Origin of the sequence: Limimaricola pyoseonensis (assembly GCF_900102015.1) — a bacterium.
Taxonomy (GTDB): Bacteria; Pseudomonadota; Alphaproteobacteria; order Rhodobacterales; family Rhodobacteraceae; genus Limimaricola; species Limimaricola pyoseonensis.
The window spans coordinates 387,519-443,032 of record NZ_FNAT01000002.1 but is presented as its reverse complement, the minus strand read 5'-3'; the positions used below and the strand labels follow the sequence as shown (position 1 = coordinate 443,032).

Here is a 55,514-nt window from a genome sequence, read left to right as displayed (position 1 = left end):
CCACGCCTGGTTCGATTCCAGGGTCGCCCACCACCCCCCTCCCCTTTCCATGACGTTTGACCGGCCCTGCCGGGGCGATAGTCTCGCGCGGAACACCGGGGGCGGGATGCAGGCCGATTTCGACATCGTCATCGTGGCGCAGGCCGGTCGGCTGGAGGCCGAGGCGCTGCTTCTGGCGGCCTCGCTGCGGCGCTTTTCGCCCGGTTTCGCCGGCCGCCTCGTGGTGGCCGAGCCGCAGCCCGGGCCGCTCTGGCCCGACGACCCGCGCCTCACGCCCGAGGGCCGCGATATGCTCGTGGAGCTGGGCGCCACGCTCCTGCCCTTCGAGAGCCGCCGCTTCGGCGCCGCCTACCCGCATGGCAACAAGATCGAGGCGCTCGCGGCGATGCCGCCCCGGCCCTTCCTGTTCCTCGACAGCGACACGCTGGTCACGGCCGAGATCGGCGCGCTGCCGCTCGAAAGGCCTTCGGCCTCGATGCGGCGCGAGGCGACATGGCCGGTGCCGCGCCCCGGCTGGCCGGGATACGAGGCGGTCTGGCGCGCGCTCCACGAGCGCTTCGGCCTCGAGATCGAGCCCACCCTCGACCCCGCCCGCTCCGCCGAGGACTGGCAGCGCTACCTCTACTTCAACGCAGGCTGGGTCTGCGGCCCCGACGCCCGCGCGTTCGGCGCGCGTTGGGGCGAGTGGGCTTGCGCGGTGCTCGACGACCCGCCACCGGCACTCGACGGGCAGGTGCTGCACCCGTGGCTCGACCAGGCGGTGCTGCCGCTCGTCGTGGCGGCCTTCGGCGGCGGCCGCCCCGGTGCCGGTCTCTCCGGACTCGACGGGCCGGCCACCTGCCACTACCGCACCTTCCCTCTGCTCTACGCGCGCGAAAGCGACGCGGTGGTCGCGGCGCTGGAGGAAGTCGCCGCCCCGAACCAGCTCAAGCGCCTGCTCAAGCGGCACGAACCGATCCTGCGGATGGTCTACCAGGGCCGGGGCAGACGGGTCCGGGCGCTGTTCGACCGCGCCGCCCTGCCCGCCGCGGAGAAGGAGATCAGAAACATCCTGCGCAGCCACGGGTTCTGGATGAGATGAGACCGGAGGGCCGCGATGATCGAGGAGATGCTGTTCCAGAGCTGGTCGGGCATCCTGCGCACGCTGCTGGTGGGGACGCTGGCCTATGCCGGCTTGGTCGCCTTCCTGCGCATTTCGGGCAAGCGCACGCTCGCCAAGCTCAACGCCTTCGACCTCGTGGTCACGGTGGCGCTGGGCTCGACGCTGGCGACGATCCTGCTCTCGGAAAGCGTGGCGCTGGCCGAGGGGCTGACCGCCTTCGTGACGCTGATCGCGCTGCAATATCTCGTGGCGAAGCTCTCGGTCGCAAGCGACGGCTTCGCCCGTCTCGTGCGGTCCGAACCGACCCTCCTGATGCATGAGGGCCGGGTGCTGCAGGGCGCGCTCAGGCGCGAGCGGATCACCGAGGAGGAGCTGATCAGCGCGATCCGCACCAACAGCGGCGCGGCGCGCAAGGACGTCGCGGCGGTGGTGCTGGAGAGCGACGGCTCGTTCAGCGTGATCCCGAAGCCCGGGGACGGCGGCGGCGCGGACTATGCCAGCGCCGACCTGCCGAAGCCCCATGGCTAGTTCACTCGATCGCGTAGACCATGGTCACGTTCGCGGTGATCTCGACCTGCCCGGGCGCGACCGGCACGCCGGCATCGGCGGCCATGCGCATCTCCATCATCGGCTGCGGCCCGCCGCCGAAGCCGTTCTCCGACAGGCTGGTCAGCTCGGCCAGCTCGACCCCCGCCGCCTCGGCATAGAGCGCGGCACGCGCTTGCGCGTCGGCCACCGCCTTGCGCCGCGCCTCGTCGCGCGCGGCGGCCGGGTCGGCCAGCTCGAAGCGCAGCCCGTGCAGCCGGTTCGCCCCCTCGCCTACGGCCGCGTCGAGCAGCATCCCCAGCCCGTCGAGATCGGCCGTCTCGACCTCGACCAGCGTGGTCGCGACGAAGCCCTGCGGCTCAGGCGCGCCATCGGTCCGGCGGGCGTAGTCGCGATCGAGCGTCAGCTGCCCGGTGCGGATGTCCTCCTCGGGCACGCCCGCGGCGGTCAGCCGCTCCAGCACCTTGGCCATGGCGGCGTTCATCGCGTCGAGCGCGGCGCGGGCCGTCTCGGCGCTTTCGCTGACGCCGATCGAGACATGGGCGAGGTCGGGGGCGGCGGCGACGCGGCCCTCGCCGCTGACGGTCAGGCTGCGCTGAACGGTCTGGACCGGCCCGGCCGGGTCAGCGGCCTGTTGCGCGGCGAGCGGCTGGGCGAGAAGGGCGGCCAGGGCGAAGGCCGGCATGCGGGTGAATTTCATCTTGTCCTCCGTGGGTCTGGCGCCACAGAAGCCCCGGCCGGGCGATGGTGCAAGCACAGCTTGTGCCGCGTTGGTCCCCATGCCTTGCGCGCGCGGAAAGCTGCCGTCAAAATGGCGGCGATCCGGCGGATCAGTTCCTCCCCCTCGCCAGCGGTGCTAAGGCCGAGCCCATGAAACCGAATTTCGCCCTGTCGCTCTCGGTCGAGGGCATCCGTCTCCTGCATCGCGAGGCCGATGGCTGGGTCCGGCTGGGCGAGGTGCCGCTCGACAGCCCGGACCTTGCCGGCGACCTGGCGCGCCTGCGGGCGCGCGCCCTCAGGATCTCGCCCGCCGGGATCGACAGCAAGCTGATCATTCCGAGCGACCAGATCCGCTACCTGACGCTCGAAGGCGAGCTCGGCCCAGAGGCGGTCGCCGCCGCGCTGGAGGGCGCGACGCCCTACCCGGTCGCCGACCTCGTCTACGACCACGTCTTCGAGGACGGGCGCACCCACGTGGCCGCCGTCGCCCGCGAAACGCTGCAGGAGGCCGAGCTCTTCGCCAGCGATCATCAGATGGGCCCGGTCGGCTTCGCAGCCCTGCCCGATGACGGGGAGTTCCCGACCGAGCCGGTCTTCGGCACGGCCACCGGTGTCGCGACGCCGCTCGAGCGCGATCCGGTGCGCGAGCTTGAACCTGCCCCCGAAGCCGAACCCGCGAGCCCTGACACCGCACCGGAGGTCGAGGCCTCAAGCCCTGCCCCCGCGCCCGAGCCGGAAACGGCCAGCCCGGTCACGCTCGTCGCGGAGCGCGAGGTCGAGACCCTTGCGCAAGGCGCAGCACCCGAGGAGATGGCCGCCGAAGAGGCCGACGTGCCTGCCACCGCGGAGCCGGAAGACCCGGCCCCCGATGTGGCGCAGAACACGGACGCGCCGGACGCGCCCCATGACGAGCTGGAGGCGGAACAGTCGCTTCCACAGGCACCAGTGACCGCCCCCGATGCCGCGCCGGTGCCTGAAGAGCCGGCGACCCCGGCGATGGAAGAGCCCGCCGCGCCTGCGCCCGACAAGGCCGACATGGCGGCGACACAGGACACCGACGACGACCTGCTCGCTCCGGAGCACGCCCCCGCCGCGTCCGCGCGGCCGCAAACCGAGGACGCCGCGCCGGACGACGCGACCGCGACCGAGCCCGCCGAACCGGCCGAGCCCGCGACCGGCCCGGCCCGGCCGGCACCGCCGCCACCGACCGCCCCCCTGCCACCGGGCCGGCGCGAGGAGGCCCCGCGCGCCGATCCGGCCGAGGAGCCGGGCCCGCGGATCATGCCGCCCGCCGTGCCGCGCCCCGGCGCCCCGCCCGCGGCGATGCCCCCGGTGCCGAGCGCGACCGACACGCCCGCCGATCCCGAGCAGGCCGAGGCCGCAGCCCTTGCCGCCGCCGAGTCGCTGCGCCCGGCCGAGCCGGCCGCCGAAGGCGACGCCGCCATCCGCCGCAGCCCGCGTGCCGCCGCGGCCGAAGCCCGCGCCCGCGAGCGCGAGCGCATGACCGTCTTCGGCGCGCGCGAGAGCCGGTCGCGCTCCGGGCCGCACTGGCTCTACATCGCGCTGGCGCTGATCCTGCTCGCCGCTCTGACCATGGGGGCCGTCTGGCTGGGCAGCGCCGCCCGCGAGCCGGTGGCGAACCTGCTGCGCGGCGGCTCCGCGCAGGAGTTGCAGATGCCGGTCGCGGCCCGGCCCAACCCGGCGGACGACGCAAGCGCCCCGGCTGCCCCGACCGAAGCCGAGGAGCCCGCCGCCGCCGCGCCCGCCCCGGCCGTAGACTACACCGACTACCCCGAGCCGGAGCCGGCCAGCGGCCGCGCGATCAGCCCGGCCGAGGCCGACCGCGTCTATGCCGCGACCGGGGTGTGGCTGCGCGCCCCGCGCCTGCCGCTGGTGCCGCGCTCGGAAGAGCTTGCCATCGCGCATCCCGACCCGGCCGCCGCGGCGCCGCGCCAGCCCGAAGGGCTGCGCCTCGCCGCCGCCGCCCCCGAGATCGCGCCCGCGCCGCAGCCCGTGCCGCCCGGACCGGGAACGCGCTACGAGCGCGACGCGCGCGGCTTCATCGCCGCCACGCCGGACGGCACGCTCACGCCGCAAGGGCTCGTGGTCTATGCCGGTGCGCCGGCGCTGATCCCGCCGGCTCGCCCCGGCGCAGAGATCCAGCCTGCCGTCGCCGCGACCTCCGCGCAGACCGGCCCGCCGCAGACCGGTGACGAGGCCGGTGACGACCCGGCCGCGCCGGCGCAGGAGGCCGAGCTGCTGCCGGTGCAGGCCCCGGCCGTGACCGTGATCGAGGGGCCGCCGCCGGTGAACCCGCCCAACCGCCCGGGCAGCGCCGCCCCCGGCCCGCGCCCCGGCGCGCAGGCCGGGATCATGCCCGGCGGCGTGGCATTGGACGGGCTGCGCCCCAGCCAGCGCCCCGACGAGGAGACGGTCGCCGAGGCCGCGCCGCTGCCGGCCTTCGCCGGGCCCCGCCCGCCCGGCCGGCCCGAGAACCTCGCGCCGATGACCGCGCGGCTCAGCCGCGATCCGCAATCCGAGGCGCTGGCCGAGGCGGTGGCCGAGGCCACGCCGCCGGTGCGCGCCACCTCCGTGGCCGACGCGCTGGCCTCGATCATGCGCGACGCGCCCGACCCGCTGGCCAACGCCACGCCGCAGGCCGTCGCGCAGACCCCCCGCCCCGGCACCCGCCCGCGCAACTTCGACCGCGTCGTGGCCCAGCAGCTGCGCCGCTCCCCGCCCAGCCCGCAGGGCCAGGCCGCCGCCCCGCGCGAGGTCGCCAACGCCGCGGTCGCGCCGACCGGTCCGGTGCCGGGCAACGTGGCGCGCACCGCGACCAGCCCGAACGCGATCAACCTCAACGACATCAATCTGATCGGTGTCTATGGCCGCCCCGGCGACCGCCGCGCCCTCGTCCGGCTGGCCAATGGCCGCTACCTGCGGGTCGGCATCGGCGACAGCCTCGACGGCGGCCGGGTGACCGCGATCGGCGGCGACGTTCTGAACTACGTCAAGCGCGGCCGCACGCAGGTTCTGAAAATTCCTGACTGATCGGCACGTTGCCTTCGCGACGCTGAAGGGCGATAGCTAAGACATGCAGGGCTTTCTCCTTCAGGCGACGATCTATCTCGGCGCCGCGGTCATCGCGGTGCCGCTCGCGGCGCGGCTCGGTCTCGGCTCGGTGCTGGGCTACCTCGCGGCCGGCATCATCATCGGACCGGTGACCGGCCTCGTCGGCTCCGAGACCGAGAACGTGCAGCACTTCGCCGAGTTCGGCGTGGTGATGATGCTGTTCCTGATCGGCCTCGAGCTGGAGCCGCGGGCACTTTGGAACATGCGACAGAGGCTGATCGGGCTTGGCGGGATGCAGATCCTGCTGACCACCGGCGCGCTCTTCGCCGCCGGCACCGCGCTCGGGCTCGACACCAACGTGGCGCTGGCCACCGGCCTGATCTTCGCGCTCTCCTCGACCGCGATCGTGCTGCAGACCCTCTCGGAAAAGGGGCTGATGCAGACGCAGGGCGGGCGATCGGTCTTCTCGGTGCTGCTGACGCAGGACATCGCGGTGATCCCGATGCTGGCGCTCCTGCCGCTTCTGGCGATCGGCGGGCATGGCGGCGAGGAAGGGCATGGCGCGGAGGCCCTGCACGACACGCCGGGCCAGAAGGAGATCGAGGCGGCGCGCACGCTGATCGAGGGGCTGCCCGGCTGGGCGGTGACGCTGGTGACGCTAGGCGCGGTGGCGGTGGTGGTCCTTGCCGGGATCTACCTGACCCGCCCGGTCTTCCGCTACATCCACCACGCCCGGCTGCGCGAACTCTACACCGCGCTCGGCCTGCTGATGGTGGTCTCGATCGCGGTGCTGATGGAGCTCGTGGGTCTTTCGCCCGCGCTCGGCACCTTCCTCGCGGGCGTGGTGCTGGCCAACTCCGAGTTCCGCCACGAGCTGGAAAGCGACCTCGAGCCCTTCAAGGGGCTGCTGCTGGGCCTGTTCTTCATCACCGTCGGCGCCGGCATCGACTTCGGCGTGCTGTTCGACAAGCCGATGCAGATCGTCGGGCTGACCGCGGCGGTGATCGCGATCAAGGGCGGCGTGCTCTACCTGCTGGCGCGGATGGCGCAGATGCGCACCCGCGACCGCTGGCTGTTCACGCTGGCGCTGGCGCAGGCCGGGGAATTCGGCTTCGTGCTGGCCTCCTTCTCGCTGCAGCAGGGCGTGCTGGCGCGCGGCGATGCCGAGACGATCCGGCTGGTGATCGGCATGTCGATGCTGGTCACGCCGCTCCTGTTCATCCTCTACGAGCAGCTCACCCGCCGCGCCGCCGCGGCCGCCGCCGAGGCCGAGCCAGAGCCCGACGAGATCGACCGCCACGCGCCAATCATCATCGCCGGGATCGGCCGCTTCGGACAGGTGATCAGCCGGCTGGTGCAGGGCGCGGGCTTCGAGACGGTGGTGCTCGACCACGACATGGAGATGATCGACACGATGCGCCGCTTCGGCTTCGCCGGCTTCTTCGGCGACCCAACCCGGCCCGACATCCTGCACGCGGCGGGCATCGAGAAGGCCAAGGTGCTGGTGGTGGCGCTCGACAACCGGCAATCGGCGCTGCGGCTGGTGCGCCATGCCCGCGCCGTGCGGCCCGACCTGCACATCGTCGCGCGCGCCTATGACCGCGAGCATGTCTACCAGCTCTACCAGGCCGGGGCGAACGACATCGTGCGCGAGATGTTCGACTCGAGCCTGCGCGCCGGGCGCTACGTGCTCGAGCACATGGGGCTGTCGCAGTTCGAGGCCTCGGAGGTCGAGATGGCCTATTACCATCAGGACCGGGCCGGTGTGCGCGAGCTGGCGCAGCTCTGGGACCCCGAGGTGCCGGTGGCCCGCAACGAGGACTACGTGAAGCGCGCGCGCGAGCTGAACAAGGATCTCGAAACCACGATCCTCGAACGGCTCGAGCGCAACGCGGAGGCGCGGGAGGAGGCCGAGGAGGCCGACTACCAGAGCGGCTACCGCAGCAAGGACCGGGCCTGACGCGGGCATGCGCAGACCCGGCGCAGACCTCAGCCGCCGCTGACCCCGGCCTCCTCGAAGGTCGCCATGCCCGAATGGCAGGCCAGCGCGCCCTTGAGCACGCCGATCGCCAGCGCCGCGCCGGAACCCTCGCCCAGCCGCAGGCCGAGCGACAGGAGCGGCGCCTTGCCGAGCGCGTCCAGAAGCCGCCGATGGCCGCCCTCGGCGCTCAGATGCCCGGCCACGGCGTGGTCGAGCGCGCCCGGCGCCGCGCGGTGCAGCACCAGCGCCGCGGCCGAGCAGATGAAGCCGTCGAGGATCACCGGGATGCGATGCTGCCGCGCCGCGAGGATCGCGCCCGCCATCGCCGCGACCTCGCGCCCGCCGAGCTGGCGCAGCACCTCGAGCGGGTCCGCCTCGCCCGCGATGCGCGCCGCCCCCTGTGCCACGGCCTCGGTCTTGCGGGCGAGGCCGGCCGCGTCGACGCCGGTGCCGCGGCCGGTCCAGTCGGCCGCCTCACCGCCCTCCAGCGCCAGCGCGATGGCGGCGGCCGAGCAGGTGTTGCCGATGCCCATCTCGCCCGCGACGAAGAGATCGGCCTCGGGATCGACCGCCTCCCAGCCGGTCACGAGCGCCGCGACCAGCTCCTCCTCGCTCATCGCCGGGCCTTCGACGAAATCGGCGGTCGGCCGGTCGAGATCGAGCGCCCGCACCGTCACCCGCGCCCCGAAGCAGGCGGCGAGCTGGTTCACCGCCGCGCCGCTTGCCTCGAAATTGCCGACCATCTGCGCCGTCACCGCCGCCGGGAAGGCCGAGACGCCGCGCGCCACCACGCCGTGATTGCCGGCGAAGACCGCAACCTGCGGCCGCGCGATCCGCGGCCGCGCGTCGCCGCGCCAGCCGGCATACCACAGCGCCAGCTCCTCGAGCCGCCCCAGCGCGCCTGAGGGCTTGGTCAGCTGCGCGTCGCGGGCCCGGGCGGCGGCGATGGCCGCGTCGTCGGGGCCCGGCAGGTCGGTGAGGCGGGCGCGGAACCCGGCAAGGTCGTTCGGGGCGGTCATGGGCATCCTCGTTGCATCGCGGCTCCGGCCTGCCTACCCAAGGCGGGACCGGTTTGGGAAGAGGCGAGAGATGAGCGAGGCGATCCGTGCGGCCCTGGGGCTGCTGACCCGGCTGCCGGTGCGCCCCGGCCCGGTGCTGCCGCATCACGGCTGGGCCTTTCCACTGGCCGGGCTGGCGGTGGGCGGCCTCGCCGCGCTGGTCTTCTGGATCGCGTCCGCGCTCGGGCTGCCGCCCGGCCCCGCCGCGGCGCTCGGCCTCGCGGCGCAGATCGTGCTGACCGGGGCGCTGCACGAGGACGGGCTGGCGGATTGCGCCGACGGCTTCTGGGGCGGGCACACGCGCGAGCGGCGGCTGGAGATCATGCGCGACAGCCGGGTCGGCAGCTACGGCGTGCTGGCGATCGGCCTGTCGCTGCTGATCCGCTGGTCGGCCCTCGCGGTCGCGGGGCCCCTGGCGCTGGTCGCGGCGGCGGTGGCCAGCCGCGCGGCGCTGCTTTGGCCCATGCACGCGCTGCCGCATGCCCGCGCCGACGGCCTGGCGCGGCTGGCCGGGCGGCCGGACCGGGCGACGCTCGGACGCGGCTGCGCGCTGGCGCTGGCGCTCTGCCTGCCCTTCGCGGGCTGGCACGTGGTCACGCTGGCGATCGCGCTGGTGCTGGCCGCGCCGGGCTGCGCGGCGCTGGCGCGGGCCAAGATCGGCGGCCAGACCGGCGACGTGCTGGGCGCGACACAGCAGGTGACGGAGATGGCGGCGCTCCTGGTGCTCGCCGCCGTGGCGGCCTAGCGGCAGCCGAGCGCGGCCTCGAAACCGCGCTCGTAGGGGCCGATATCGCGGGCGGAGAGCGTGTCGCCCTGCAGCCGCACCGCCATGACCCGCTGCCAATCGGCATCGGCCAGCACCATCTCCGGCCCCTCTCCGCAATCGCGGACCCCGCCCTCGATCCGAGGCGCGCCGAAGCGGTGGTTGGTCAGCCCCGGCAGCTCGGCCAGCTGCACCAGATCGCCGCCCTCCATGCGCCAGACCCGCAGCACCTTAGCCAGATGCGGGCGGTCGACATAGGCCAGCTCGACCCGGCCGTCACCGTCGAGATCGGCGGGCGGCAGCGGCGCGAGCCAGCGCTGCGGCGTGCCGATGAACGGCGTCGCGGCCCGAAGCCCGTCGGTCCCGTAGACCGAGAGCCGCGCGCCCTGCGCGGCGTCGGTCTCGACCACCACCGCCTCGAGCGCGCCGTCGCCATCGACATCGGCCAGCCGCGGCGCGAAATCCTCGAAGACGCGGGTCTCGGGCAGCCGCACGACGTGGCGGACGCCTGCGCCGTCCAGCATCTCCAGCGCGCCCCATTCCTCGGTCTCGCCGAAGACGCCGTGGGCGTAGCGCGTGGTGGGCTCGGTGAACCGCGCCTCGACCACGCCCTCGGCCCGCCCCGGTCCGGCGGCGCAGGCCAGCGCGAGGGCGAGGCCGGCGGCGCGCATCAGATCTGGCGCTCGGGCATCCGCACCACGAGGCCGTCCAGCGCGTCCGAGACCTTGAGCTGGCAGGTCAGGCGCGAGCGTTCGGCATCGGGCTCGTAGGCGAATTCAAGCATGTCCTCTTCCATCGGGTCCTTCTCGGGCAGCTTCGCCACCCAGGCCTCATCGACATAGACATGGCAGGTCGAGCAGGCGCAGGCGCCGCCGCAATCGGCCTCGATGCCGGGGATGCCGTTGTCGCGCGCGCCCTCCATCACGGTCAGGCCGTTCGACACGTCGACGACGTGCTCGGTGCCGTCGTGCTCGATATAGGTGATCTTCGCCATTCTCGGCTCCTTCTGAAGGCTGCGCCGCCTGTCTAGGCGAGCGGTGCGCACAGGGCCAGTGACAAAGCCGCGGGCTGCGGCGCTGCTGCCACGCCACGGCCAGGCAGGGCCCGGCGGCTTTTCCCTTTGCGCCGCGGCGCGCTAGTGTCGCCCCGGTAACCCAGCGCCGGTGCCCGATGTTCCGAACCCCGCTTCTGCCCCTCCTCCTGCTCGCCGCCTGCGCCACGCCGCGGGCCGAGCCCGCCGTGCCCGCCTTCATGGCCGCGCGGATCGAGACACGGGCCGACGGGCGCTGCATGGGGCAGGACATCACCCCGGCGGTGCTCGAGACGGTGCGCGAGCAGGTGGTGGAGCGGCCCGCCGGCGTCGCGGCCGACGGCAGCCCCCGCCCCGCCAGCTACCGCAGCGTGACGCGGCAGCGCATCGTGCAGGAGCGCCGCGAGATCCTGTTCGAGACGCTCTGCCCGCCGGCCTTCACGCCGGGCTTCGTCGAGACGCTGCAGCGCGCGCTGATCACGCGCGGCTACCATGCGGGGCCGGTGACCGGCCTGCTCGATGCGACGACGCTGGAGGCGGTGCGCGCCTACCAGCGCGCCACCGGCGGCCCGGACAGCCCGGTGCTGTCGCTGGCCTCGGCGCAGCGGCTCGGCATCGTCGCGCTGGAACGAGATCAGATCGAGGCGATGAGCCGCTGACCCCCCAACCCCCTGGCCCCTGACCCCCTGACGCGAAAAGGGCGCCCGAAGGCGCCCTTTCAGTCGATGCTCCGGGCCGGGAAGATTACTCCTCGCCCTCCTGCAGCGGCAGCGCCACGAAGCGCGGATCGCCGCCGCGGCGCACCAGCAGCAGCAGCGACTTGCGGCCGGCCTCGCGCGCTTCCTCGACCCGGTCGCGGAAATCGGCGATCGACACCACCGGCTGCTGGCCGGCCTCGGTGATCACGTCACCGGCGGCAAAGCCCTTCTCGGCCGCCTCGGAAGCCGGGTCCACCTCGGTCACGACGAGGCCTTCCGCGCCGTCGGGCAGGTTGAACTGCTGCGCGAGCTCGGAGGTCACGCCCGAGAGCGTCAGGCCGAACATCTCGGCCTGGCCCATGTCCTCGCCGCCCGGCGCCGAAGCCGGGCGGGCGCCCTCGGCCTCCTCGCGGCGGCCGAGCTTGACGGTCAGCTCGACCATCTCGCCGCCGCGCAGCACCTCGACCGGGACCTCCTCGCCCACCGGGGCACGGCCGACCATGCGCACCAGTTCGCGCGTGTCGGCGACCTCGGTGTTGTCGAAGCTCAGGATCACGTCGCCGGCTTCCATGCCGGCCTCCATCGCCGGCCCCTCGGGCACGTCGGTGACGAGCGCGCCACGGCTGCCGTCGAGCCCCTCGATCGCCTCGACCATGTCGGGGGTCACGTCCTGGATCCGCACGCCGAGCCAGCCGCGGCGGGTCTCGCCGAACTCGCGCAGCTGGTCGACCACCTCGGTCACGACGTCGGAGGACATGGCGAAGCCGATGCCGATCGAGCCGCCATTCGGCGACAGGATCGCGGTGTTCACGCCGATCACCTCGCCCGACATGTTGAACAGCGGCCCGCCCGAGTTGCCGCGGTTGATGGCGGCGTCGGTCTGGATGTAATCGTCATAGGTGCCCGAAAGCGCCCGGCCGCGGGCCGAGACGATGCCCGCCGAGACCGAGAAGCCCTGCCCCAGCGGGTTGCCCATCGCCATCACCCAGTCGCCGACGCGGGCGCCGGCGCCGGTGCTGTCGCCGAACTCGACATAGGGCAGCTCCTCGGCATCGACCTTCAGAAGCGCGATGTCGGTGTTGGGGTCGGTGCCGACCACCTCGGCCTCGAGCTCCTGGCCCGAGTAGAACTCGATGTTGATCTCGTCGGCGCCGTCGATGACGTGGTTGTTGGTCACGACGTAGCCGTCGGCCGAGATGACGAAGCCCGAGCCCAGCGCCGAGGAGCGGCGCGGCGCGCCGTCGCCGCGGTTCTGGAAGTCGCGGAAGAATTCCTCGAAGGGCGAGCCCTCGGGCACGATGCCCTGCGGCCCGGCCGGCGCCTCGACCATGGTGGCGGTGGTGATGTTGACCACGGCCGGGCTGACCTGCTCGGCCAGATCGGCGAAGGTGAGCGGCCGGGTCGCATCGGGGGCCGAGGCGGTGGTCTCGGCTTCGGTATCGGGCGTCACGGCGGTGTCCTGGGCGGACAGCGGCGCGACCTGGCTCAGACCGAGCGCGCCACCGAGCGCCAGAACCGATACGGCACGGGCGGGGGTGACAAGCGACTGGATCTTGATCTTGGACTTCACGGGCTCACTCCTGCTTTGCGTCTCGGGCCGGACGGGCGGCGGGCGCCATCGTTCCGATCGGCGCGACCATCAACCTAAGGGCAGCCGGAGGCAACTCAAGCCCCATCGCGCGGGGACAAAGCGGTGTGAAGGCCCGTGACCTTCCCCGGCGGCAGCTGCGGGGGTGTCAGCCGCCGAGACCGCGCGCGGCCCAGATCAGCGCCGTGCCGGCCGCGAGCGCCGCCAGCCCGACCAGCCGCCGCCGTTCGACCGGAAGCCGGCGCAGCGCCTCCAGCATGTCCTCCAAAAGCGAAGGGGCCAGCGCCCAGGCCAGCCCCTCCACCACCAGAACCAGGCCTAGGCCCAGCAGGATCCAGCTCATTGCGTCGCGGTCTCCGCGGCGGCGCCCTCCTCGGCCGGCGGGATCACCCGCGGCTCGAGCACCCGCGCCTGGCTGTCGGCCGAGGCGTCGGCATCGGCCTCCGCATCGATCGGCTGGCCATCGCGCGTGGTGAAGGTGATCGCGCCATCCTCGCCCTGCTGCACGTCGATCGTGTCGAGCCGGATCACCCCGGCATCGGCCGCGTCGCCGGTCGCCGACGCCTCGCCGGCGGCGCTCTCGCCCGGGGCGCGCGCCCGCGCCGGGGCCGGCACCACGCCCTCGGGCAGGTCGTCGTTGTAGAGGTAGTCGAAGAAGGCGCTGTCGGGGGTCAGCACCAGCTGCGAGTTCGAGCCCTGCAGCGCCCGCTCATAGGCCTGAAGCGAGCGGTAGAAGTCGAAGAACTCGGGGTCGGCGCCATAGGCCTGCGCGAAGATCGCGTTGGCCTCGGCGTCGGCCTCGCCTCGGGTCACCTGCGCCTCGCGCTCGGCTTCCGACATGGTCTCGACCACGGTCCGGTCGGCCAGCGCGCGCACCCGCTGCGCGGCCTCGTTACCGCGGGCGATCTCGTCGGCGGCCTCGCGCTCGCGCTCGGCCCGCATCCGGGCGAAGGTGGCGTCGAGGTTCTGCGCCGGCAGGTTGGTCTGCTTGAGCCGCACGTCGACCACGTCGATGCCGAGGCCCTGGGCCGAACGCTGCGCCTGCTCGCGGATGCGGGTCATCAGGTCGCGCCGGTCGGAGGACAGGATCGTGTCCGAGGTCACCTGGTCGGCACCGAGCACCTCGCGGATCTGGGCGTTGAGGATCGAGCTGAGCCGGTCCTCGGCGGCGCGCACGCCGCCCGCGCCCACCGCCTGGCGGAACTGCACCACGTCCGAGATGCGGTAACGCGCGAAGGCGTCGACCACGAGACGGCGGTCGTCCGAGGGCGTGACCTCGATGGTCTGAGTGTCGAGCGACAGGATCCGGTCGTCATAGGTGACGACCTCCTGGATCAGCGGGATCTTCAGCCCGAGACCGGGCTCTTCCTTGACCTGGCGGATCTGGCCGAACTGCAGCACGAGAGCCTTCTCGCGCTCGTCCACGACGAAGATCGACGACAGCGTCACGGCCACTACGATGACCAGCGCCGGCAGAATGAATGCGGTCTTCTTCATCTCAGTTCCCCTGCCCGTTGGTGGTCGCGCCGGCGCTCGCGCCGCCCTGCTGTCCCGACCGGTCGCTGCGCGACAGCTCGTTCAGCGGCAGGAAGGGCACGACGCCCGTACTGCCCTCGCCCCCCGCGATGGAGGGATCGAGCACCATCTTGTCGACGTCGCCCAGCACCCGCTCCATCGATTCGAGATAGAGCCTGCGGCGGGTGACCTCCGGTGCGCGGGCATACTCGTCCTGCACCGCCGAGAAGCGGCTGGCCTGACCCAGCGCGTCGTTGATGGTCTGGGCGCGGTAGGCCTCGGCCTGTTCGATGGTCTGCGCGGCTTCACCGCGCGCCTCGGCGAGCACCCGGTTGGCATAGGCGTCGGCCTGGCGCTGCAGCCGGTCGCGCTCCTGCTCGGCGGCCTGCACGTCGCGGAAGGCGTCGATCACCTCCGACGGCGGGTCGGCGCGGTCGAGGTTGACCCGGACGATGTTGATGCCGCTCTCATAGGCATCGAGCGTCGCCTGGATCGACTGCATCGCGGTGTCGGCGATCACGCCGCGGTCGCGGTTGAGGATCGGCGCCAGGTTCGAGGCGGCGATGATCTCGCGCATCACCGATTCGGACACCGCCTGCACGGTGAGCTGCGGGTCGCGGATGTTGAACAGGAACTTGGCCGGGTCGGAGACGTTCCAGACCACCTGGAAGCCGATGTCGACGATGTTGGCGTCGGTGGTCAGCATCAGCCCGTCATTGTCGCGGCCGATGCCGATGTTCTCGGTCCGCTCCGAGGTGACGTTGACCACCTCATGGGTGACCAGCGGCCAGGGTGCGAAGTTGAGACCCGGATTGCCGGTCGCGGAGTACTGGCCGAGGAAGAGCTCGACCGACTGCTCCTCGGGGCGCACGGTGTAGAAGGACATCACGCCCCACAGCACCAGCGCGCCGGCCGCGACGAGGCCGATCGTGCCGCGGCTCAGCTTGAAGCCGTCGCCGCCGCCCGAGCCGCGGCCGCCGCCGCCACCGCCGCCCATCAGCACGCGCAGCTGCTCGCGGCCCTTGTTCATCAATTCGTCGATCTGCGGCGACTCGCCCGGCCGACGGGGCCGCTGCGGTCCGCCCGGGCGCCGGTCGTCATCTCCGCCCGAGGGGCCGCGGCCGCCTCCGCCACCGCCCCAGGGGCCGCCATTGTTTCCAGCCATGAAGCCTCTGTTCCCTTGTTGGTTTCCCCCGCGCCGGTGGACCCGGCACGATTAGCATGTGTGCCCCGGGGGGGCTTATTCAAGAACGACGCACAGGTTCGCGCATGGTCACGATCTCTTCGGCCATGGTCGGGTGCACCGCCACCGTGCGGTCGAAATCCTCCTTGGTGGCGCCCATCTTGACCGCGATCCCGGCGAGCTGGATCATCTCGCCGGCCTCGGGTGCGACGATGTGACAGCCCAGGATCTTGCGGGTCTCGACGCTCACCACCAGCTTCATCAGTACCCGCTCGGGGCTTTCGGCGAAGGCCGATTGCATCGGCTTGAAGGAGGAGCAATAGACCTCCACCGGCTCGATCTCGCGCGCCGCCTCCTCGGTCAGGCCGATGGTGCCGAGCTCGGGCTGGGTGAACACCGCCGAGGGGATCAGCGCGTGATCCACCGGGGTCGGGTTGCCCTTGAACACGGTCTCGACGAACTGCATGCCCTCGCGGATCGCCACCGGCGTCAGGTTCACCCGGTCGGTGACGTCGCCGATCGCGTAGATCGAGGGGCAGTCGGTCTGGCTGTACTCGTCGACCTCGATCGCGCCGCCGCGCGCCAGCGTCACGCCCGCCTCCTCGAGGCCGAGGCCGTCGGTGTTGGGCTTGCGGCCGGTGGCGAAGAGCACCGCGTCGTAGACCTTCTCGTCGCCATTGGTCGCCTTGACCCAGACCGGCCCCTTGGTGCCGGGCGCGGCCTCGGCCACGCCGTTGGCGCCGGCGGCATCCGAATCGGTGCCGTGGTGGCGCACCGAATCGCCGGCCTCGGCCTCGGGGCACATCTCGACGATGTTGGTGCCCAGATGCAGGTCGATGCCGCGCGCCCGCATCGAGTCCGCGATCAGCCCGCGCGCCTCGTCGTCGAAGCCGCGCAGGATCTGCGCGCCGCGGTAGAACTGCGTCACCTCGACCCCCAGCCCGTGCAGGATGCAGGCGAACTCGCAGGCGATGTAGCCGCCGCCGACGATCAGAATCGATTTCGGCAGCTCGTCGAGGTCGAACACGTCGTCCGAGACCATGCCGAGATGGGCGTTCTTCATGTCGGGCCGCACCGGGCGGCCGCCGGTCGCCACGAGGATGTGCGCCGCGGTCTTGCGGCCGCCATCGGCGAGCTCGACCGTGTGCGGATCGACGATCTTGGCGCGCCGGTCGTAGACCTCGACGCCAGAGCCATCGAGCAGCCGGCCATAGACGCCCTCGAGCCGGTCGAGCTCGGCATGCAGCTTCTCGCGGAAGGGCCGCCAGTCGAACCGGCCCTCGCCGAACTCCCAGCCATAGGCGCGGGCCTCCTCGGCCATTTCGCCGTAGCCCGAGGCGTAGACCATGAGCTTCTTCGGAACGCAGCCGCGGATCACGCAGGTGCCGCCCAGCCGGCTTTCCTCGGCCAGCGCGACGGAGGCGCCGGTGGCGGCGGCGGTGCGCGCGGCGCGCACCCCGCCCGAGCCGCCGCCGATCACGAAGAGGTCGTAGTCGAAATCCATGGGAATCCTTAGTCGGCTATGTCGTTGAAGATGTTGTCGGGCGCGAGGAAGTCGAAGCGCGTCTCCTCGGCCTCGCCGCTATGCAGGTCGCGGGTCTCGACCCGGCCGTCGCCGTGACCGATCACCACGGCATCGCAGATATCCACGAACAGGCCGTTTTCAACGACGCCGGGCACCTGGTTCAGCACGAGGCCGAGCTGGCGGGCATTGCCGATGCGCTTGAGATGCAGGTCGAGCACGAAATTGCCCTCGTCGGTGCGCACGGGCGCGCCGTCCTTTTCGCGCAGCGCGACCTCGCGGCCGAGCACGTCGAGACCGACCAGCGTTTCCTCGATCAGCACCTTGGTGGCCTGCCAGCCGAAGGGGATCACCTCGACCGGCAGCGGGAAGGCCCCGAGCGTCTCGACCTGCTTGGTGGCGTCGGCGATCACCACCATGCGGTCCGAGGCGGTGGCGACGATCTTCTCGTGCAGAAGCGCCGCGCCGCCGCCCTTGATCAGGTTCAGGTCGCCATCGAACTCGTCGGCGCCGTCGATGGTCAGGTCGAGCCAGCCGGCCTCTTCGAGGCTGATCACCTCGATGCCCTGCTCGCGCGCCAGGTCGGCCGTGCGCGCCGAGGTCGGCACCGCCTGGATCCGCAGCCCCTCGCCGCGCACCATCTCGCCGAGGCAGCGGACCAGCCACTCGGCGGTGGAGCCGGTGCCCAGGCCCAGCTTCATGCCGTCCTGCACCATCGCGCAGGCCTGCTTGGCGGCGACGAATTTCGCCTTCTCGACGGGGGATAGGTCCTTGGCCATGCTGCTCTCCTGCGGGTCCGGGGCGGTTATAGGAAAGATGCCGCCCGCGTGCGAGGGGCAATTGCCCCGCAAGGCTTGCGCCGGAGGGTGCGGAATGGTCGCATCCGGACAAGCGGCCCGGCCGCGCCCGCCCGAGGATCCCGCCATGACCCTGCGCCTGCATTACGCCCCGGACAATGCCTCGCTCTGCGTGCGGCTCGCGCTCGAGGAGCTGCGCCTGCCCTTTGACACGGCGCTGGTCGACCGCCGCGCCGGCGCGCAGCGCAGCCCGGCCTACCTCGCGCTCAACCCGCATGGCATGATCCCGGTGCTCGAGACGCCCGAGGGGCCGATCTTCGAGACCGCGGCGATCCTGCTGTGGCTCTCGGACCGGCACCGCGACCACGCCGTGCTGATGCCGGCGCCGGAGGCCCCCGACCGCGGCCTCGCGCTCGCCTGGCTGTTCTGGCTGGCCAACACGCTGCACCCGGCGCTCAGGATGATGTTCTACGGCGGCGAGCATATCGGCCCCGAGATGGTCTTCGCGCTGCACGAGCGCACCGCCCAGCGCACGCTCGAGATGCTCGACCGGCTGGAGGCGGCGCTGCCCGGCCTCGGGCCGTGGCTCGGCGCCGATCAGCCCTCGGCGCTCGACTGCTATCTCGTGCCGATGCTGCGCTGGTGCGCGCTCTACCCCGAGGCCGGGACCGGCTGGTTCGACCTCGCGCGCTGGCCGGGGCTACAGGCCGCCGCCACCCGCTTCGAGACGCGCCCCTCGGTCGCGGCGGCGATCCGGGCCGAAGGTCTCGGCCCCCGCCCCTTCACCGCGCCGCGCCCGCCGCATCCCCCCGAAGGATACGCCACCTGATGTTCCTCTCCGTCTTCGACATCTTCAAGATCGGCATCGGCCCGTCCTCGTCGCACACCATCGGCCCGATGGTGGCAGCGGGGCGGTTCCTCGACCACCTGCGCGCCCAGCCGTTCCGGGTCGCGGGCCTCAGCGCCCGGCTGCACGGCTCGCTCGCCTTCACCGGGGCGGGCCATGCCACCGACCGCGCCGTGGTGCTGGGCCTCGCCGGGATCACGGTCGAGGGCTACGACGCCGAGACCGCCGAGACCGAACTGGCGCGGGTGCGCGCCGAGAAGGTCCTGCACCCCGAGGGCCTGCCCGAGCTGCGCTTCGACCCGCAGAGCGATCTCGTCTTCGACTACGGCCCACCGCTGCCGGGCCATGCCAACGGGCTCGTGCTCAGGGGGCACGACGCGCAGGGCGACGTGGTGACCGAGATCACCTATTACTCGATCGGCGGCGGCTTCGTGCGCACCGCGGCCGAGCTGGAGGCCGGGCCCGCCCCGGATGACGGCCCGCCGGTGCCCTACCCCTTCGCCAACGCCGCCGAGATGCTGCGCATGGCGCAGGACAGCGGGCTGTCGATCGCCGCGATGAAGCGCGCCAACGAGCGCGTCCGCCGCCCACGTTCGGACCTGAACGGCGAGGTGCAGAAGATCTGGCGCGTCATGTCGGACTGCATCGACCGCGGGCTCGCGGCCGAGGGCACGCTGCCCGGCGGTCTCGGCGTGCGCCGCCGCGCCGCCAAAATCCACGCCGCGCTGAAAGAGGGCCATGGCGGCAACCTCGCCGCGCCGCACCTCGTGACCGACTGGATCTCGGCCTACGCCATGGCGGTGAACGAGGAGAACGCCGCCGGCGGGCAGGTGGTGACCGCACCCACCAACGGCGCGGCGGGCGTGGTGCCGGCGGTGATCCGCTACTGGCTCGACCACGTGCCGGGCGCCACGCGCGAACGCGTGCCCGAGTTCCTGCTTACCGCCGCCGCGGTGGGCGGGCTGATCAAGGAGAACGCTTCGATCTCGGGCGCGGAGTGCGGCTGCCAGGCCGAGGTCGGCTCGGCCGCCGCGATGGCCGCAGCCGGCCTTGCCGCCGTGCTGGGCGGCACTCCGGGCCAGGTCGAGAACGCCGCCGAGATCGCGCTCGAGCACCATCTCGGCATGACCTGCGATCCCGTGGCGGGGCTGGTGCAGGTGCCCTGTATCGAGCGCAACGGCATGGGCGCGGTCAAGGCGGTGGCGGCGGCGAGCCTCGCGCTTCGGGGCGACGGCTCGCATCTCGTGCCGCTCGACGTGGCGATCGAGACAATGCGCCAGACCGGCCGCGACATGAGCGACAAGTACAAGGAAACCTCGCAGGGCGGTCTGGCGGTGAACCTGCCGAACTGCTGAAGGCGCGGCGGGGGTAGAAACGGCGGGATTGGAGTATTTGTGGAGTAAAGTAGGCCCGGAGCGCCCTGCCACTTCACTCTTCAAATACTCACGGCCGGCCGCCGGCCTTCCGCGCGGCGCTCAGGCCCCGAAGAGCCTCGCGCGCCGGGACGTCATCATGCCGGCTCAGCGATCCCATTCGCGCAGCCGCGCGACGTAGCGCGCCATGGTGTCGATCTCGAGATTGATCGACTGGCCCTCGACCACCTCGCCCCAGTTCGTCACCTCGCGGGTGTGCGGGATCAGGTTGATCCCGAACTCGGTGCCCTCGACCTCGTTGACGGTGAGCGAGGTGCCGTTCAGCGCCACCGAGCCCTTGGGCGCGATGAACTTCGCCAGCGCCTCGGGCGCGCGGAACCGCACCCGCAGGCTGTCGCCCTCGTCGCGGGTCGAGACCACCTCGGCCACGCCGTCGACATGGCCCGAGACGATGTGCCCGCCCAGCTCGTCGCCGACCTTGAGCGCGCGCTCCAAGTTGATCCGCTTGCCCTTGTGCCAGCCGTCGCGGCCGATGCTGGTGAGGTTCACCGTCTCGGCCGAGATCTGCACCTCGAACCAGTTGCGCGGGCTCTCGCCCAGCGCCACCACGGTCAGGCAGACGCCGTCGCAGGCGATCGAGGCGCCGATCTCGATGGTCGCGGGGTCGTAGACGGTGCCGATCCGGGCGCGTAGGTCGCCTTCCTGGACCACGTCGAGGATCTCTCCGACGTCGGTGATGATGCCCGTGAACATGCGCGCCTCTCCCGTTGATGCGCGCCCAGACCTAGACCCGGGCCGGCCCGCGAACAAGTGCCGCCGGCACGGCCCGCCGGCGTGGCGCGGGCGCAACGTTTCGGCCTCGGCGCTTTGCAGCGTCACGCGCGCGCCGTAAAACCGCCCCGGCGCTTTGCGAAGCGTCAACCCGATGACGTCAGACTGGACCGCATGGTGACCGACCCCGCCGAGAAGACCTTCCTGTTCCTGCAGGGCCCGCACGGGCCCTTCTTCCACCGCCTGGGGAAGATGCTGCGGGCCGCGGGCGCAGGCGTGTGGCGCGTGGGCTTCAATGCCGGCGACCGCGCCTTCTGGCCCGACCGCGCCAGCTACATCCCCTATCGCGGCGCGCCCGGCGACTGGGCCGAAACATTCGAGCGGCTGCTGGGCGAGAAGGGCGTGACCGACATCGTGCTCTACGGCGACACCCGGCCCGTCCATGCCGAGGCCGTCGCCATCGCGCGGGCGCGCGGGCTTGCCGTCCACGTCTTCGAGGAAGGCTACATGCGGCCCTGGTGGGTGACCTACGAGCGCGGCGGCACCAACGGCCATTCGCGGCTGATGAAGATCGGGGTGAAGCGGATGCGCGCCGACCTCGCCCGCTCAGACCCCGAGCTGCCGGAGCCGCCGGCGCATTGGGGCGACATGCGCCAGCACGTGTTCTACGGCGCGCTCTACCACTGGTTCGTGCTCTGCGCGAACCGCGGCTACCGCAATTTCCGCGGCCACCGGGCGCTGCCGCTCTCGACCGAGGCGCGGCTCTACACCACGCGGCTCCTGCTGATGCCCTTCATCGCGCTCGACCGCATCCTCGCCACCGCGCGCATCCGACATGGCGACTATCCCTACCACCTCGCGCTGCTGCAGCTCGAACATGATTCGAGCTTCCGCAACCATTCGCGCTTCGAGAAGATGTCCGACTTCCTCGAACTGGTGGTCGAGGGCTTCGCCCGCGGCGCGCCGCGCCACCACCACCTCGTCTTCAAGGCGCACCCGCTGGAGAGCGGGCAGCTGCCGCTCAGGCGGATCATCCGCGACCTCGCCCGCGCGCATGGCGTCGCGGGGCGCGTGCACTACCTGCGCGGCGGCAAGCTGGCGCGGCTTCTGAACCCGGCGCGCAGCGCGGTGACGGTGAACTCCACCGCCGCGCAGCAGGTGCTGTGGCGCGGCATCCCGCTCAAGGTCTTCGGCCGGGCGGTCTTCGACAAGCCGGAGTTCGCCTCCGACCAGCCGCTGGCCGAGTTCTTCCGCGCCCCGCGCCGCCCCGACCGGCGGGCCTATCGCGACTACCGGCGCTTCCTGCTCGAGACCAGCCAGGTGCCGGGCGGCTTCTACTCGAGCCGCGGCCGGCGGCAGCTCCTGCGGCAGGTGGTCGACATGATGCTGGCCGAGGAAGACCCCTACGACGCGCTGCGCATCGGCCGGGTCGCGCCGCGCCAGCCGCTGCGCGCGGTCGGCTGAGGCCGAGGCTCGCGCGCAACACCGCGTCCCGCCACGTACTCCGCCATGCGCGCTGCGGTGGAAACATGCGGTGCACCGGGCTAGCCTCGCCCCTGACGGGCGCCGCGCGCCCCAAAAACCGATCATGACCGGTCCGCGAGCACGGGCCGCGCAGGACAGACAGGTCGAGGAGACCGAGCAGTGACCACCCTGACCCACCGCCTCGCCCGCGGCGCGGCCGTTCTCGCGGCGCTGAGCCTCGTGGCCGGCTGCGGGCTGACCCCGCGTTCGGGCCCCAGCAAGCGCGAGATCTTCGCGGGCTCGGTGCTGCGGCAGGGCGACGCCTTCGTGATCGCGGTCGACGACCGCGTGAACCGGATCGCCGGCGTGGTGCCGGCGCTGGGCTTCGCCGCCACCTTCGAGCAGGCCGGCCTCGTCGGCTCGGACACGATCCAACCCGGCGACGTGCTGGGGCTGACCATCTGGGAAAACGTCGATGACGGGCTGCTGGTCCCGACCGGCCAGAACGCCACCGTGCTCGAGGAGGTGCAGGTCGACGGGGCGGGCTTCGTCTACGTGCCCTATGCCGGGCGCATCCGCGCGGCCGGCAACACGCCCGAGGCGATTCGCCGGATCATCACCGAAAAGCTCTCGGCCCAGACGCCCGACCCGCAGGTGCAGGTGCGAAGGCTCGCCGGCGACGGCTCGACCGTTTCGGTGGTGGGAGATGTCGGCGCGCAGGGCGTCTACCCGATCGAACGCCCGACCCGCACCCTCTCGGCGATGCTGGCGCGCGCCGGCGGCGTCACCGTGCGGCCCGAGATCGCGCAGGTCACGCTGACGCGCGGCAACACCGCCGGGGAGATCTGGTTCGAGGACCTCTACGAGCATCCGCAAGCCGACGTGGCGCTGCGCCCGGGCGACCGCATCCTGGTCGAGGCCGACACGCGCGACTTCACCGCGCTCGGCGCGACCGGCAGCCAGGAGCTGGTGCCCTTCGACAGCCGCTCGATCTCGGCGATCGAGGCGATCGCCCGCGTCGGCGGCCTCAACCCGCGGCTCGCCGACCCGACCGGCGTCTTCGTGTTCCGCAACGAGCCCGCGGTGATCGCGCAGCAGCTCACCGGCCAGCCCGACCTCGTCGGCACGCAGCGGGTGGTCTACGTGCTCGACCTGACCAAGCCCAACGGCATGTTCATGGCGCGCGACTTCGCGATCCGCGACGACGACACCGTCTACGTGACCGAGGCGCCGATCGTCGAGTTCGACCGGGTGATCGGCGGGCTGACCGGCTCGCTCACCACCGCCGACGCCGCCGCCTCGACGCTGCGCTAGGCTTGCGCGGGCCCGACCAGGACGCCGCCGCGGGCCGCCCCCCGCGGCGGCTTTTCGTGTTCAACGGCGGGCTTCTCAGGGGCCCGATCCGCCGCAGGCTCCGGGCCGCGGGTTACGCGCCCTGCCTCGGCCTGCCCGGGCCGGACGATCTGGTGGGCGTCTGGGGCGCGAGCCCGACCGCATGGCGCGGCGAGCGGGTCGCGGCGACGCGCGGCGCCGCCCTCGTCCGGATCGAGGATGCCTTCCTGCGCTCGGTGCGGCCCGGCCGCGCCGGCGGCGCGCCGCTCGGCCTGCTGATCGACCATTCCGGGGTGCATTTCGACGCCGCCGTCCCTTCGGACCTCGAAGCCCTGCTGCGCGACCACCCTCTCGACGACACAGCCCTGCTCGACCGCGCGCGGGCGGGGATCGCCCGCATGCAGGCGGCGGAGCTTTCGAAATACGCGGGCTTCGACCCCGCGGCCGCGCCGCCCGCGCCGGGCTACGTGCTGGTGATCGACCAGACCGCCAGCGACGCCGCCGTCCGCGCCAGCGGCGGCGACCGCAACCGGTTCCGCGAGATGCTGTTCACCGCGCGCGAGGCGCATCCCGGCGCGCGGATCGTGGTCAAGACCCACCCCGAGACGCAGCAGGGCTTCCGGCCTGGGCATTTCCGTCCCGACGATCTCGGGCCGGACATGCAGCTTTTCGATGCGCCAGTCTCCCCCTGGCGGCTGCTCGAGGGCGCGGTGGCGGTCTACACGCTGTCCTCGCAGATGGGCTTCGAGGCCATCCTCGCGGGGCACCGGCCGGTGGTGTTCGGCCAGCCCTTCTATGCCGGCTGGGGCCTGACGCAGGACGAGCGGCCCGTGGCGCGGCGGCAGCGCAAGCTGACGCGGGCACAGCTCTTCGCGGCGGCGATGATCCTCTACCCGCGCTGGCACGACCCGTTCCGCGATCGGGCCTGCGCCTTCGAGGACGCGCTCGACGCCTTCGAGGCCGAGGCCCGCGCTCATCGCGAGGATCGCGCAGGCTGGGTGGCGTCAGGGATGCGCGCGTGGAAGCGCGGCCACCTGCAGCGGGGTTTCGGCCATGTCCGCCCGGTGGTCTTCGCCGACCCGCCCGGGACGGCCGCCGCGCGGGCCGCGCGCGACGGGCGGCGGCTGATGGTCTGGGGCGACCGGCCTGCGCCCGAGGGCGCGGTGCGGGTCGAGGACGCCTTCCTGCGCTCGCGCGGGCTGGGCGCGGCGCTGGTGCCGCCTGCGAGCCTCGGGCTCGACGATCTCGGCCTGCACTACGACCCCGCGCGCGAAAGCCGGCTGGAACGGCTGATCGCGGCCTCGACCGCCCTGCAGGAACACGAGCGGCGGCGGGCCGAGCGCCTCGTGGCGCGGCTGCTGGCGGCGGGTCTGACGAAGTACAACCTCGCTGGGGCGGGCCTGCCAGAGGGGCTGCCCGAGAGGCGGCCCGGAGGCCGCCGCATTCTCGTGCCGGGGCAGGTCGAGGACGATGCGGCGATGCGGCTGGGCGCGGGCAAGGTCCGGAGCAATCTCGACCTCTTGCGCGCCGCGCGGGCGGCGCATCCCGATGCGGTGATCCTCTACAAGCCGCACCCCGACGTCGAGGCCGGGCTGCGGCCCGGCGCGGTGCCGGGGGCCGACCGGATCGCCGACGCCGTGCTGCAGGGCACCGACCCTGTCGCGGCGATCGCGGGCGCGGACGAGGTCTGGACCATCACCTCCGGCCTCGGCTTCGAGGCGCTCTTGCGCGGCAAGCCGGTCACCTGCCTCGGCACGCCCTTCTACGCGGGCTGGGGGCTGACGCGAGATCTAGGCCCGCCCTGCCCGCGCCGCACCGCCCGGCCCGACATCACCGGGCTTGCCCATGCCGCGCTGATCGGCTGGCCGCGCTACTTCGACCCCTTGTCGGGGCGACCCTGCCCGCCCGAACTGGCGCTGGAGCGGCTGGCCGAGGGCCGAGTGCGGCGCGTGCCCTCGCTCAGGGCGCTGGCGAAATTGCAAGGCGTTTTAGCGGGTTACGCGGCGCTCTGGCGGCGCTAGGCGGCGGGCTGCCGGAACCCGGGACCGGGTGCGGCAGGATGCCGCGCCGCCGCACGATCGGCAGGAACATCGCCCTGCGCGACCTGTTAGGGCGGGGTCAGCCGGCCAACGCGCCGGGGGCGGCCTGCGCCGCCCGCAAGAACCGAGAGGACATGACATGACCTTCACCACCAAGAGCCTCACCGCCATCGCGCTGATCGGCGGCCTCGCCACCGCCGCCTCGGCCCAGCAGGCGACCTTCGCCATGGTCGACGCCGACAGCGACGGCTTTCTCACCGAAACCGAGCTGACCGCCGCCTTCGGCGAGGTCGGGCTCGGCCTGCTGCAATACGACCTCGACGGCGACGGCCAGCTCTCGATCGCCGAGATGCAGGCCCGCAACGCCGCGCAGGCCGAGGCCGAGGCCGAGGCCGAAGGCAGCGCCGAGATGGAAGGCGACGCCGCGGCACAGGCCGATGACGACGACGCCAACCCCGCCGCCGACATCGCCGCCGGGGCGAACCTCTCGGGCAATGCCGAGGCCGACGTGGATTCCGAGGAAGGCGTGGGCCTCTCGACCGAGGCCGGGGCCGACGGCTACGGAGAGCTGGGCGACGACGATGCCGATGACGTCGAGGACAGCGACGGCGACGATTTCGGCGACGCGGCGGGTGACGGCGACGACGCCGATGACGGCGCGAGCTGATCGCGCCCCGCGCTGACGCGTTTCGCGGCCGCCCCCCGGGGCGGCCGTTTCCGTTAGAGGGCCCCGGCCCGCCAGACGCTCATCACGTCGGCGCCCACACGCTCCTGCCGCGCCAGCCGCAGCCGCGGCGCGGCGGCAAGCCGGTCTACGCCCATCGCCGACAGGGCCGGCGTGCCCTCGGCCCCGATCGCGACCCCGGCGGTGAACAGCACCAGCTCGTCCACCAGCCCCGCGCCGAGCAGCGAGGCCGCAAGCCCCGCCCCGCCCTCGCAGAACACGCGCGTGATCCCTTCACCCGCCAGCGCCGCCAGAGCCGCGCCGACCGAGACCTGCCCGCCCGCGATCTCGCAGGGCAGGCTCTTCGCGCCGAGGGCGGTCCAGCCCGCGGCGTCGGCGGCCGGATCGTGGCAGAGCCAGAGCGGCACCTCGTACGCGGTGCGGGCCAGCACGCCGTCCTGCGGCAGGTCGAGCCGGCGCGACAGCACCACCCGCACCGGCTGCCTCTCGATGCCGAGCCCGCGCACGGTAAGCGAGGGATCATCGGCCCGCGCCGTGCCGCCGCCGACCATCACCGCGTCGTGCCGCGCCCGCATCATGTGCACGCGGGCCCGCGCCTCGGGGCCGGTGATCCAGCGGCTCTCGCCGGTGGCGGTGGCGATGCGCCCGTCGAGCGTGGCGGCGAGCTTCAGCGTCACGAAGGGGCGGCCACGCTCGACCCGGCTGAGGAAACCGGCGAGATCGGCGCGCGCCTCTGCCTCCCTCACGCCGATCTCGACCGCGATCCCGGCCTCGCGCAGCCGCGCCAGGCCCTTGCCGGCCACGCGCGGGTCCGGGTCCTGCGCCGCGACCACCACCCGCGCCACGCCGGCCGCGACCAGCGCGTCGGCGCAAGGCGGCGTGCGGCCGTGATGGGCGCAGGGCTCCAGCGTGACATAGGCGGTGGCGCCGCGAGCCGCATCGCCAGCCTGCGCCAGCGCCTGCGTCTCGGCATGCGGGCGGCCGCTATCGGCGGTGCGACCACGGCCGACGACGCGGCCGTCCTTCACGATGACGCAGCCGACATTGGGGTTGGGCCAGACCCGGCCGAGCCCGCGCCGCCCCAGCGACAGCGCGTGCGCCATGTGGCGCAGGTCGGTCTCGCGGCTCACTTCTCCGCCGGGTTCGGGCGCAGCTCGGACATGAACTTGTCGAAGTCGCCCACCGCCTGGAAGTTCATGTAGACGCTGGCGAAACGCACATAGGCCACGGTGTCGATCCGGGCCAGCGCCTCCATCACGATCTCGCCGATCTTCGAGGACGGGATGTCGGTGTCGCCCATCGACTCGAGCCGCCGCACGATGCCAGAGATCATCTGGTCCATGCGCTCGCGCTCGACCGGGCGCTTCTGCAGCGCGATGCGGATCGAGCGTTCCAGCTTGTCGCGGTCAAACTCCTCGCGGCGGCCATTGGTCTTGATCACCACGAGATCGCGCAGCTGCACCCGCTCATAGGTGGTGAAGCGGCCGCTGCAGCCCGGGCAGAACCGGCGCCGGCGGATCGCGACGTGATCCTCGGCGGGCCGGGAATCCTTGACCTGTGTGTCGAGATTTCCGCAGAACGGGCAGCGCATCGGGTCCTCGTCGGGTCGTGGTGGGGGCCTCGGCCCGTCAGTCCACGACCACTATATGAGTCCGACCAAGGATTGGGTAGGGGCGAATTCCCGACCCCAGATGACGTGGGGGCTCAGCGCAGGAGCCCGACCACCTCGCGCCGATGCGCGCGGGTCCGATGCTCGAAGAGATAGATGCCCTGCCACGTGCCCAGCGCCATCCGCCCGCCGATCACCGGGATCTGCAGCGAGGTCGGCAGCAGCGCCGCCTTGATGTGGCCCGGCATGTCGTCGGGCCCCTCATAGGTGTGGGTCAGGTAGGACATCGACGGGTCGTCCGTGGACGGTACCAGCCGATGGAAGAACGCCGCGAGGTCGGTCTGCACCTCGGGGTCGGCATTCTCCTGGATCAGGATCGAACAGGAGGTGTGGCGCACGAACAGCGTCAGCAGCGCCTCTTCGGGGTCGGCCTGCGCCACCCAGTCGGCCACCTGCCCGGTGAACTCGTAGAGGCCGGGGCCGTGGGTCGAGAGCGCGAAGCGGTGATGCAAGGCTCAGCCCGCGACCACGCAGCGCACGGCGGGCCCGGTCATCGCGGCCTCGACCGGCTCGGCCTCCGCCTCCACCGGGCTGCCCACGAAGACCTGCTCGAGCGTGGCGCGGCAGCGCTCCAGCTCGGCCTCGGCCACCGGGATCTCGATCGTGCCGTCGAGGTCGTAGCGCGAGGCGGGCTCGGTCACGTCGGCCCAGCCGGTGGCGGACAGGATCGGTGCGGCGCCCATGAGCGGCATCGTCAGGGCGGCGCAGAGAACGGCGGGTTTGGTCAATGTCATGGCAGGTCTCCCGTCACTCGATCCTGACAAGGAAACGGGAAAACCCGAACAGGGTTTCAACACGCAACATTGCCGTTGGGTCAGTGTAACCGCAGAGCCACAGCCCGTGGCACGGAAGGCACTCTCATTCCGCCGCTTCGCGCGACAGCGCGGGGGGCGTCTCCCGTTCGTCGGCCTCGTCGATCTCTTCGACCTCGTCGAAGGCGACGGGCAGGCTCTTCTGCGTGCGTGCGCCCATCGACTTCAGCTTCTCGATCTGGCCCAGAACGTTGCCGCGCCCGGTCGAGAGCTGGCCCATCGCGTCCTCATGCGCGCGGCTCGCCGTGGCGAGCGCGGCGCCGACCTTGTCGAGATTGCCGACGAAGCCCGCCACCTTGTCGTAGAGCAGCCCCGCGCGCTTGGCGATGTCCTCGGCGTTGCTCTCGCGCCGCTCGACCGTCCAGATGTGGTCGACGGTGCGCAGCGTGACCATCAGCGTCGTCGGGGTCATCACGCCGATGCCCTTGGACACCGCATAGGCGGTCAGGTCGCCGCTTTCGGACAGTGCCGCCGAAAGCGCGCCTTCGATCGGCATGAACATCAGCACGTAGTCGACCGAGCCCTCCTCCATGGCGTGGTAGCCCTTGGCGGCGAGCTGGTCGATGTGGCGGCGCACCGCCGTCACATGCTCGCGCAGGTGGCGGGCGCGCTCCTCCTCGGTCTCGGCGTTCACCGCCGCCTCGTAGGCCACGAGGCTGACCTTGCTGTCGACGACGAGGCTCTTGCCGCGCGGCATCTTCACCACGACGTCGGGCCGCCAGCGCGCGCCGTCCTCGTCGGTGCGGCTGTCCTGCACGAGATAATGCGTGCCGCGCTCGAGACCGGAGGTCTCGAGGATGCGCTCGAGGATCATCTCGCCCCAGGCGCCTTGCTTCTGCTTGTCGCCCTTGAGCGCGCGGGTCAGCGCCGCGGCCTCGGAGCGGATCGTCTCGGATTGCGAGGTCAGCATCTCGATCTGCTTGCCGAGCCGCGCCCGCTCCTCGTCGGCCTTGCCGTGCACCTGCCGCAGTTCGGCCTCGAAGCGCGAGACGTGGTCGCGGAACGGCGTCAGAAGCTCGGTGAGCTTTGCGGTGTTGGCCTTGGAGAAATCCTCGCCGGTCTGGCGCAGCGTCTTCGAGGCCAGCTCCTCGAAGCGGCGCGACATCTCCTCGCGCAGCTCCTTCAGTTCGGTGATGCGCGTCTCGGCCGCCTCGATCTCGCCCGCGCTCTTCGCCTGCAGCTTGGCATGGTCGGATTGGAGCCGGCCGTGGCGCTCCTGCAGCTCGCGCAGCTCGGCGGTGATCTCGGAGAGCTGCGCCTTGAGGTCGTCGCGCGCGGCCTCGAGCCCGCGCTTGGCCTCCTCCAGCGCCGCCTTGGCCGAGCGGGTCTCGCCATGCGCGGCGTCGCTTTCGAACTGCGCCTTGCGGGCGGCGGCCAGCTCCGCCTTCAGCGCCCCGAGCTCGCGCTCCCGCTCCTCCAGCCGCGTCCCCTGCCCCTCGGCCCGGGCCCGGCTGTCGTCGAGATCGCGCCGCCCGGCCTCGAGATCGGCGCGCAGCTGCGCCAGCGCGGCGCGCGCGCCCCTGAGCCCGGTCAGCGTGGCGGCAAGGGCGAGAAGCAGGACCAGCGCCGCGCCGAGCGCGGCCAGGGTGACGGGATCGGTGGGCATGAGGCGTTCCTTGCTCGGGATGCGCAGATGTTCACGGTTCGGCCCCGCTGCGTCAACCCGGCGTTGCACCGTTCAGAAGCGGTAGGCCGCCCAATCGAAACAGAGTACTTCGGCCTGAGCGCGACGTATGGCTGGAATACCGCCGTACTTCTGAATTGCACCCGACGCGGGCAGGAGCGTTCCTGCCTTCACGGAATCTTCCGACACGATGCAGACGGCGAGATCCGGCAGACCGCGGTCACGGCAGATGTCCCTCACCACATCCAGCGCCCCCTGCAGAAGACGCTGCTGGCCGGGGCGACCAAGCGCCTCGGCCAGTGCCTTGTAAGTCATCCAGACCCGGTTCTCGCGCACCGAAACTACAGCAAAGATCCGAATGATCTGTTCTGCAGTCTCCGCATTCGATGCCATCTTACTGGTCGAGGAAGCTGCGCAGCTTGCGCGACCGGCTCGGATGCTTGAGCTTCCTGAGCGCCTTGGCCTCGATCTGGCGGATCCGCTCGCGGGTGACGCTGAACTGCTGGCCGACCTCTTCCAGAGTGTGGTCGGTGTTCATGCCGATGCCGAAGCGCATCCGCAGGACACGCTCCTCGCGCGGGGTGAGCGAGGCCAGCACCCGGGTGGTGGTCTCCTTGAGGTTCTCCTGGATCGCGCTGTCGAGCGGCAGGATCGCGTTCTTGTCCTCGATGAAGTCGCCGAGCTGGCTGTCCTCCTCGTCGCCGATCGGCGTCTCGAGCGAGATCGGCTCCTTGGCGATCTTCATCACCTTGCGGACCTTCTCGAGCGGCATCTGCAGCTTCTCGGCCAGCTCCTCGGGCGTCGGCTCGCGGCCGATCTCGTGCAGCATCTGGCGGCCGGTGCGCACCAGCTTGTTGATCGTCTCGATCATGTGCACCGGGATGCGGATGGTGCGCGCTTGGTCGGCGATCGAGCGGGTGATCGCCTGGCGGATCCACCAGGTGGCGTAGGTCGAGAACTTGTAGCCGCGGCGGTACTCGAACTTGTCGACCGCCTTCATCAGGCCGATGTTGCCTTCCTGGATCAGGTCGAGGAACTGCAGGCCGCGGTTGGTGTATTTCTTGGCGATCGAGATCACGAGGCGCAGGTTGGCCTCGACCATCTCCTTCTTGGCCTGCCGGGCCTCCTTCTCGCCCTTCTGCACCTGCTGGACGATGCGGCGGAACTCGCCGATGTCGACGCCGACATACTGGCCGACCTGGGCCATCTCGGCGCGCAGGTCCTCGACCCGCTCGCGCGAGCGGTCGAACAGCGCCTGCCAGCCGCGGCCGGGCTTCTCCATCATCCGGTCGATCCAGGACGGGTCGAGCTCGGCGCCGCGATAGGCGTCGATGAATTCGCGCCGGTTGATCCGGGCCTGGTCGGCCAGCTTCACCATGTTCGAGTCGATCGACATGATCCGGCGGTTGATGCCGTAGAGCTGGTCGATCAGCGCCTCGATGCGGTTGTTGTGCAGGTGCAGCGAGTTCACCAGCGTCACCAGTTCGGAGCGCAGCTGCTGGTAGTCGGCCTCGTCGCCCTTCGAGAAGGTCTCGTCCTCGTTCAGCGTCGCCGACATCCGGGCGTCCTGCATCTCGGACAGGCGGGCGAAGTTCTCGGCGATGGTGTCGAGCGTTTCGAGCACGCGGGGCTTGAGCGCGGCCTCCATCGCGGCGAGCGACATGTTGTGCTGCTCGTCTTCCTCGTCGTCGTCATCGGTGCGGATCGGGTTGCCGTCGGCGTCGAGCTCGGCCTTCTCGCCGCGCTCGGGCTTCTGCGCCCCGTTGGTCGGCGCCGGCTGCTCGGCCACCGCCTCTTCCTCCTCCTCTCCCAGCTGGCCGGAGAAGGTGGTCTCGAGGTCGATCACGTCGCGCAGCAGGATGTCCTCGGACAGCAGCTCGTCGCGCCAGATGGTGATCGCCTGGAAGGTCAGCGGGCTTTCGCACAGCCCCGCGATCATGGTGTTGCGGCCGGCCTCGATCCGCTTGGCGATGGCGATCTCGCCCTCGCGCGACAGAAGCTCGACCGAGCCCATCTCGCGCAGATACATGCGCACCGGGTCGTCGGTGCGGTCGAGCTTCTCGGCGGCCTCGCCCGACAGCGCGACCTCGCGATTGCCGCCGACGGTCGCGACCTCGCGCGAGCCGCCGTCATCGGACTCCTCGCTCTCCTCCTCCTCGGTGACCTGGATGCCCATCTCCGAGAGCATCGACATCACGTCCTCGATCTGGTCGGAGGAGACCTGGTCGGGCGGCAGCACCTGGTTGAGCTGGTCGTAGGTGATGTAGCCGCGTTCCTTGGCCTCGGAGATCATCTTCTTGACCGCGGCCTGGCTCATGTCGAGCGTCATGGCGCCGTCCTGATCTTCGTCCTTGCGGTCGTCGGTGTCTTTCGCGGCCATGAAGGGCTCCTCGTTCGGTGAACGTCCTGTCCGGCGCCGGGCAGTGATTCGGACTGCACGAATCAAGCCGCATGGCCCGCGATTCGCAACCTCCCGGCGCCCGATTCTTTGGTTCTATCGCCACGTCCCGCCACCGAATCGGGGGCGACGGGCGTCGTCATTCCTTGCGCGGCTTGCCCTTGCCGAAGGCGATGGTGCCGAGCAGCGCCTCGAACTCGGACCGCTCGTCGCGCCGCATCGGTGCGCCGTTGGTCCCGTACTCGTATTCGGTGCGGTCCTCCCCGTCGCCGCGACCGGCGCGGTCGAGCGCCTCGGCGGCGCGCGACAGCCGCCATGTCAGCCCCTCGTCCGGCAGCCCCGCCAGATCCTCGACCGCCTCGGCCAGTTCGCGCGCATGGCCGCGCCGGGCGACCAGCTTGGCCAGTTCCTCTGCGAGGCACATCCGCGCCATGTCGGGATCGCCGGGGCAGCGCACCGCCGGGCTGATCGCCACATGGCGCTGCGCGAACAACGTTTCAAGAGCGTCCGGCCCCAGCCGGGCGGCCACCGCGCCGCGCAGATCGACGGCGTGGTGGCAGGCCAGGATCGCCTGCGCGATCGCCGCGTGGTCGGGGTCGCGGCAGTCCATCCGCTCGAGCGCCGGCTCGAACTCGGGCAGCACCTCGGGGTTGGCGACCAGCGTGGCGAGGATCACCGCCTCGCGCAGCTTGTCCTCGACCTCGCCGCCGACCGCGAGCACCGAGCTGCGGGCCGAGGGGCTGGGGGCGAGCGGCAGCTGGCCGGGGCGGAAGGAATTGCCGCGCCCGCGCCATTCGCCCCGGCCGCCATGACCGCCGCGCCCGGCCTCCGGCTTGCGGCGTGGGTTGAACAGCTCCCATTTGAGGCGCTTGAACTCGGCCTCGTAATGGCCGCGCAGGTCCGGGTCGCGGATCAGCGCCACCGCGTCGCGCAGCCGCTTGTCGAGCGCGGCGCGCCGCTCGGGGCTGTCGAAGTCGTGGCCTTCCGTCTCGCGCCGCCACAAAAGCTGCACCATAGGCTGCGCCTGCGTCACCACATCGCGCATCGCCGCCGCGCCCTGCTGGCGGATCAGGTCGTCGGGGTCGAGCCCCTCGGGCATCAGCGCGAATCGCAAGCCCTGCCCCGCGCCGATCAGCGGCAGGGCGAGGTCGATGACCCGGCGCGCGGCGCGCAGACCGGCCGCGTCGCCGTCGAGCGCGATCACCGGCTCGGGATGGACGCGCCACATCAGCTGGAGCTGGCTTTCGGTCACGGCGGTGCCCAGCGGCGCCACGGCGGCGCGCAGCCCGGCCTCCGACAGCGCGATCACGTCCATGTAGCCCTCGGCCACCACCAGCGGCTCGCCCTTGCCGGCGGCCTCGCGGGCAGGCGCGAGGTTGTAGAGGTTGCGGCCCTTGTCGAAGAGCTCGGTCTCGGGCGAGTTCAGGTACTTGGCGCGGGCATTGGGGTCCATCGCCCGCCCGCCCAGCGCGATGGCGCGGCCGCGCGCGTCGCGGATCGGGAAGATGATCCGGCCGCGGAAGCGGTCATAGGCCGCGCCGCCATTGTCGGGCCGGGCGGCGAGGCCTGCGGCGACGATCATCTCCTCGGGGATGCCCTTGCCCTTGAGCGCGCGCAGCACGCCCTGCCGATCGTCGGGGGCATAGCCCAGCTCCCAGCGCGCCTGCGCCTCGGCGTTCAGGCCGCGCCCGTCGAGATAGTCGCGCGCCGCGGCCGCGGCGCCCGTGCGCAGCTGCAGGCGGAACCACTTCACCGCCTGTTCCATGACCTCGACCAGCTCGCCGCGCCGGTCGGCCTTCTTCTGCGCCTGCGGGTCGCGCTCGGGCATCGGCAGGCCGGCCTCGCCGGCGAGGATGCGGACCGCCTCGATGAAATCGACGTTCTCGGTCTCGCGCACGAAGGAGATCGCGTCGCCCTTCGCGTGGCAGCCGAAGCAGTAGTAGAAGCCCTTGCGGTCATCGACGTGGAAGCTCGCCGATTTCTCCTGGTGGAACGGGCACGGCGCCCAGAAATCGCCCTTGCCCTGATTCGACTTCTTCATGTCCCAGGCGACCTTGCGCCCGACCACCTGGCCAAGGCTCAGGCGGCTGCGCAGTTCGTCGAGAAATCCGGGGGGCAGGCTCATGGCGCCAATATCGGTCCCGGCCGGGGGCAAGTCCAGCGTCCGGCCCCGGGGTCATCGATCAAATCTTTCCGGCCGTGGCGGGCGCCGCCCCTCGGGGCCGGCCGATGCCCGCCCGGCCCCCCTTCAGCCCCGGCGCAGCCCCGCGAAGAAGGCGGTCAGCAGCGCCTCGGCCTCCCCAGCCGCGACGCCGTCGAACACCTCCGGCCTGTGGTGGCATTGCGGATGCGAGAAGACGCGCGGCCCCTGAGCCACGCCGCCCGATTTCGGGTCGGCCGCACCGTAATGCAGCCGCGCGATGCGGGCGAAGGAGATGGCGGCGGCGCACATCGGGCAAGGCTCCAGCGTCACCCACAGCGCGCAGCCGGTCAGACGCTCGGAGCCGAGATGCGCGCAGGCTTCGCGGATCGCCAGAATCTCGGCATGGGCGGTGGGGTCGTCGCGCTCGCGGGTGCGGTTGCCGGCCCGCGCGATCACCTTTCCCGCCGGGTCGGCCACCACCGCGCCCACCGGCACCTCGCCGCGGGCGGCGGCGGCGCGCGCCTCTTCGAGCGCGATCTCCATGTGGGAAGCGAAACGCATGGCCCCCAGATGCCCCGCCGCCCTGCGCCCTGGCAAGGGGATCGCGCTTCGCGCTCTGGCAAGGGGCGGCGCGAGGGGCTATGGCGGGGGCATGGACAAGCCCGACTCCTCCGCCCCCGCCGGCGACCGCATCGCCAAGGTTCTCTCCCGCGCCGGCGTCGCCTCGCGGCGCGAGGCCGAGCGCATGATCGCCGAGGGCCGGGTGAAGGTGAACGGCAAGGTCATCGACAGCCCGGCGCTGAACGTCACCGCGAAGGACCGCGTGACCGTGGACGGCAAGCCGCTGGCCGAACCCGAGCCCGCCCGGCTCTGGCTCTACCACAAGCCCGCCGGGCTGGTGACATCGGCTTCGGACGAGAAGGGCCGCGAGACGGTGTTCGACGCCCTGCCCGAGGACATGCCGCGGGTGATGAGCGTCGGCCGGCTCGACCTGAACTCCGAAGGGCTTCTGCTCCTGACCAATGACGGCGAGCTGAAGCGTCGGCTGGAGCTGCCCTCGACCGGCTGGCTCCGGCGCTACCGGGTGCGGATCAAGGGTTCGGTCAGCGAGGAGAAGCTCGACCGGCTCCGGCAGGGCATCTCGGTCGAGGGCGTCGACTACCAGCCGATGCAGGTGACCTTCGACCGTCAGCAGGGCGCCAATGCCTGGCTCACCGTCGGGCTGCGCGAGGGCAAGAACCGCGAGATCCGCCGCGCCATGGCGGCGCTCGACGTGGTGGTGAACCGGCTGATCCGGATCAGCTACGGTCCCTTCCAGATCGGCAACCTCGAGGCCGGCGAGGTCGAGGAGGTGCGGCCCAAGGTGCTGCGCGAGCAGCTGGGCGAGGGCGACGGCCCGAAGGTGAAACGTCGCCGTCCCGACGGCAGCCCCGGCGCCAAGCCCGGGGTGAAGGGCGGCGCGGGCAAGCCGCGTGCCGCCGCGCCGAAGCCCGCATCCGAGGACAAGCGCCCGGCCTCGGGCACCGGCAAGCGCTTCGGTGCGAAGGTGCCCGGCACGGCCCCGCGCGGCGCGGAGGGCGGGCCCAGGGGCCGGTCCGGCCCCGACCGGCGGCCCGATCCGAAGGGCCGCAGCGGGCCGCCCCGCCGCGGGCCGCGGCCGCCAAAAAGCTGAGCCGCCTCTCGAAATCGCGAGGGACGGCCCCTATTATCGGTACAGCCTGACGGGGGACCGCCGACCGATGACGCGATTGATCTTCCTGCTCATTCTGGCCTCGGGGCTGGTCTTCGCCGGTTGGCAGGCCGTGACCGCGATCCGTGACATGCGCGACCGGCGCGCGCTGCCCGCGCGACAGGAGGACGCCATGCCCGCGCCGTTCCGCACCATCGCCTACATCGTCCTGCTGGCCCTGATGGCCGGCACCGCCACCGGCATCCTGGGAGCGGGCTGATGGCCAAGCGCTTCGGCGGCCGCTACAGCCCCGGCGGCGACCCGACCGGGACCACGCCCGGGGCCCCGCCCGCGCGCGAGATCCGCGACGCGGCGCGCATCGATCCGGCCGGCGCACGGGTCAACCTGCTCTTCGTGCCGCCCGCCTTGCTGGCGCTGTTCTCGCTCGGCGCGGGGCCCGCGGGCCTCGTCGCGGGTCTGGTGGGCGCCGGCGCGCTGACGGCGGCCGCGTTCCTGCTGCGCGACGGGCTTCGGGCCGAGGCCGAGTGGCGGCTGCGTCCGGTCGCCCGCCGCCCCGCCCTGCCCCGCAAGATGATGGCCTCCGGCCTGACCGGGATCGGCGTGGCGCTGGCCGCGTGGTCGGGCGATGGCGGCGTTCTCGGCCCCGCGCTCTACGGTCTCGCCGCCGCCGGCCTGCATGTCGCGGCCTTCGGGATCGACCCGCTCTCCGACAAGCGGGTCGAGGGCGTCGACGACTACCAGCAGGACCGGGTGGCGCGCGTGGTCGACGAGGCAGAAAGCTACCTCGCGCAGATGCGCGAGGCGGTGGCCAAGCTGCGCGACCGCCGGCTCGACGAGCGCGTCGCGGCCTTCCAGGCCCGGGCGCGCGAGATGATCCGCACGGTCGAGCAGGACCCGCGCGACCTGACCCAGGCGCGGCGCTATCTCGGCGTCTACCTGATGGGCGCGCGCGACGCCTCGGTGAAATTCGCCGATCTGTGGTCGCGCCACCGCGACAGCGCGGCCCGGGCGGAGTATGAATCGCTCCTGACGGATCTGGAGCAGAATTTCGCGGCCCGCACCGAAACGATGCTGGTGTCGGACCGCACCGACATGGATATCGAGATCCGGGTGCTGCGCGACCGGCTGGCGCGCGAAGGCGTCGCGGTGGCGCGCCGTGACGAGGAAGGGAACGAGCGAGATGTCTGACAAGACCCGCGACGCGGCGGCCGCCCGCATGGCCGAGATCGAACATCTGAACGAGACCCGGCTGCCCGAGCCCGCCGACGAGCTGACGCTCGAGACCGCGCCGCCCGCGCAGACGGCCGAGATCCGCAAGCGGATGGGCGAGATCGACCTCGAGGACACGCGCTCGATCGTCGGCTTCGGCTCGGCGGCGCAGACCGAGCTGCAGGAGATCAGCCAGTCGATGCTGCAGGGCGTGCAGAACAAGGATCTGGGCCCCGCGGGCGACAGCCTGCGCGACATCGTCGCCGCGATCCGCGGCTTCGACGTGGGCGAGCTCGACCCCAACCGCAAGCGCTCGCTCTGGGACCGGATGCTGGGCCGGGCCAAGCCGCTCGCCAAGTTCACCGAGCGCTACCGCGAGGTGCAGGGCCAGATCGACCGCATCACCGACGAGCTTCTGCGCCACGAGCACCGGCTGATGAAGGACATCGAGAGCCTCGACGTGCTCTACGAGAAGACGCTGGCCTTCTACGACGAGCTGGCGCTCTACATCGCCGCCGGCGAGGCACGGCTGCACGAGATCGACGCGACCGAGATCCCCGCCAGGCAGGCCGCGATGGAGGCCGCGCCCGAAAATGAACAGGTGATGGCGGCGCAGGAACTGCGCGACCTGCGCGCCGCGCGCGACGATCTCGAGCGCCGGGTGCACGACCTGAAGCTGACGCGGCAGGTGACGATGCAGTCCCTGCCCTCGATCCGGCTGGTGCAGGAGAACGACAAGAGCCTCGTCACCAAGATCAACTCGACCTTGGTGAACACCGTGCCGCTGTGGGAGACGCAGCTGGCGCAGTCGGTGACGATCCAGCGCGGCGCGGCCGCCGCGGGCGCGGTGCGCGAGGCCAGCGACCTCACCAACGAGCTTCTGAGCGCCAACGCCAAGAACCTGCGCCAGGCCAACACCGCGATCCGCACCGAGATGGAGCGCGGCGTGTTCGACATCGAGGCGGTGAAGCAGGCCAATGCCGAGCTGATCGCCACCATCGACGAGAGCCTGCACATCGCCGATGAGGGCCGCAAGAAGCGCGCCGAGGCCGAGGCGGAACTCAAGCGGATGGAGAGCGAGCTGCGCAACGCGCTCGGCTCGGCCCGCTCGCGTGCGACCGGCCGGGACGCCGGCGGCGTTGGGGCGCGGGGATAAGGCAAGGGCGCATGGCACGTTTTCCGTCGATACTGGTTCCGGGGCTGTTCGCCCTCACCCTCGGCGCCTGCGCGCAGCTGCCCGCGCCCGAGGCCCCGCCCGCGCCGCCGCCCAGCACCGCGCCCGAGAAGGTGCCGGACCCGCGGCCGCGCCCCACGCCTGAGCCGGGGCCCGAACCCTCGGCCGCGAGCCGCGCGCTCGGCCAGCATTACCGGCAGCTGCAATCCGACCTCGTGGGACAGGGCCTGCTGCGCGGCGATGGCGGCGGAACCGACACGCCCTTCACCGACACCATGCTGGCGCGCAACTTCGTGCGCATCGCGCTGTTCGACGAATACGTGGACGACGGCACCGGCCTCAGGCCCGAGGCCACGGTGAGCCGGCTCAGGCGCTGGGAACAGCCGATCCGCATGGACGTGCAGTTCGGCGCGACCGTGCCCGAGGCGCAGCGCGTGCGCGACCGCAACGCGGTGGCCGCCTACGCCGCGCGGCTGTCGCGGCTAACCGGTGTGCCGATCACCCAGACCGAGGAGGAGGGCAACTTCTCGGTGCTGGTGCTGAACGAGGACGACCGGCTCGGCTATGGCGCGCGGCTGCGCCAGATGGTGCCCGGCATCGCCGACAGCTCGGTCAGGGCCTTCCTGACGCCGCCGCGCTCGACGCTGTGCCTGGTGATCGCCTTCTCGGGCGACGGCGGCAACACCTACAGCCGCGCCGTGGCGCTGATCCGCGGCGAGCATCCGGACCTGTTGCGCCTCGCCTGCATCCACGAGGAGTTGGCGCAGGGCATGGGGCTGGCCAATGACAGCCCGCAGGCGCGCCCCTCGATCTTCAACGACGACGAGGAGTTCGGCCTGCTGACCCGGCATGACGAGCTGCTGCTCAAGATGCTTTACGACCCGCGGCTCCGGCCCGGGATGAGCGCCGCGGAGGCCGCGCCGATCGCGCGGCAGATCGCGGCGGAACTGGTCGGCGGAACCGGCTGACCGCCCGGAATTGGGGAGGACCACATGGGCATACTCGACTTTCTCTCGGGCCAGTTCATCGACGTCATCCACTGGACGCAGGACGACCGCGACACGATGGTCTGGCGCTTCGAGCGCGAGGGCCACGAGATCAAGTACGGCGCCAAGCTCACCGTGCGCGAGGGGCAGGCGGCGGTCTTCGTGCATGAGGGGCAGCTCGCCGACGTGTTCCGGCCCGGTCTCTACATGCTCGAGACCAACAACATGCCGGTGATGACGACGCTGCAGCACTGGCATCACGGCTTCCGCTCGCCCTTCAAGGCCGAGGTGTATTTCGTCGCCACGACGCGGATCACCAACCGCAAATGGGGCACCAAGAACCCGGTGATGTGCCGCGACCCGGAGTTCGGCCCCGTCCGGCTGCGCGCCTTCGGCTCCTACGCCATGCGGGTGGCCGACCCGGCGCTGTTCTTGCGCGAGATCGTCGGCACCGACGGCGAGTTCACCACCGACGAGATCTCCTACCAGATCCGCAACGTCGTGGTGCAGGAGGCAAGCCGGGTGCTGGCGCGCTCGGGGCTGCCGGTGCTCGATATGGCGGCCAACACCGACGATCTCGGCAAGCTGGTGCGCGACGGCATCGCGCCCGTGGTGGCGCAGTACGGCCTCGAGATTCCCGAGTTCTACGTCGAGAACGTCTCGCTGCCCGACGCGGTGGAGAAGGCGCTCGACAAGCGCACCTCGATGGGCGTGGTGGGCGACCTCAACCGCTTCGCGCAGTATTCGCACTCCGAGGCGATGACCACCGCCGCCGGCAACCCGTCGGGCACGATGGGCGCGGGCATGGGGCTCGGCATGGGGATGGTCGCGGGACAGGGGCCGTGGGGGCCCGTGCCCCAGACGCCGCAGACGCCGCAGGCTGCGCCGCCACCGCCGCCACCGCCGCCGGCCGAGCATGTCTGGCACCTCGCGGTGAACGGCGAGGTGTCGGGGCCCTTCTCCAAGGCGCGGCTCGGGCGGATGGTGACGGAGGGCGGCCTGACGCGCGAGACGATGGTCTGGACCGCCGGGCAGGACGGCTGGAAGCGTGCCGAGGAGGTCGCCGAGCTGGCGCAGCTCTTCACGGTGATGCCCCCGCCGCCGCCGCCGCCGGCCCCGCCCGCCCCCGGCGCGTGACCGCCCCGTGACGGATCTGGCCGACCCCGCGCCGACGGGGGTGATCGAAGAGCACCGCTTCCCCTGCCCGGTCTGCGGCAGCGATCTGGGCTACGCGCCCGGCACCTCGGAGCTTGCCTGCCGCCATTGCGGCCACCGCGAGGCGATCGCAGCCCTCGACGACCCCTCGGCCACGCGCGAGATCGACTTCGAGAGCGCGCGGCGCGGCGAGGTGCCGGTCTCCCAGATCGAGGAGACCCGCGTGGCGGGCTGCCCGAGCTGCGGCGCGCAGGTCGAGTTCGCGCCCGGCACCCACGCCATGCGCTGCCCCTATTGCGACACGTCCGTGGTGGCCGACACCGGCACGCATCGCCACATCAAGCCGCGCGCGCTCCTGCCCTTCGAGATCGACGAGGCGCAGGCGAAACAGGCGCTGACCCGCTGGCTCGGCAGCCTGTGGTTCGCGCCGAACGGGCTGAGGGACTACGCCCGCAAGGGGCGGCGCATGAACGGCATCTACGTGCCGTTCTGGACCTTCGACGCGGCGACGACGACCGACTACAGGGGCCAGCGCGGCGACACCTACTACGTCACCCGCACGGTGATGAAGGACGGCAAGCCCAAGCAGGTGAGCGAGCCGCGCATCCGCTGGCGCCGGGTCCGCGGCCGGGTGGCGCGCTTCTTCGACGACGTGCTGGTGCTGGGCTCGCGCGCGCTGCCCAAGGCGCACACCGACGCGCTGGCGCCATGGGACCTCGATGCGCTCACGCCCTACCGCCCGGAATACGTGGCGGGCTTCATGGCCGAGGGCTACCGGGTGGAACTGGACGAGGCCTTCGGAGAGGCGCGCGAGGTCATGGACCGGGTGATCGAGGCCGACATCCGCAGCGACATCGGCGGCGACCGCCAGCGGATCGACGCGCGCGAGACGCAGGTGAGCCAGGTCACCTTCAAGCACGTGCTGCTGCCGGTCTGGACCGCCGCCTACCGCTACCGCGGCCAAAGCTACGCCTTCGTGGTCAACGCGCGGTCCGGCAAGGTGCGGGGCGAGCGGCCCTATTCCAAGTGGAAGATCGCCTTCGCGGTGCTCGTGGCGCTGATCGTCGCGGCGGTGGTCGGGGTCTTCGGCTATCTCGGCCAGTGAGCCCGGACGATGCACCCGACCCTTGAACCCGACTTGCGCGACCCGGCGTCAGCCGCCATTGTCGCCGCCGATCCCACAGCCCCGAACCGGAAGGACCTCCCATGATCCTCGCCTGCGGCGAAGCCCTGATCGACATGCTGCCCCGGCGCACCGAGGCGGGCGAAACCGCCTTCGCCCCCTATGCCGGCGGTGCCGTGTTCAACACCGCGATCGCGCTCGGCCGGCTGGGCGTGCCGGCGGGCTTCTTCTCGGGCCTGTCCTCGGACCTGTTCGGCGACGTGCTGCGCGAGGCGCTCGAGGCCTCGAAGGTCGATGCCACGCCCGCCCATGTCTCCGACCGGCCGACGACGCTGGCCTTCGTCAAGCTCACCGACGGCCACGCCACCTACAGCTTCTACGACGAGAACACCGCCGGGCGGATGCTCACCCCCGACGACCTGCCCGACAGCGGCGCCGAGGCGCTGTTCTTCGGCGGCATCTCCCTGATGGTCGAGCCCTGCGCCACCGCCTACGAGGCGCTGCAGGCGCGCGAATCCGAAGCGCGCGTGACCATGCTCGACCCCAACATCCGGCCCAGCTTCATCCGCGACGAGGCCGCCTACCGCGCCCGGATCGAGCGGATGATCGCGCGGGCCGACATCGTGAAGGTCTCGGACGAGGACCTGCACTGGCTCAAGGGCAAGGGTGAGACCGCCGATCTGGCGCGCGCCATGCTGGCCAAGGGGCCGCGGCTGGTCTGCATCACCGAAGGATCGAAGGGCGCGACCGGCTACACCGCGACCCACACGGTCAGCGTCCCCGCCCCGAAGGTCACGGTGGCCGACACGGTCGGCGCGGGCGACACCTTCAACGCCGGGGTTCTGGCCAGCCTGCACCGCGAAGGGCTGCTGACCAAGGACGCCGTCGCGGCGCTCGACGAGGCGCAGCTGCGCGCGGCGCTGGAGCTTGGCGCCAAGGCGGCGGCGGTGACGGTCAGCCGCGCCGGCGCCAACCCGCCCTGGGAGCACGAGGTTTGAAGGCGCTGGTCCAGCGCGTCAGCGAGGCCAGCGTCACCGTCGACGGCGAGGTGATCGGCCGCTGCGGGCCGGGGCTGCTTGTGCTGGCCTGCGCGATGCAGGGCGACACCGACGCCCTGCCCGCCAAGCTCGCCGCGAAGATCGCCAAGCTGCGCGTCTTCCGCGACGACGAGGGCCGGATGAACCGCTCGCTTCTGGACACGGGCGGCAGCGCGCTGGTGATCAGCCAGTTCACGCTCGCGGCCGACACCCGCACCGGCAACCGGCCCGGCTTTTCCTACGCCGCGCCGCCCGAGGTCGGCAAGCGGCTCTACCTCGCGCTGGCCGAGGAGTTGGCCGCGCTCGGCGTGTCGGTCGAGACCGGCCGCTTCGGCGCGGACATGAAGGTGGCGCTGGTCAATGACGGGCCGGTGACCATCCCGCTGGAGGTCACCGGCTGAGGCTCAGCAGGGCTGCGCCATCACCAGCACCCAGACCGGGCCACTGGCGCCCTGCGCGATGCCGAGGCCGAACTCGCGGGCGCGGGCCAGCTCCATCACTTGCCGGTGGCCGGGCGAGCCGGCCCAGCCGGTGACGATCTGCTCGGGGCGCGGATAGCCCCAGGCGAGGTTCTCGGCGCTCACCCCGGCGCAGTAGCCGGTGCGCTCGACCCGGGCGCGGTGGTTCGAGCCGTCGCTGCCGCGATGGCTGAACGCCCCGGTGGCGGCGATGTCGCAGGCCTGGGTCTGGGCGGCGCGCGACAGGTCGCTGTCATGGCTGACGCGGGCGAGGCCGCGCTGCGCGCGGTAGGCGTTGAGATCGGCCGCGAGGCGCGTCGCCTTGGCGTTCACCTCCGACGGCAGGTTGCAACCGGAGGTGGCGGCGGCCGCCTGGGATTGGAACGGGGCGGGCAGCGGCCCGACTGCGGGCAGCGCGGCCAGCGCCATGGCCAGGATCATGCGTTTCATCTGCTCTCCTCGGGATCGGCCGCCGGGTCGCGGCCCCGGCGTGGAACCGGGCCAGATCTCAGGGGAAATGGGGCATGAGCAAGGCACCATGCCCTTGCCCGCCGCGATCGGCGATCATCCGCGCGTTGTGCCGCAGGTCTTGGGCGGAGGGCCGCGGGCGACGCGTGCCATGGCGACGCAGGCGGCGGCCCGCGTGCGGCGCGGGTCACGGGCCGGCTAGCAGACGACCCCGGCCGCTATCAGGCCACGCTGAGCGCCACGGTCACGCGATTGCGCCCCGCGGCCTTGGCCGCGTAGAGCGCCTTGTCGGCGTTGCGCATCAGCGAACGGGCCTCGGCCTCCGACAGGCCGGGGCCGGGCCCGGTTGCCACGCCCACCGACACGGTGACGCGGTGGCGGCCCGGCGTCTCCGACAGTTCGAACGAGGCGTCGCGGACGCTGCGCCTGAGCCGTTCGGCCGCGCGCCGCGCCGCCTCGAGCCGGGTGTCGGGCATGGCGACGAGAAACTCCTCGCCGCCGATCCGCGCCACGAGGTCGGCCGGGCGCAGCCCGTCGCGCAGACGTTCCGCCAGCAGCGCCAGCACCTGGTCGCCGGCGGCATGGCCGTGGCGGTCGTTCACCACCTTGAAATGGTCGATGTCGAGCAGCAGCACGGCCAGCGGCCGGCGTCCGCGCTGCGCGACCTCGACCATGCGGGTCAGGTGGTTGAGCGCGTATCGCCGGTTCCACAGGCCGGTCAGCTCGTCGATGGCGGCGGCCTCGAGGCCGAAGCGTTCGGCCGCGCGCAGCTGGTCGGCCTGCGCCTTGAGGGCGATCAGCCGCCGGGCGCGATGCGCGACCTCCTCGGGGCCGGCCGAGGCCGGCACGAGGTCGTCGGCCCCCAGGTCGAGCAGCAGCGCCGCCTCGCGCGCCCCGTCCGGCAGCCGGACGAGCAGCGCCGCCCGGCGGGTGGCCGAGCGCGACCGCAGGTCCGACACGATGCGGAACACCGCCTCGGGCGGCTCGCCGGCCGCCCGCAGCGCCGCCGCGTCGATCACGAAGAGGTCGACGGACGGCCCCTCCCCGCCGGATCGATGCGCCTGCGGCCGGTGGCGCGGGCGTCCGGGCAGCCCGGTCGCCCAGGGCGGCGCGGCCTCGGGGCCGATCAGCGCGATGCCGGGCGCCGGCACGAAGCCGGCCGGCGCCTCGGCGAAGCCCAGCGCGCGGTGGGTGGCCTGGCGCAGCGACAGCTCCGCCGCGGTGTCGCGCGCCCGCAGCAGGTTGCGGATGCGCGCCTGCAGGAGCGCCGCGCCGAGCGGCCGGCGCGCGACCTCGTCGACGCCGGCGCGCAGGAGCGCGATCCGCGCCTCGGAGGCCTCGAGCCGCCCGGCATGGATCAGCGGCAGCCCGGCCGCGCCCGGCCGCGCCCGCAGCGCCGTGACCTGCTTCAGCACGCAGGCCAGCGCGCCGTCGTCGCGCAGCAGGAGCAGGTCGGGCACGAAATCGTGCAGATCGGCGCGCGCCGAAACCTCGTCGGCGCTGCGGCGGACCTCGTAGCCGGCCGCCGTCAGCAGGTCGCCCTCGTCGCCCTCCGCCGTTGCGATTCGATCTATGATCAGGATACGACCCGGCATGCGCTGTCCTCGTTCGGGTCGGCACCCCTGCCGGAAGCCGCACCCCGCCATCCGGGCCTCGACCCGTTCCCGCCTTAGAGTTTCGGCAAGAAAGGTTAACAAATGCTTTCATTCCGCCCCCGGAGCCGCCCGTGACCCCCGAGCGCGCCGAGATGATCGCACTGGCCGCGCTGGGCTGGCTGGCGGCGAATGACGAGCTCTGGCCGGTCTTCCTCGGCTCGACCGGCGCCAGCGCCGAGGCGCTGCGCGACCGCGCCGGCGAGGCCGAGTTCCAGGCCTCGGTGCTGGAATTCCTGACCATGGACGACGCCTGGGTCACCGCGTTCTGCGACGAGGCCGGCTTCGACTACGAAACGCCGCATACGGCGATGCTGATGCTGGCCGGGCCGTCGCGGATGCACTGGACGTGACGGGCGGGACGGTCGGGGCGCTCAGGGCGCTGGTCTTCGACAAGGACGGCACGCTGTTCGACTTCCACGCCACCTGGAGCGGCTGGACCCGCAGCCTGATCCTGTCCGAGACGCGGGGCGACCATGCGCGCGCCGCGCTGCTGGCCGAGGCGCTGGGCTTCGCGCTCGAGCCCGGGCGGTTCAGCCCCGACAGCCCCGTCATCGCCTCGACGGCGGCCGAGATCGCCGCATTGGTCGCGCCGCATCTGCCCGCCGCCGACCGCCCCGGCCTTCTGGAGCGGATGAACGCGCTGGCCGCCGAGGCGCCGCAGGTGCCAGCAGCCCCGCTCGCGCCGCTGCTGGCCGAGTTCAGGCAGCGCGGATTGCGGCTGGGCGTGGCGACCAATGATTCGGAGGCGCCGGCCCGGGCGCATCTGGGCGCGGCCGGGGTGACGGCGGCCTTCGACTTCGTAGCCGGCGCCGACAGCGGCCATGGCGCCAAGCCCGGCCCCGGCCAGCTTCTGGCCTTCGCCCGGCAGGTCGGCCTGCCGCCTTCGGCCTGCGCCATGGTCGGCGACAGCCTGCACGACCTGCGCGCCGCCCGCGCCGCCGGAATGACCGCGATCGCGGTTCTGACCGGCATCGCCGGGCCGGACGAGCTGGCGCCCGAGGCGGATGCCGTGCTCGACAGCATCGCCGCGCTGCCGGGCTGGCTCGAGGCGCGAAACGGGGCCTGAGGCGGGCCCGCGACGACCGGCGGGGCTTCGCGACATGGCGCCGCAACCCCGCCGCCCGGGGTTTTCATCTTCGGCCAAAGCGCGCATGAGTGACGGACACTCACATCACGGAGCGCGGGATGACACCAGCCCAGCACGAAGCGCCTCGCCCTTCCGGGTCGTCGGTAGAGCTTCCCGAGGACCGTCCGACCAAGCCCGCCATGCTGCGGGGCTTCCGGCGGCGCTGTCCGAATTGCGGCGAGGGCCACATGTTCCAGGGCTACCTCAAGGTGGTCGATCGCTGCCCGGTCTGCCGCGAGGAGCTGCACCATCACCGCGCCGATGACGGGCCGGCCTATCTGACGATCCTGATCGTCGGCCACCTGCTCGCCCCGCTGATCCATGTCGGCTTCACCCGGTTCCGGCCCGAGCCGCTGGTGATGGCCACCGTGTTCACGGTGCTGGCAGTGGCGATGTCGCTCTACCTGCTGCCGCGGCTCAAGGGTCTCGTCGTGGGAATCCAGTGGTCGCGCCGCATGCACGGTTTCGGCAAGGCGCATTGATGCCGCCCGTCCCGGTCCGCGACGCCGCCACGGTGATCCTGCTGCGCGACGGACCGGAGGGGCCTGCGGTTCTGGTCGGGCGGCGCGGCGCCCGCGCCGCCTTCATGCCCAGCAAGTACGTGTTTCCGGGCGGCGCGCTCGACGCCGGCGACGCCGGCCTGCCGCTGCCCGCGCCCGATCCCGGCGTGTCGGCGGTGCTCGGCCGGCAGGCGGGCGCGCTCTGCGCCTGCGCGATCCGCGAATTGTGGGAGGAGACGGGGCAGATCATCGGCCGACCGGGCGACTGGCCCGATGCGCCGGCCGGCTGGCGCGGCTTCGCCGCGACCGGCCACCGCCCCGACCCGGCCGCGCTCGAGCTGGTGTTCCGCGCCGTCACGCCCGCGGGCCAGCCGCGCCGCTTCGACGCGCGGTTCTTCGTGGCGCGGGCCGAACGGCTCGCCAGCGATCCGGACGACTTCTCGCGCGCCGAGGACGAGCTGGCGCATCTGCACTGGGCGCCGATGTCCCGGCTCGACCGGCTCGACCTGCCCGAGATCACCCGCCTGGCGCTGGCCGAGCTGGCGGCCCGGCGCGCCGACCCGGACCCCGGGCGGCCGGTGCCGTATTTCCACGGCACCCGACAGGCGCCGATGCCGCCGGCCTAGCCTTCGGCCTTGTCCTTGGCCCCCCGGTCCGGCTTGCGGCCGACCGCGGCGCCCGCCCCTTCGGGGCGCGGCAGATGGGCATGCGCCTTGGCGATCTTCGCGAGGCAATCCTGCACCTTCGCCCCGGGCGCGGCGGCGCGGCGGCTTTCGAGATCGACATGCACCAGCATGTGCTCGGCCGTGGCCACGAGACGCGCATCCTCCCACATCCGGTGGAAGACCTGCGCCTTGCGGCCCTCGGCCATCAAGAGCTGGGTGTCGATCGTCAGCCGCGCCCCGGCCCGGGCCTCGCCCAGATGCCGGATATGGGTCTCGGCGGTGAAGAAGCTCTGGCCGCCGGCGAGGTAATCCTCGTCCACCCCGATCAGCCGCAGGAAACGGTCGGTCGCATCCCCGAAGGCCTGCAGGTAGCGATGCTCGGTCATGTGGCCGTTGTAGTCGGTCCAGTCGAGCGGCACGGCGCGTGCCCCGGTCGGCAGCGGCCCGGTCAGGGCCATCGCCTCGAGGCTCTTGGGCCCCTGCGCCATGCGGCGGTCGCCGGCGTTGAGCAGCCGCCCGGCGCCCCAGTCGCGCGTCTTCAGGCCCCGCAGGATCGCCACGAGATTGGCGTCGCGGATCCGCTCCAGATCGGCGATCGAGTGGCGGCCCGACTGGGCGTCGGACTGGCTGGCGATGGTCTCGACCAGCTCGTCGGTCAGCTCGGGCACGTCGGTGAGCTTGCTCCAAGGCCATTTCAGCGCCGGGCCGAACTGGGTCAGGAACTGCCGCATCCCGGCCTCGCCGCCGGCGATGCGGTAGGTCTCGAACAGCCCCATCTGCGCCCAGCGCAGCCCGAAGCCGTAGCGGATGGCGTCGTCGATCTCGGCGGTGTCGGCCACCCCGTCCGAGACCAGCCACAGCGCCTCGCGCCAGACCGCCTCGAGCAGGCGGTCGGCGATATGCGCGTCGATCTCGCGCCGCAGGAACAGCGGCTGGCAGCCGATCTCGCGCATCCTGCGGCGGATCAGCTCGAGCCGCGCCTCGCCGGTCTCGGGCGGGGCGACGATCTCGACCAGCGGCAGCAGGTAGACCGGGTTGAAGGGGTGCGCGACGACGATCTGGCCCGGCCGGGCCGCGCCCTCGGCCAGGTCGGAGGGCCGGAAGCCCGAGGTCGATGAGCCGATCACCGCGGATTCGTCGCAGACCGCCTGGATCCGGGCGAAGACCTCGCGCTTGAGATCGAGCCGCTCGGGCAGGCTTTCCTGGATCCAGTCGGCCCCCTTGACCGCCTCGGCCAGCTCGTCGTGGAAGCTCAGCCGCCCCTCCTCGGGCAGGGCCACGTCCCAAAGGCCGGGCATGGCGGCGCGGGCGTTCTCGAGCATGTGCTCGACCCGCCGCCGGGCGTCGGGGCCGGTGTCGTAAAGCCGCACGTCCCAGCCCATCAGAAGGAAGCGCGCGGCCCAGCCGCCGCCGATCACCCCGCCGCCGACGATCGCTGCGCGCTTCGCCATGGCTCAGCCCCCCCGGGCCGGGGCCAGCGCCCCGGTGTCATAGCCGTTGAAATCGAGGATCTCCCGCGCCGCCCGGGCCCGGTCGTAGCCCACCGCCCCGGGGCGGTGCATGATCCAGCCGAAGCGGCCGCCCGGCTCGCCGATCACCGCGCTGCGGAAATCGTCGTCGACCCAGAGCAGCCACCATGTCGCGCCCTCGACCTCGAACCGGCCGGGGCCGGCTGGTTTCACGGGCAACAATCGCGCCACGTCCTGCGAGACGATGCGCGCCACGCCCGCCCCCTGCCCGTCGAGCTGCAGCGTCACCCGGTCGCCCGGCGCCACCGGGCCGTCCGGATAGGCCTCGGCCACCTGCCACGCGCCGTTGAGATCGCTCGCGGCCCCCCGCAGGGTCGAGCCGATCGGGGCATCGCTCATGCGGTAGACCGGCACCGGCTCGGGTGCCACCGCCGCGCCGCAGCCGGCCAGGGCCAGCATCAGCCCGGCCAGCGCCGCCATGCGGCCGCGCCCCCGGCGGGCCAGGGTCATCGCGAAGGGCATCGCCATCCTCCCGGTTGTCGCGTGCACCGCCATCCAACAGCCGCGCGGGCGGCGCTGCAAGCGGCGATCAGAACGGCATCGGGTGCAGCTTGTGCACCGCGTCGATCTCGCGCGCGAGTTCCTCCGACACCGTCACCTCGCGGCCGGCGAGGATGCGCTCGAGCTGATCCACGTTGCTCGCGCCGAAGATCGGGCAGACCGGGAAGGGCCGCGTCCGCTGCCAGGCCAGCGCCATGTGCACCGGGTCGAGGCCGTGCTTCTCCGCGAGGTCGAGATAGGCCTGCGTCGCGGCCAGCACCCGCTCGGACTTGCGCCCGCCCAGATCGCCGTTGATCCACAGCCGCGAGCCCTCGGGGATGCCGTTCTGGTACTTGCCGGTCAGGTAGCCGCAGGCCAGCGGCGAATAGGCCAGAAGCAGCACGTCCTCGTTCACCGCCATCTCGGCCATGTCGGTGTCGTAGAGCCGCGCCAGCAGCGAGTACTCGTTCTGGACGCTGGCCACGCGCGGCCCGCCCTTGGCCTCGGCCCGGTCGATCCAGCGCGTCGTGCCCCAGGCGCTCTCGTTCGACAGGCCGAAGGTGCGGATCTTGCCCTCGCGCACCAGCTCCGACAGCGCGTCGATCACGCCGTCCATGTGGTCGCGGGTGCGCGCGGGGTCCTGCCCCGAGGGGTCGAAGCCCCAGTACTGGCGGAAATGGTACGAGCCGCGCTCGGGCCAGTGCAGCTGGTAGAGATCGATCACGTCGGTCTTGAGCCGCTTGAGCGAGCCCTCGACGATCTCGCGGATGTTGCCGCCGTCATAGCCTTTGCCGTCGCGCACGAAGCCGGGGTTCGGGCCCGAGGCCTTGGTGGCGATCTTGTAGCGGTCGCGCTTGCCGCTCTTCTCGATCCAGTTGCCGATGAAGGCCTCGGTGCGGCCGACCGTCTCGGCCTTGACCGGGTTCACCGGGTACATCTCGGCGGCGTCGAGAAAGTCGATGCCCGCGTCGAGCGCCATGTCGAGCTGGCGGTGCGCGTCGTCCTCGGGGGTCTGGCTGCCATAGGTCATGGTGCCCAGGCACCATTCGCTGACCTCGATGCCGCTGCGGCCGAGTGGGATCTTCTTCATGCGTCTCGCCTTCCTGTCATCGCCGGGACCGGGCCGCCCCGCACGCGGCGCAGAGGTAGAGCCTGCGGCGTGGCGCGGCAAGCCGGTCGCCCACTGGCCAGCGGCGCGCCGGACCGCTAAACGGGGCCGCGACGCAGCGAAGGACGGCAGCAGCATGGCACGGCATCTCATCACCTCGGCCATCCCCTACATCAACGGGATCAAGCATCTGGGCAACCTGGTGGGCAGCCAGCTGCCGGCCGACCTCTACGCCCGCTACCAGCGCGGCCGCGGCCACGAGGTGCTGTTCCTCTGCGCGACCGACGAGCACGGCACGCCCGCGGAGCTCGCCGCCGCCAAGGCCGGCAAGCCGGTCGCCGAGTACTGCGCCGAGATGCACCAGGTGCAATCCGAGCTGGCGCGCGGCTTCCGCCTCTCCTTCGACCATTTCGGCCGCTCCTCGAGCCCGCAGAACCACAGGCTGACCCAGGCCTTCGCGGCGCGGCTCGACGAGGCCGGGCTGATCGAGGAGCGGGTCGAGACGCAGGTCTACTCCAAGGCCGACGGCCGCTACCTGCCCGACCGCTACATCGAGGGCACCTGCCCCAATTGCGGCTTCGAGAGCGCGCGCGGCGACCAGTGCGACAACTGCACCAAGCAGCTCGACCCGGTCGACCTGATCGAGCCGCGCTCGGTGATCTCGGGCTCGACCGATCTCGAGCCGCGCGAGACCAAGCATCTCTACCTGCGCCAGTCGAAGATGCGCGGCGAGTTGCAGGACTGGATCGACTCGAAATCCGACTGGCCGGTGCTGACCACCTCGATCGCGAAGAAGTGGCTGAACGACGGCGACGGCCTGCAGGATCGCGGCATCACCCGCGACCTCGACTGGGGCATCCCGGTCCGCAAGGGCGACGCCGACTGGCCCGGCATGGAAGGCAAGGTCTTCTACGTGTGGTTCGACGCGCCGATCGAGTACATCGCCTGCGCGCAGGAATGGGTCGATTCCGGCAAGGGCGAGGACTGGCAGCGCTGGTGGCGCACCGATGCGGGCGCGGACGACGTGCGCTACACCCAGTTCATGGGCAAGGACAACGTGCCCTTCCACACGCTGAGCTTCCCCGCCACGATCCTCGGCTCGGGCGAGCCGTGGAAGCTCGTCGATTACATCAAGTCGTTCAACTACCTGAACTACGACGGCGGCCAGTTCTCGACCTCGCGCGGGCGCGGCGTGTTCATGGACCAGGCGCTCGAGGTGCTGCCCTCGGATTACTGGCGCTGGTGGCTCTTGAGCCACGCGCCCGAGAACTCGGACGCCGAGTTCACCTGGGAGAACTTCCAGCAATCGGTGAACAAGGACCTCGCCGACGTGCTGGGCAACTTCGTCAGCCGCGTCACCAAGTTCTGCCGCTCCAAGTTCGGCGAAGAGGTGCCGGCGGGCGGCGCCCATGGCGAGCGCGAGGAGCAGCTGCTGGCCGATCTCGAGCGCCGGGTGCGCGCCTACGAAGCCCACATGGACGCGATCGAGATCCGCAAGGCGGCGATGGAGCTGCGCGGCATCTGGGTGGCGGGCAACGAGTACCTGCAGGACGCCGCCCCCTGGGCCACCTTCAAGACCGAACCCGAGACCGCGGCGACGCAGATCCGCCTCGCGCTGAACCTGATCCGGCTCTACGCGGTGCTCTCGGCCCCCTTCATCCCCGACGCCGCCGCGCAGCTGCTGGGCGCGATGCGCACCGAGGACGACGCCTGGCCGGGCGACGTGGCCGAGGCGCTGGCGCTGCTCGAGCCGGGCCACGCCTTCACCGTGCCGGACGTCACCTTCCGCAAGATCACCGACGAGGAGCGCGAGGACTGGCAGGCGCGCTTCGCCGGCACGCGGGCCTGACGCCTTTTCCGCCGCGCCGATCCGGGGCAGGATCGGCGCGGGAGGAACCGGCATGGCAAAACGGCCTCTGGAGGATGCCGAAGAGGTCGAGCTGACCTCGCGCGCGGCGCTGCGCGACTGGCTTGCCGCAAACCATGCCCGCGACCGCGGCGTCTGGCTGGTGAGCTACAAGAAGGCCGCGGGCGACCGCTACCTGCCGATGGGCGAGATCGTCCGCGAATGCCTGTGCTGGGGCTGGGTCGACAGCCTGTCGCGCGGCAAGGACGATCTGCGCTCGATGGTCTGGATCGCGCCGCGCAAGCCCGGCTCGAACTGGTCGAAGATCAACAAGGACCACGTCGCCGCGCTCGAGGCCGAAGAGTCGATGCAGCCGCCCGGCCGCGCCGTGATCGACCGCGCGAAGGCCGACGGCACCTGGACCGCGCTCGACGAGGTCGAGGCGGGCGTCGTGCCGCGCGATCTCGAAGCCGCCCTCACCGCGCGGCCCGGCACGCGGGCGGTCTGGGACGGCTACCCCCGTTCGGTCACCCGCGCGGCGCTGGAGCAGCTGTTGAACGCCAGGACCCCGGCCACGCGGGAGAAGCGCATCCGGGCGATCGTCGAGGCGGCGGAGGCCGGCGAGCGGCCCTTTCAATGGCGCAAGGGCTGACGGCGCGAAGGGGGCTCCGCCCCCGCCGCTGGCGCGGCTCCCCCGGAGTATTTGAAGAGCGAAGTGTGCCTCAGCGCCCGGCGCGCAGCGTCAGCGCGACCTCGCGCCGGGCGCCGTCGCGCTCCAGCGTGACCGTGACCTCCTCGCCGACGCGGCGGCGGTCGATCTCGGCCATCAGCTCGTCCAGCGTCGCCACCGGCGCGCCGTCGATCCCGACGATCACGTCGCCCGGCACGATGCTGCCCCGGCCGACCCGCGCCGGCTCGACCCCGGCCCGCGCCGCCTCCGAGCCGCGCGCCACGTCGAGCACCACCACGCCCGAGAGCCCCTGCCGGTTCACGGCGGCGTTGATCCGCGCGTCGAAGCCCATCCCCAGCGAGGGCGGCACGTAGCGCCCGGTCTCGATCAGCTGCGGCACCACGCGCGACACGGTCGAGACCGGCACCGCGAAACCGATGCCCGTGCTGGTCCCCGACGGGCTGTAGATCGCCGTGTTCACCCCCACGAGCCGGCCGCGCGAATCGAGCAGCGGCCCGCCGGAATTGCCCGGATTGATCGCCGCGTCGGTCTGGATCAGCCCGCGGATCGTCGCGCCGCGCGGGTTGTCGAGCTCGCGCTCCAGCGCCGAGACGATGCCGGTGGTGAGCGTCCAGTCCAGCCCGAACGGGTTGCCGATCGCCAGCACCGACTGCCCGACCTCGAGCGCGCCCTCCCCCGCCTCGGGGCGCGGCAGCGGCGCGGGCAGGTCGCCGCCCTCGATCCTGAGCACGGCGAGGTCGTGGCTCGGGTCGCGCCCGACCACGCGGGCCGGCAGCGAGCGGCCGTCGGCCAGCTGCACCATGGCGCTGTCGGCCTCGCGGATCACGTGGTCGTTGGTCACGACGTGGCCGTCGCGGTCCCACAGGAAGCCCGAGCCGGTGCCGAGCGGCATCTCGGCGGCGCGGCGGGTGAACGGGTGGGCGACCCGCGCCGAGGTGGTGATCGCCACCACGCTGTCGCGCGCGGCGCGGAACACCGCGATGGTGCGCGATTCCGGCAGCTCGAGGCTTTCCGGCCCCGGCGGCAGTGGCGCGGGCGGCGGCGGTTCGGGCGCGGCGAGCCGGCCGATCTGGAACGCCCCGAGCAGCATCAGCCCGAGCACGACACCCGTCAGTATGGCCCGCATCTTCCCTCCCGCTCCGCGTTGTCCGAACCAGGCGCCGGTCTAGATCGTTGCGCAACCACCGGGCCGCCGAGGTCCGGGCCAGACCTGTCGGGAGTTAGTCCTTGAAACACGTGCTTTCCACCCTTCTCGCCCTGACCCTCGGGACGGGCGCCGCCCACGCCGCGAGCTGCGGCAACGACGCCTCCGGCTTCGAGCGCTGGAAGCAGGAATTCGCCGCCGAGGCCGCGGCGCAGGGCGTGGGCCAGGCCGGGCTGAACGCGCTGGCGCAGACCAGCTACGCCCAGCGCACCATCAACGCCGACCGCAACCAGAAGAGCTTCAACTACTCGCTCGAGAAGTTCATGCAGGTGCGCGGCTCAGACACCATCGTGGCGCAGGGCCGCAAGAAGCTCGCCGCCAATCCCGGCTTCTACCAGAGCCTCGAGAACAGCTACGGCGTGCCGGCGGGCGTTCTCCTGGCGATCCACGGCATGGAGACCGGCTTCGGCAACTTCATGGGCGATTCCAACGTGCTCTCGGCGATCTCGACGCTGGCCTATGACTGCCGCCGCTCCGAGTTCTTCTCGGGCCACGCGCTGGCCGCGCTGAAGCTCGTCGACCGCGGCGCGATCCGCCCCGGCTCGACCGGCGCGATGCATGGCGAGCTCGGCCACACCCAGTTCCTGCCCGGCAACATCCTCGCCTACGGCGTCGACGGCGACGGCAACGGGCAGGTGGACCTCACCAACCTCTCCGACGCCATGGCCTCGACCGCGA

At 72.2% G+C, this 55,514-nt stretch carries 54 protein-coding genes and 1 tRNA gene (2 of these 55 cut by a window edge); 29 read left to right on the top strand and 26 right to left on the bottom strand.

The features are described 5' to 3' along the window. The 3 genes from BLT43_RS19095 to BLT43_RS05955 all read left to right on the top strand — a co-directional run. Nucleotides 1-33: transfer RNA gene (locus tag BLT43_RS19095), tRNA-Tyr, on the top strand; it begins 51 nt to the left of the window's first position. Between the two features lie 73 nt (nt 34-106). Beyond that, nucleotides 107-1,081, top strand: a complete 975-nt coding sequence (locus BLT43_RS05960; protein ID WP_090110984.1) for a hypothetical protein — start codon at nt 107-109, stop codon at nt 1,079-1,081. Between the two features lie 15 nt (nt 1,082-1,096). Further along, complete coding sequence (locus BLT43_RS05955; protein ID WP_090110982.1) at nt 1,097-1,630, top strand: DUF421 domain-containing protein; 534 nt, start codon at nt 1,097-1,099, stop codon at nt 1,628-1,630. Between the two features lies 1 nt (nt 1,631). Here BLT43_RS05955 and BLT43_RS05950 read toward each other — a convergent pair whose 3' ends face one another. Further along, nucleotides 1,632-2,348 (bottom strand): SIMPL domain-containing protein, encoded by a 717-nt coding sequence (locus BLT43_RS05950; RefSeq protein ID WP_165612548.1) that lies wholly within the window; start codon nt 2,346-2,348, stop codon nt 1,632-1,634. A gap of 170 nt (nt 2,349-2,518) precedes the next feature. On the opposite strand from BLT43_RS05950, the gene BLT43_RS19440 reads away from it, so the two are divergent. Both BLT43_RS19440 and BLT43_RS05940 read left to right on the top strand, forming a co-directional pair. Next, on the top strand, nt 2,519-5,419 hold the full coding sequence (locus tag BLT43_RS19440) for a hypothetical protein (protein ID WP_090110978.1): 2,901 nt from the start codon (nt 2,519-2,521) through the stop codon (nt 5,417-5,419). 43 nt (nt 5,420-5,462) lie between these two features. Continuing rightward, nucleotides 5,463-7,400: a monovalent cation:proton antiporter-2 (CPA2) family protein gene (locus BLT43_RS05940; RefSeq protein ID WP_090110976.1), complete on the top strand. Its 1,938-nt coding sequence runs from the start codon at nt 5,463-5,465 to the stop codon at nt 7,398-7,400. 29 nt (nt 7,401-7,429) lie between these two features. On the opposite strand, the gene cobT is transcribed toward BLT43_RS05940, so the two are convergent. Beyond that, nucleotides 7,430-8,440, bottom strand: a complete 1,011-nt coding sequence (gene cobT / locus BLT43_RS05935) for a nicotinate-nucleotide--dimethylbenzimidazole phosphoribosyltransferase (RefSeq protein ID WP_090110974.1) — start codon at nt 8,438-8,440, stop codon at nt 7,430-7,432. Between the two features lie 70 nt (nt 8,441-8,510). Between cobT and BLT43_RS05930 the strand changes: the two genes are divergently transcribed. Further along, nucleotides 8,511-9,224 (top strand): adenosylcobinamide-GDP ribazoletransferase, encoded by a 714-nt coding sequence (locus BLT43_RS05930; protein ID WP_090110973.1) that lies wholly within the window; start codon nt 8,511-8,513, stop codon nt 9,222-9,224. On the opposite strand, the gene BLT43_RS05925 is transcribed toward BLT43_RS05930, so the two are convergent. After that, nucleotides 9,221-9,913 carry an FG-GAP repeat domain-containing protein gene (locus BLT43_RS05925; protein ID WP_090110971.1) on the bottom strand — a complete coding sequence of 231 codons (693 nt, stop codon included), beginning with the start codon at nt 9,911-9,913 and terminating at the stop codon, nt 9,221-9,223. The genes BLT43_RS05930 and BLT43_RS05925 overlap by 4 nt on opposite strands. Then, nucleotides 9,913-10,236: a 2Fe-2S iron-sulfur cluster-binding protein gene (locus BLT43_RS05920; protein ID WP_090110969.1), complete on the bottom strand. Its 324-nt coding sequence runs from the start codon at nt 10,234-10,236 to the stop codon at nt 9,913-9,915. Before BLT43_RS05920 ends, BLT43_RS05925 begins: the two co-directional genes overlap by 1 nt. Before the next feature lie 176 nt (nt 10,237-10,412). Here BLT43_RS05920 and BLT43_RS05915 point away from each other — a divergent pair, with 176 nt between their 5' ends. Next, on the top strand, nt 10,413-10,931 hold the full coding sequence (locus tag BLT43_RS05915; RefSeq protein WP_090110968.1) for a peptidoglycan-binding domain-containing protein: 519 nt from the start codon (nt 10,413-10,415) through the stop codon (nt 10,929-10,931). An 85-nt stretch (nt 10,932-11,016) separates the two neighbouring features. On the opposite strand, the gene BLT43_RS05910 is transcribed toward BLT43_RS05915, so the two are convergent. The 6 genes from BLT43_RS05910 to rpiA all read right to left on the bottom strand — a co-directional run bounded on the left by BLT43_RS05910 (nt 11,017) and on the right by rpiA (nt 17,557). After that, the gene (locus BLT43_RS05910) at nt 11,017-12,540 is read right to left on the bottom strand and encodes a Do family serine endopeptidase (RefSeq protein ID WP_423222115.1); all 1,524 of its coding nucleotides are present in this window, start codon (nt 12,538-12,540) and stop codon (nt 11,017-11,019) included. Between the two features lie 166 nt (nt 12,541-12,706). After that, the gene (locus BLT43_RS05905; RefSeq protein ID WP_090110966.1) at nt 12,707-12,901 is read right to left on the bottom strand and encodes a DUF2065 family protein; all 195 of its coding nucleotides are present in this window, start codon (nt 12,899-12,901) and stop codon (nt 12,707-12,709) included. Next, nucleotides 12,898-14,055, bottom strand: coding sequence for a protease modulator HflC (gene hflC, locus BLT43_RS05900; RefSeq protein ID WP_090110964.1), 1,158 nt, complete (start codon nt 14,053-14,055; stop codon nt 12,898-12,900). Before hflC ends, BLT43_RS05905 begins: the two co-directional genes overlap by 4 nt. Nucleotide 14,056: 1 nt before the next feature. Then, the gene (hflK, locus tag BLT43_RS05895) at nt 14,057-15,238 is read right to left on the bottom strand and encodes an FtsH protease activity modulator HflK (RefSeq protein WP_090110963.1); all 1,182 of its coding nucleotides are present in this window, start codon (nt 15,236-15,238) and stop codon (nt 14,057-14,059) included. Between the two features lie 79 nt (nt 15,239-15,317). Next, nucleotides 15,318-16,760 (bottom strand): FAD-dependent oxidoreductase, encoded by a 1,443-nt coding sequence (locus BLT43_RS05890; RefSeq protein ID WP_090110961.1) that lies wholly within the window; start codon nt 16,758-16,760, stop codon nt 15,318-15,320. A gap of 8 nt (nt 16,761-16,768) precedes the next feature. Next, complete coding sequence (gene rpiA, locus BLT43_RS05885; protein ID WP_090110959.1) at nt 16,769-17,557, bottom strand: ribose-5-phosphate isomerase RpiA; 789 nt, start codon at nt 17,555-17,557, stop codon at nt 16,769-16,771. 145 nt (nt 17,558-17,702) lie between these two features. Here rpiA and BLT43_RS05880 point away from each other — a divergent pair, with 145 nt between their 5' ends. After that, nucleotides 17,703-18,404: a glutathione S-transferase family protein gene (locus tag BLT43_RS05880; RefSeq protein WP_090110957.1), complete on the top strand. Its 702-nt coding sequence runs from the start codon at nt 17,703-17,705 to the stop codon at nt 18,402-18,404. Beyond that, nucleotides 18,404-19,777 carry an L-serine ammonia-lyase gene (locus BLT43_RS05875; protein WP_090110955.1) on the top strand — a complete coding sequence of 458 codons (1,374 nt, stop codon included), beginning with the start codon at nt 18,404-18,406 and terminating at the stop codon, nt 19,775-19,777. The genes BLT43_RS05880 and BLT43_RS05875 overlap by 1 nt, the downstream gene beginning before the upstream one ends. Before the next feature lie 165 nt (nt 19,778-19,942). Here BLT43_RS05875 and BLT43_RS05870 read toward each other — a convergent pair whose 3' ends face one another. Then, complete coding sequence (locus BLT43_RS05870) at nt 19,943-20,548, bottom strand: riboflavin synthase (RefSeq protein ID WP_090110953.1); 606 nt, start codon at nt 20,546-20,548, stop codon at nt 19,943-19,945. A 192-nt stretch (nt 20,549-20,740) separates the two neighbouring features. Here BLT43_RS05870 and BLT43_RS05865 point away from each other — a divergent pair, with 192 nt between their 5' ends. From BLT43_RS05865 to BLT43_RS05850, 4 genes are all read left to right on the top strand, one after another. Beyond that, nucleotides 20,741-22,030 (top strand): capsule biosynthesis protein, encoded by a 1,290-nt coding sequence (locus BLT43_RS05865; protein ID WP_090110952.1) that lies wholly within the window; start codon nt 20,741-20,743, stop codon nt 22,028-22,030. Between the two features lie 180 nt (nt 22,031-22,210). Then, nucleotides 22,211-23,344: a polysaccharide biosynthesis/export family protein gene (locus tag BLT43_RS05860; RefSeq protein ID WP_090110950.1), complete on the top strand. Its 1,134-nt coding sequence runs from the start codon at nt 22,211-22,213 to the stop codon at nt 23,342-23,344. Nucleotides 23,345-23,400: 56 nt separating this feature from the next. Then, the gene (locus tag BLT43_RS05855) at nt 23,401-25,383 is read left to right on the top strand and encodes a capsular polysaccharide biosynthesis protein (protein WP_242652230.1); all 1,983 of its coding nucleotides are present in this window, start codon (nt 23,401-23,403) and stop codon (nt 25,381-25,383) included. Nucleotides 25,384-25,540: 157 nt separating this feature from the next. Beyond that, complete coding sequence (locus tag BLT43_RS05850; protein WP_090110946.1) at nt 25,541-26,068, top strand: EF-hand domain-containing protein; 528 nt, start codon at nt 25,541-25,543, stop codon at nt 26,066-26,068. Nucleotides 26,069-26,121: 53 nt separating this feature from the next. Here BLT43_RS05850 and ribD read toward each other — a convergent pair whose 3' ends face one another. From ribD to BLT43_RS05805, 9 genes are all read right to left on the bottom strand, one after another. After that, nucleotides 26,122-27,216, bottom strand: coding sequence for a bifunctional diaminohydroxyphosphoribosylaminopyrimidine deaminase/5-amino-6-(5-phosphoribosylamino)uracil reductase RibD (gene ribD, locus BLT43_RS05845; RefSeq protein ID WP_341349832.1), 1,095 nt, complete (start codon nt 27,214-27,216; stop codon nt 26,122-26,124). Continuing rightward, complete coding sequence (gene nrdR, locus BLT43_RS05840) at nt 27,213-27,677, bottom strand: transcriptional regulator NrdR (protein ID WP_090110944.1); 465 nt, start codon at nt 27,675-27,677, stop codon at nt 27,213-27,215. Before nrdR ends, ribD begins: the two co-directional genes overlap by 4 nt. A gap of 113 nt (nt 27,678-27,790) precedes the next feature. After that, nucleotides 27,791-28,207, bottom strand: a complete 417-nt coding sequence (locus BLT43_RS05835; protein ID WP_090110942.1) for a secondary thiamine-phosphate synthase enzyme YjbQ — start codon at nt 28,205-28,207, stop codon at nt 27,791-27,793. A 3-nt stretch (nt 28,208-28,210) separates the two neighbouring features. Next, nucleotides 28,211-28,489 (bottom strand): hypothetical protein, encoded by a 279-nt coding sequence (locus BLT43_RS05830; protein WP_090110940.1) that lies wholly within the window; start codon nt 28,487-28,489, stop codon nt 28,211-28,213. Between the two features lie 124 nt (nt 28,490-28,613). Next, the gene (locus BLT43_RS05825; protein WP_090110938.1) at nt 28,614-30,173 is read right to left on the bottom strand and encodes a DNA recombination protein RmuC; all 1,560 of its coding nucleotides are present in this window, start codon (nt 30,171-30,173) and stop codon (nt 28,614-28,616) included. A 72-nt stretch (nt 30,174-30,245) separates the two neighbouring features. Beyond that, nucleotides 30,246-30,584, bottom strand: a complete 339-nt coding sequence (locus tag BLT43_RS05820) for a hypothetical protein (protein WP_090110936.1) — start codon at nt 30,582-30,584, stop codon at nt 30,246-30,248. A 1-nt stretch (nt 30,585) separates the two neighbouring features. Next, nucleotides 30,586-32,571, bottom strand: coding sequence for an RNA polymerase sigma factor RpoD (gene rpoD, locus BLT43_RS05815; protein WP_090110934.1), 1,986 nt, complete (start codon nt 32,569-32,571; stop codon nt 30,586-30,588). A 157-nt stretch (nt 32,572-32,728) separates the two neighbouring features. Next, nucleotides 32,729-34,714 (bottom strand): DNA primase, encoded by a 1,986-nt coding sequence (gene dnaG / locus BLT43_RS05810; protein ID WP_090110933.1) that lies wholly within the window; start codon nt 34,712-34,714, stop codon nt 32,729-32,731. A 123-nt stretch (nt 34,715-34,837) separates the two neighbouring features. Further along, on the bottom strand, nt 34,838-35,293 hold the full coding sequence (locus tag BLT43_RS05805; RefSeq protein ID WP_090110931.1) for a nucleoside deaminase: 456 nt from the start codon (nt 35,291-35,293) through the stop codon (nt 34,838-34,840). A 91-nt stretch (nt 35,294-35,384) separates the two neighbouring features. Between BLT43_RS05805 and BLT43_RS05800 the strand changes: the two genes are divergently transcribed. The 9 genes from BLT43_RS05800 (at nt 35,385) to dtd (ending at nt 43,507) form a co-directional block, all read left to right on the top strand. Next, nucleotides 35,385-36,404 carry a pseudouridine synthase gene (locus tag BLT43_RS05800; RefSeq protein ID WP_090110929.1) on the top strand — a complete coding sequence of 340 codons (1,020 nt, stop codon included), beginning with the start codon at nt 35,385-35,387 and terminating at the stop codon, nt 36,402-36,404. Between the two features lie 67 nt (nt 36,405-36,471). After that, complete coding sequence (locus BLT43_RS05795) at nt 36,472-36,681, top strand: hypothetical protein (RefSeq protein WP_131802624.1); 210 nt, start codon at nt 36,472-36,474, stop codon at nt 36,679-36,681. Next, nucleotides 36,681-37,610, top strand: a complete 930-nt coding sequence (locus BLT43_RS05790) for a 5-bromo-4-chloroindolyl phosphate hydrolysis family protein (protein WP_090110924.1) — start codon at nt 36,681-36,683, stop codon at nt 37,608-37,610. The genes BLT43_RS05795 and BLT43_RS05790 overlap by 1 nt, the downstream gene beginning before the upstream one ends. Further along, on the top strand, nt 37,603-38,787 hold the full coding sequence (locus BLT43_RS05785) for a toxic anion resistance protein (protein ID WP_090110922.1): 1,185 nt from the start codon (nt 37,603-37,605) through the stop codon (nt 38,785-38,787). Before BLT43_RS05790 ends, BLT43_RS05785 begins: the two co-directional genes overlap by 8 nt. Nucleotides 38,788-38,798: 11 nt before the next feature. Continuing rightward, nucleotides 38,799-39,773: a DUF2927 domain-containing protein gene (locus BLT43_RS05780; protein ID WP_090110920.1), complete on the top strand. Its 975-nt coding sequence runs from the start codon at nt 38,799-38,801 to the stop codon at nt 39,771-39,773. A 24-nt stretch (nt 39,774-39,797) separates the two neighbouring features. Continuing rightward, on the top strand, nt 39,798-40,928 hold the full coding sequence (locus tag BLT43_RS05775; protein ID WP_090110918.1) for an SPFH domain-containing protein: 1,131 nt from the start codon (nt 39,798-39,800) through the stop codon (nt 40,926-40,928). A gap of 7 nt (nt 40,929-40,935) precedes the next feature. Next, complete coding sequence (locus BLT43_RS05770) at nt 40,936-42,051, top strand: TFIIB-type zinc ribbon-containing protein (RefSeq protein WP_090110916.1); 1,116 nt, start codon at nt 40,936-40,938, stop codon at nt 42,049-42,051. A gap of 101 nt (nt 42,052-42,152) precedes the next feature. Beyond that, nucleotides 42,153-43,067: a carbohydrate kinase family protein gene (locus BLT43_RS05765; RefSeq protein ID WP_090110915.1), complete on the top strand. Its 915-nt coding sequence runs from the start codon at nt 42,153-42,155 to the stop codon at nt 43,065-43,067. Continuing rightward, nucleotides 43,064-43,507 carry a D-aminoacyl-tRNA deacylase gene (dtd, locus tag BLT43_RS05760; protein WP_090110913.1) on the top strand — a complete coding sequence of 148 codons (444 nt, stop codon included), beginning with the start codon at nt 43,064-43,066 and terminating at the stop codon, nt 43,505-43,507. Before BLT43_RS05765 ends, dtd begins: the two co-directional genes overlap by 4 nt. Nucleotides 43,508-43,510: 3 nt before the next feature. Here the strand turns inward: dtd and BLT43_RS05755 are convergent, their stop codons facing one another. Further along, nucleotides 43,511-44,014 (bottom strand): CAP domain-containing protein, encoded by a 504-nt coding sequence (locus BLT43_RS05755; protein ID WP_242652229.1) that lies wholly within the window; start codon nt 44,012-44,014, stop codon nt 43,511-43,513. Between the two features lie 239 nt (nt 44,015-44,253). Further along, the gene (locus BLT43_RS05750) at nt 44,254-45,627 is read right to left on the bottom strand and encodes a diguanylate cyclase (protein ID WP_165612546.1); all 1,374 of its coding nucleotides are present in this window, start codon (nt 45,625-45,627) and stop codon (nt 44,254-44,256) included. A gap of 131 nt (nt 45,628-45,758) precedes the next feature. Between BLT43_RS05750 and BLT43_RS05745 the strand changes: the two genes are divergently transcribed. The 4 genes from BLT43_RS05745 to BLT43_RS05730 all read left to right on the top strand — a co-directional run bounded on the left by BLT43_RS05745 (nt 45,759) and on the right by BLT43_RS05730 (nt 47,939). Beyond that, a complete protein-coding gene (locus tag BLT43_RS05745) occupies nt 45,759-46,037 on the top strand; it encodes a DUF3572 domain-containing protein (RefSeq protein WP_090110910.1) in 279 nt (92 codons plus the stop codon). Beyond that, nucleotides 46,034-46,753 carry an HAD family hydrolase gene (locus tag BLT43_RS05740; RefSeq protein WP_090110909.1) on the top strand — a complete coding sequence of 240 codons (720 nt, stop codon included), beginning with the start codon at nt 46,034-46,036 and terminating at the stop codon, nt 46,751-46,753. Before BLT43_RS05745 ends, BLT43_RS05740 begins: the two co-directional genes overlap by 4 nt. Before the next feature lie 119 nt (nt 46,754-46,872). Beyond that, nucleotides 46,873-47,295, top strand: a complete 423-nt coding sequence (locus BLT43_RS05735; protein ID WP_207497421.1) for a DUF983 domain-containing protein — start codon at nt 46,873-46,875, stop codon at nt 47,293-47,295. Further along, entirely contained in the window at nt 47,295-47,939 is a 645-nt protein-coding gene (locus BLT43_RS05730; protein ID WP_090110907.1) for an NUDIX hydrolase, read from the top strand. The genes BLT43_RS05735 and BLT43_RS05730 overlap by 1 nt, the downstream gene beginning before the upstream one ends. On the opposite strand, the gene BLT43_RS05725 is transcribed toward BLT43_RS05730, so the two are convergent. From BLT43_RS05725 to BLT43_RS05715, 3 genes are all read right to left on the bottom strand, one after another. Beyond that, entirely contained in the window at nt 47,936-49,429 is a 1,494-nt protein-coding gene (locus tag BLT43_RS05725; protein WP_090110906.1) for a carnitine 3-dehydrogenase, read from the bottom strand. The genes BLT43_RS05730 and BLT43_RS05725 overlap by 4 nt on opposite strands. Nucleotides 49,430-49,432: 3 nt before the next feature. Beyond that, nucleotides 49,433-49,969, bottom strand: coding sequence for a lipocalin family protein (locus BLT43_RS05720; RefSeq protein WP_165612545.1), 537 nt, complete (start codon nt 49,967-49,969; stop codon nt 49,433-49,435). A gap of 67 nt (nt 49,970-50,036) precedes the next feature. Then, nucleotides 50,037-51,077, bottom strand: a complete 1,041-nt coding sequence (locus BLT43_RS05715; RefSeq protein ID WP_090110904.1) for an aldo/keto reductase — start codon at nt 51,075-51,077, stop codon at nt 50,037-50,039. 154 nt (nt 51,078-51,231) lie between these two features. Between BLT43_RS05715 and metG the strand changes: the two genes are divergently transcribed. Beyond that, the gene (gene metG / locus BLT43_RS05710) at nt 51,232-52,944 is read left to right on the top strand and encodes a methionine--tRNA ligase (RefSeq protein WP_090110903.1); all 1,713 of its coding nucleotides are present in this window, start codon (nt 51,232-51,234) and stop codon (nt 52,942-52,944) included. Between the two features lie 52 nt (nt 52,945-52,996). Beyond that, nucleotides 52,997-53,593: a YdeI/OmpD-associated family protein gene (locus tag BLT43_RS05705; protein WP_090110902.1), complete on the top strand. Its 597-nt coding sequence runs from the start codon at nt 52,997-52,999 to the stop codon at nt 53,591-53,593. 70 nt (nt 53,594-53,663) lie between these two features. Here the strand turns inward: BLT43_RS05705 and BLT43_RS05700 are convergent, their stop codons facing one another. After that, nucleotides 53,664-54,758, bottom strand: a complete 1,095-nt coding sequence (locus BLT43_RS05700) for a S1C family serine protease (protein ID WP_090110901.1) — start codon at nt 54,756-54,758, stop codon at nt 53,664-53,666. A gap of 101 nt (nt 54,759-54,859) precedes the next feature. On the opposite strand from BLT43_RS05700, the gene BLT43_RS05695 reads away from it, so the two are divergent. After that, nucleotides 54,860-55,514, top strand: partial view of a lytic murein transglycosylase gene (locus tag BLT43_RS05695; protein WP_090110899.1) — the 5' portion only. It continues 140 nt past the right edge of the window; 655 of the gene's 795 nt are visible here — the first part of the coding sequence; the start codon lies at nt 54,860-54,862; its stop codon lies beyond the right edge, outside the window.

Coding starts and splice junctions, on each gene's coding strand:
- BLT43_RS05960 (WP_090110984.1), top strand. CDS start 107: ATGCAGGCCGATTTCGACATCGTCATCGTGGCGCAGGCCGGTCGGCTG.
- BLT43_RS05955 (WP_090110982.1), top strand. CDS start 1,097: ATGATCGAGGAGATGCTGTTCCAGAGCTGGTCGGGCATCCTGCGCACG.
- BLT43_RS05950 (WP_165612548.1), bottom strand. CDS start 2,348: ATGAAATTCACCCGCATGCCGGCCTTCGCCCTGGCCGCCCTTCTCGCC.
- BLT43_RS19440 (WP_090110978.1), top strand. CDS start 2,519: ATGAAACCGAATTTCGCCCTGTCGCTCTCGGTCGAGGGCATCCGTCTC.
- BLT43_RS05940 (WP_090110976.1), top strand. CDS start 5,463: ATGCAGGGCTTTCTCCTTCAGGCGACGATCTATCTCGGCGCCGCGGTC.
- cobT (WP_090110974.1), bottom strand. CDS start 8,440: ATGACCGCCCCGAACGACCTTGCCGGGTTCCGCGCCCGCCTCACCGAC.
- BLT43_RS05930 (WP_090110973.1), top strand. CDS start 8,511: ATGAGCGAGGCGATCCGTGCGGCCCTGGGGCTGCTGACCCGGCTGCCG.
- BLT43_RS05925 (WP_090110971.1), bottom strand. CDS start 9,913: ATGCGCGCCGCCGGCCTCGCCCTCGCGCTGGCCTGCGCCGCCGGACCG.
- BLT43_RS05920 (WP_090110969.1), bottom strand. CDS start 10,236: ATGGCGAAGATCACCTATATCGAGCACGACGGCACCGAGCACGTCGTC.
- BLT43_RS05915 (WP_090110968.1), top strand. CDS start 10,413: ATGTTCCGAACCCCGCTTCTGCCCCTCCTCCTGCTCGCCGCCTGCGCC.
- BLT43_RS05905 (WP_090110966.1), bottom strand. CDS start 12,901: ATGAGCTGGATCCTGCTGGGCCTAGGCCTGGTTCTGGTGGTGGAGGGG.
- hflC (WP_090110964.1), bottom strand. CDS start 14,055: ATGAAGAAGACCGCATTCATTCTGCCGGCGCTGGTCATCGTAGTGGCC.
- hflK (WP_090110963.1), bottom strand. CDS start 15,238: ATGGCTGGAAACAATGGCGGCCCCTGGGGCGGTGGCGGAGGCGGCCGC.
- BLT43_RS05890 (WP_090110961.1), bottom strand. CDS start 16,760: ATGGATTTCGACTACGACCTCTTCGTGATCGGCGGCGGCTCGGGCGGG.
- rpiA (WP_090110959.1), bottom strand. CDS start 17,557: ATGGCCAAGGACCTATCCCCCGTCGAGAAGGCGAAATTCGTCGCCGCC.
- BLT43_RS05880 (WP_090110957.1), top strand. CDS start 17,703: ATGACCCTGCGCCTGCATTACGCCCCGGACAATGCCTCGCTCTGCGTG.
- BLT43_RS05875 (WP_090110955.1), top strand. CDS start 18,404: ATGTTCCTCTCCGTCTTCGACATCTTCAAGATCGGCATCGGCCCGTCC.
- BLT43_RS05870 (WP_090110953.1), bottom strand. CDS start 20,548: ATGTTCACGGGCATCATCACCGACGTCGGAGAGATCCTCGACGTGGTC.
- BLT43_RS05865 (WP_090110952.1), top strand. CDS start 20,741: ATGGTGACCGACCCCGCCGAGAAGACCTTCCTGTTCCTGCAGGGCCCG.
- BLT43_RS05850 (WP_090110946.1), top strand. CDS start 25,541: ATGACCTTCACCACCAAGAGCCTCACCGCCATCGCGCTGATCGGCGGC.
- nrdR (WP_090110944.1), bottom strand. CDS start 27,677: ATGCGCTGCCCGTTCTGCGGAAATCTCGACACACAGGTCAAGGATTCC.
- BLT43_RS05830 (WP_090110940.1), bottom strand. CDS start 28,489: ATGACATTGACCAAACCCGCCGTTCTCTGCGCCGCCCTGACGATGCCG.
- BLT43_RS05825 (WP_090110938.1), bottom strand. CDS start 30,173: ATGCCCACCGATCCCGTCACCCTGGCCGCGCTCGGCGCGGCGCTGGTC.
- BLT43_RS05820 (WP_090110936.1), bottom strand. CDS start 30,584: ATGGCATCGAATGCGGAGACTGCAGAACAGATCATTCGGATCTTTGCT.
- rpoD (WP_090110934.1), bottom strand. CDS start 32,571: ATGGCCGCGAAAGACACCGACGACCGCAAGGACGAAGATCAGGACGGC.
- dnaG (WP_090110933.1), bottom strand. CDS start 34,714: ATGAGCCTGCCCCCCGGATTTCTCGACGAACTGCGCAGCCGCCTGAGC.
- BLT43_RS05805 (WP_090110931.1), bottom strand. CDS start 35,293: ATGCGTTTCGCTTCCCACATGGAGATCGCGCTCGAAGAGGCGCGCGCC.
- BLT43_RS05800 (WP_090110929.1), top strand. CDS start 35,385: ATGGACAAGCCCGACTCCTCCGCCCCCGCCGGCGACCGCATCGCCAAG.
- BLT43_RS05795 (WP_131802624.1), top strand. CDS start 36,472: ATGACGCGATTGATCTTCCTGCTCATTCTGGCCTCGGGGCTGGTCTTC.
- BLT43_RS05790 (WP_090110924.1), top strand. CDS start 36,681: ATGGCCAAGCGCTTCGGCGGCCGCTACAGCCCCGGCGGCGACCCGACC.
- BLT43_RS05785 (WP_090110922.1), top strand. CDS start 37,603: ATGTCTGACAAGACCCGCGACGCGGCGGCCGCCCGCATGGCCGAGATC.
- BLT43_RS05780 (WP_090110920.1), top strand. CDS start 38,799: ATGGCACGTTTTCCGTCGATACTGGTTCCGGGGCTGTTCGCCCTCACC.
- BLT43_RS05775 (WP_090110918.1), top strand. CDS start 39,798: ATGGGCATACTCGACTTTCTCTCGGGCCAGTTCATCGACGTCATCCAC.
- BLT43_RS05765 (WP_090110915.1), top strand. CDS start 42,153: ATGATCCTCGCCTGCGGCGAAGCCCTGATCGACATGCTGCCCCGGCGC.
- BLT43_RS05755 (WP_242652229.1), bottom strand. CDS start 44,014: ATGAAACGCATGATCCTGGCCATGGCGCTGGCCGCGCTGCCCGCAGTC.
- BLT43_RS05750 (WP_165612546.1), bottom strand. CDS start 45,627: ATGCCGGGTCGTATCCTGATCATAGATCGAATCGCAACGGCGGAGGGC.
- BLT43_RS05735 (WP_207497421.1), top strand. CDS start 46,873: ATGACACCAGCCCAGCACGAAGCGCCTCGCCCTTCCGGGTCGTCGGTA.
- BLT43_RS05730 (WP_090110907.1), top strand. CDS start 47,295: ATGCCGCCCGTCCCGGTCCGCGACGCCGCCACGGTGATCCTGCTGCGC.
- BLT43_RS05725 (WP_090110906.1), bottom strand. CDS start 49,429: ATGGCGAAGCGCGCAGCGATCGTCGGCGGCGGGGTGATCGGCGGCGGC.
- BLT43_RS05720 (WP_165612545.1), bottom strand. CDS start 49,969: ATGCCCTTCGCGATGACCCTGGCCCGCCGGGGGCGCGGCCGCATGGCG.
- BLT43_RS05715 (WP_090110904.1), bottom strand. CDS start 51,077: ATGAAGAAGATCCCACTCGGCCGCAGCGGCATCGAGGTCAGCGAATGG.
- metG (WP_090110903.1), top strand. CDS start 51,232: ATGGCACGGCATCTCATCACCTCGGCCATCCCCTACATCAACGGGATC.
- BLT43_RS05705 (WP_090110902.1), top strand. CDS start 52,997: ATGGCAAAACGGCCTCTGGAGGATGCCGAAGAGGTCGAGCTGACCTCG.
- BLT43_RS05700 (WP_090110901.1), bottom strand. CDS start 54,758: ATGCGGGCCATACTGACGGGTGTCGTGCTCGGGCTGATGCTGCTCGGG.